This is a genomic window from Hydrogenophaga sp. L310 (assembly GCF_055703065.1).
Genome location: NZ_JBVPZA010000004.1, coordinates 275,025 through 331,916, shown reverse-complemented (window position 1 = coordinate 331,916; position 56,892 = coordinate 275,025). Strand labels below are relative to the sequence as shown.

Here is a 56,892-nt window from a genome sequence, read left to right as displayed (position 1 = left end):
GAACAACATGCCGCGTGAGTTGGATGTGCGGCGATTGAAGCGGAACACGAACTCATCCAGGTAGGCATCCAGGTGTTCGGGCTGCACCGAGCCATGGTGTGTGCCCAGAATCCAGCGCTGCACCAGAGCCGCCACCCGATGCACGCCAGCCATCGAGACATGAGCCGGAACGTTGGAGCCCAACATGACCGTGCGCTGATGGACGAAGCCCAGGTCTTTCAATGTCAGGTAGGCAGCCGAGCCGTCGGTACGCACCTGTGCGCCAGGCTCGATAACCTCCTCCACGAACGGAATCACACAAGCAGCGGAGTCATTGGCAATGCGGCGCAGGCGGATGCGGCCGAATCCTTTGGGGTCCAGCATCTCCACGGCCATGACCACCAGCACCTTGCTCGTGCTGCTCTTGCGCCCTTTGGGTGAGATGGGGTTTCGCCTGTCTGTGATGGCCAGATAGGTCTCGTCAACTTCGACCAACCCTTTGAGCTGTTCGCGACCCGGTCGAACCATGGCACGACGAAGCCGATGCAGCATGGTCCAAGCGGTCTGATAGCTGCCCAGTCCCAGCACGCGCTGTAGACCCAACGCGCTCACGCCTTGCTTCTGATTGGTCAGGTACCAAGCCGCAGCCAGCCAAACGCGCAGTGGCGTTCGGGTCTTCTCGAAGATGGTGCCGGCGGTCACCGAACTCTGGTGTTGGCAACTCGGGCACATCAGCCGGGTACGCGTCGCACGATAGGCATCGCCTACGCAGCCGCAGCGCGGGCAGACAAAACCTTGGGACCACCGCAGCCGCTCCAGATAGGCAAGGCACGCCTCTTCGGTGGCAAACCAGTCAAGAAACTCGTTCCAAGTCTGCGGATAGTCTTTTCCGGGCGTTGGCGCTAAAGTATGGATATCCATCCAGTTATTCTGCATCTGCTGGAGCTAAGTGGATACCCCTTTTATGCATACAGTATCTGAAAGTGAACCCGCTGTCCAGCGGGGTGTTCTCTGCAGCCCCCTATTCCGGGTTGGTGGATGGGACACCACACCGGGCCGGATTTCGTGCATGAAAAACAAACATCGCCGCCGGCGGCCGGGGACTGGTGACAAAATCATTCGAAGCCACGCCACCACCCACCATGTCACCACCCGCCGGGCGCCCGGACACACCCACGAAACACCCAGAAACGCAGCGATCAAGCGGCCGGCAGTTGGCATGGAAGGCCTGGCAGACGACGGCCCGAGCGGGCCTGGTGATCGGTGTCCTGACCCTGTGGCTGGGCCTGGCGGCCTGCAGCGAGCCGCCGCTGCCCCCGCTGACCGTGGGCATGAACACCTGGCTGGGCTACGACCCGCTGGTGCTGGCGCGTGACCAGCAGCTGATCGACACGCAGCAGGTCAAGGTGGTGGAGCTGTCGTCCAGCTCTGAGACCCTGCGCCATTTCCGCAACGGCCTGCTCGATGCGGCGGCCCTCACACTGGACGAAGCCCTGCGCCTGGCCGATGAGGGTTTTGACCTGCGGGTGGTCGCCGTGCTCGACACCTCCGCGGGCGCTGACGTGGTGCTGGCCGACCCGGCCATCCAGAACCTTGCGCAGCTTCACGGCGCGGGCATCGCGGTGGAGGGCACCTCCGTGGGCGCGCTGATGCTGGAGCGCCTGCTGCAGGCGGCGGGGCTGGATCAAACCGATGTGAATGTGGTCAACATGGAGGCCCCTTTGCACCTGTCCGCCTTGCGCAGCGGGCGCGTGGGCGCGGCGGTGTCTTACGAGCCGGTGGCCGGCCTGCTGCGCGCCGCGGGCTACAAGGACATCTTCGACAGTCGCCAGATGCCGGGCGACATCGTGGACGTGCTGGTGGTGCGTGCCAGCTTGCTGCAGGCGCGCTCCGCCCAGGTCGATGCGCTGCTCGCCGGCTGGCAACGTGGACTGCTGGCGCTGCAGGAGCGCCCCGAGGCCGCGGCCCGCCTGCTGGCCCCAGGGGTGGAGATCTCGCCCGAGGACTACCTCGCCACACTCCAGAAACTGACCTTTTATTCGGCAGAGCAGTCGCTCGAACAGCTGTCGGGCGTGCCACCGGTGCTGGCGCAGGATGCCTTGCGGCTGGTGACGACGCTGCAGGCCGTGGGCATGATCAAGGTGGCGCCAGACTGGAGCCGCCTGCTGGACCCCGAGCCGGCCCTGCGCTTGCAGGCCCGCAAAGGTGGTGCATGAGCCCCCGCCCGGCCGTTCCGAAGGGTGGAGGTTTTTCCATGAGCTGGACCCGCTGGCCCCTGACCATCGCCGGTCGCTGGCTGGTGCCGCTGCTGCTGATCGTGTTTGCGTTGCTGGCCATGACCTTGCGCTACGACCACCAGATGCGCCAGATCGACCAGGATGTGTCCGTGCAGGAAAGCCGGCGCCTGCGCGAGCGGCTGAGCATCGAGCAGGCGCGCATGGACGTGCAGGCGGGCCTGGGCAACACCTTGCTGCTGCACCGGCTGGTGGGCGGTCTGGCGCTGCACCAGGGCCTGAACCAGGCCTATCTGGTCGGGCCTGAAGAGCGGGTGCTGGCCTCGCTGTCGCGGCTGGACATCGGGCAGCCGCTGAGCGCGGTGTTGTCTCGGGTGGGTGGGGCGTCGAGCCAGTTCCAGGCACTGGCGGTGGCGCCGTCGCCGTCAGCCATCGTGGTGGAGCGGCCTGATCAGCAGCCGCTCCTGACCGGTCTGGTCCCGCTGCAGGGGAACCAGCGTTTGCTGGTGCAGATGGACATGCGTTACCCGTTGGCCCTGCGCCGTGCCAGCGAGCAGACCGAACTGGTGCGGGAAGGCCTGGTGCTGCTGGCCGCGGTGGCGGTGCTGGCGCTGCTGTTGCACCTGCTGTGGTTCCGCCGCGCGCAAAGGCTGGCCCTGGCACTGACAGAAATGGGCGCGGGCAACCTGTCGGTGCGCACCGGCCTGATCGGGCGCGACGAGCTGGCGCACATCGGCGAGGCCGCCGACCGCATGGCCGCACAGCTGCAGGCCGGGCAGGACCGGTTACGGACCATGAACGAACTCGTCAACCGCTCGCCCCTGGTGGTGATCGAGCGGCGCAACACCGAGGGCTGGCCGGTGAGTTATGCCAGCGATTCGGTGCGCCAGTGGGGCTATGCGCCGACCGACTTGCTGGACGGCCAGCGGCAGTACATCGATCTCATCCATCCCGACGACGTGCAGCAGGTGAACGACGAGGTGACGCGGTACTTCGCTCACGGGCCGGACGAGTACCGGCAGGCATACCGCATCCGCAAGGCCGATGGCGGCTGGGCCTGGGTAGAGGACCACACCTCGCTCACCCGCGATGCGAGCGGCAACGTGCTCACCAGCAGCGGCATCCTGCTCGACACCACGGTGCAGAAAGAAGCCCAGCTGGCGCAGCGCGAACAGGCCGAGCAGTTGCGCATGTTCTACGAGCTGCCCTTTCTCGGCATGGCCATCTCCTCGCCGCTGGACAAGCGCTGGCTGCAGGTGAACGACCGCCTGTGCGAGATCCTGGGTTATCCGCGCGAGGAGCTGCTGGATATGAGCTGGGCGGAGATGACCCCGCCGGGCGACCTGGAGCGCAACCTGGCGCTGTTCGATGAGTTGCTGGCAGGGTTGAACAGTGGTTACCAGATGGCCAAGCGCTTTGTGCGCAAGGACGGCCGCATGGTGCACACCGAGCTCGATGTGCGCGCCGTGCGTGATCGCGACGGCCACATCCGTCAGCTGTTCTCGACCATCCAGGACGTGACCGAGCGCAAGCAGGCCGAGGCGGCGTTGCAGGACAGCGAGCGGAGCCTGCTCGAAGCCCAGGCGGTGGCGCGACTGGGCAACTGGACGGTGGACCTGGTTCACAACCAGACGGTGTGGTCGCGTGAGCTGTTCCGGTTGTTGGCCTGCGATCCCGATCGGGTCGAACCCGGCATGGACAACTTCCTGCGCGCCGTGCACCCGGACGACCTGGAGCGCGTCCGGGCCGCGGTCATGGCGGCCATGCAGCGTCCACCCGACGGGGCATACCTTTTCGAACACCGGATCGTGGTCAACGGTGAAGTGCGCTTTGTGGAGCAGCGTGGACGCGTGGACTTCGATGCCGCCGGCCAGGCCACGCGGATGTATGGCACCACCATGGACGTCACCGAACGCAGGCAGGCCGCCATGGCGCTGCAGGACTACAAGGAGATGCTCGAACAGGCCGAAGCACTGGTCAAGCTTGGCAGCTGGGCGGGCGATGCGCAGAGCCAGCAACTGACGATTTCCGATCAGCTCTTCCGCAACATCGGACTGGATCCGGCGGGGCGGATGCCGTCGGACGCGGAGTACCTCGCCCGCATCCACCCCGATGACCGGGCGATGGTGGCCGACGACATGCAGCGCATCCGCCGCGGGGAGGAGACGGGCGAACTGGTGTTCCGCACCGATCCGGGCAATGGCCCGATGCGCTGGCTGCGCCGCACCGTGCACCGCATCTCGCGCTCAGCCGACGGCGACGGCCGGGGGCCGCGCTACATCGGCACCTTGCTCGACATCACCGAGGCGGTGGCCGCCGAGGAGCGGCTCAAGCGCCTGAACCAGGAACTGGAAGAGCGGGTGGTCGAGCGCACGGCGCAGCTGCGGCAGGCCAACCTGGAACTCGAAGCGTTTTCCTACACCGTGTCGCACGACCTCAAGGCGCCGCTGCGCGGGATCGACGGCTACAGCCAGCTGCTGGAGGAGGAATACGGCGAGCGGCTCGACGACGAAGGCCGCCGGTTTGTCGAGCGCATCCGCAAGGGCGTGCAGCAGATGGGGGACCTGATCGCCGACCTGCTGGCCTATTCGCGCATCGAACGCCGTGACATGGTGCACGAGCCGGTGGCCCTGTTACCGCTGGTGGAACAGATCGTCGACAGCTACCACGCCGACATCGAGAAGCAGGGCGCCGAAGTGCGTCTGGCGATGGAGTCCTTCACGCTGCCGCTGGACCGCGATGGCATGGCGGTGGTGCTGCGCAACCTGATCGGCAACGCCCTGAAGTTCAGCCAGGGCAGCGTGTCACCCCGGATCGAGATCGGCGCCCGCCACGAGACGGGCCGGCGTATCCTGTGGGTACGCGACAACGGCATCGGCTTCGACCTGAAATACCACGACCGCATCTTTGGCATCTTCCAGCGCCTGCACCGGGCCGAAGAATTTCCGGGCACTGGCGTGGGCCTGGCGCTGGTGGCCAAGGCGGTTCAGCGCATGGGGGGTCGTGTCTGGGCGGAGAGCCAGCCCGGGGCCGGTGCCACTTTTTATCTGGAGTTTCCCGAATGAATGCTTCGGTTTCCGTGCCGCCGATCCTGCTGGTGGAAGACAACCCCATGGATCTGGATTTGACGCTGCGCGCGTTCAGCAAGAAGAAGTTCGCCAACCAGATCCAGGTCGCCCGCGACGGCGAGGAGGCGCTGGCTTTCCTGCCGCGCTGGGAGGCGGGCGAGGTTTTGCCGGCGGTGATCCTGCTCGACATCAACCTGCCCAAGGTGAACGGCCTGGAGGTGTTGCGCCAGCTCAAGGCGCACGAGCGTTTCCGCCGCATTCCGGTGGTGGTGCTGACCTCGTCGCGCGAAGACCGGGACCTCACGACCGCCTACGATCTCGGGGTCAACTCCTACATCGAGAAGCCGGTGAACTTCAGCAGTTTCATGGACGTCGTGGAGCACATCGAGCTGTACTGGTGCGTGCTCAACGAGCGACCTCTCTGACAACCACCATCCCATTCAAAAACCAAGAGGAAAGCAACAATGATCAAGATCCTGATTCCGGTGGACGGTTCCGAACATGCCTTGCTGGCGGTGCGCCACGCCCTGCGTCTGGTGAGCGCGGGTCTCAAGGCGCGTTTCGTGGTGGCGAATGTGCAGGAGACGGCCACGCTTTACGAGCTGATGGTGGCGCACGATCCGGCGGTTTTGGAACAGGTGAACGAGGCCGCGGGCCACGACCTCATGCGCTCGGCCGTGCTGATGCTTCAGGCTGCGGGGCTGCCGGTGACGCAGGACACGGCCACCGGGGACCCGGCGAACATGCTGGTTGAGATGGTGGAGCGCAACGGCTGCGACGCGGTGATCATGACCGCCCACGGTGGTGGTCTGCGCGCGGCCGTTCTGGGCTCGGTGTCGCAGGAAATGGTGCGCCTTTCGCCGGTGCCGGTCACCCTGGTCAAGCCGCCGGTGGACGAGCCTGCCGACGAGGTGGTCGACGAAATGGCTGGCGAAGCGGACATCTGATTTTTCTTGCTTCTCGCCTTCTTTGGTGAGAGGTTTGCCTGGTGGTTTGCGCCGGGTTGCGCGCCTACTGGTTGGGTGGCCGCGAACGCCGGGCGGTCAACTACGCTCATGTCCCCCGGCGGCCTGCGGCCGCCTCCTCCTTGACTTCGCTGCGTCAACCACCCGCCGTTCGCGGCTTGCGCACGGGTGGGCGCTCGTGGCGGGAATACAAATGCGCCAACCAACCGGCGTTCGCGACTGGTCTGCGTGCAGGCGATCAGGCCGGCGTATTTGCGGGCCAGCCTACGCGCCCCCAGTCTGGCGAGGCGGGGTGTTCTGCATAGCGAAGTCAAGGAGGAGGCGGCTCCAGCCGCCGGGGGACATGAGCGGCGCAGAGCGCCCCGCCTCGTCAGACCCGCAAAGGCCTTGGCGATCAACGGTTCCCAACCAATACCTTTCCCGCATCCCGCATCCCGCATCCCGCATCCCGCATCCCGCATCCCGCATCCCGCATCCCGCATTCTGAACGTCCCGGGCGGGCGAGCAGCATCGCCGTTTTCGATGGGTTTGCAGATTACGTTTAGAGAAACGTATTTACGGATGTGAAATTATCGGCTACAGTCCAACCCTGACAACGCCACCGCTTTTCCGCCAGCGGGGGTGACAACGAAGGAGCAAACACCGGATGGCCACCTACACCTACCCCACCTTCCCGTACACCGGCCCGGCCGACCTCATGCAGGGTGCGCCGCAGCGCAAACCGCTGGTGGTCATCGGCGCCGGTCCGGTCGGCCTCGCCGCCGCCATCGACGCCCGCCTGCAGGGGCTGGACGTGCTGCTGTTCGACGAAGAAGACAGCGTCTCCTTCGGCTCGCGCGCCGTCTGCTACGCCAAACGCGCGCTCGAAATCCTCGACCGCCTCGGCGTCGGCGACCCCATCGTCGACAAGGGTGTGAGCTGGAACGTGGGCCGTACCTTCCTGCGCGAAGAAGAGGTCTACCGCTTCAACCTCGTGCCCGACGCCGGCCACAAGCGCCCCGGCATGATCAACCTGCAGCAGTACCACCTGGAAGAAGCGCTGGTGCGTCGCGCCGAAGCACTCGGCGTGGACCTGCGCTGGAAATACAAGGTGGTCGGCGTCGAGCCGTTGGCCGACGGTGCGCGCGTGAGCATCGAAACCCCCGACGGCAACTTCGAGATCGACGCCGACTGGCTGATCGTCGCCGACGGCGCGCGCTCCAACGTGCGCCGCCAGCTCGGCCTGGACATCGAAGGCCATGTGTTCAAGGACCGCTTCCTGATCGCCGACGTGATCATGAAGGCCGACTACCCCGCCGAGCGCTGGTTCTGGTTCGACCCGCCGTTCCACCCCAACCAGAGCGTGCTGCTGCACAAGCAGAGCGACAACGTCTGGCGCATCGACTTCCAGCTCGGCTGGGACGCCGACCCGGAAGAAGAGAAGAAGCCCGAGAAGATCATCCCGCGCGTCAAGGCGATGCTGGGCGACGAGCGCGAGTTCGAGCTGGAGTGGGCCAGCATCTACACCTTCCAGTGCCGGCGCATGAAGAACTTCCGCCACGGCCACCTGCTGTTCGTGGGCGACGCGGCGCACCAGGTCTCACCGTTCGGCGCGCGCGGCGCCAACTCCGGCTTCCAGGACACCGACGACCTGCTGTGGAAGCTGGCGCTGGTGATGAAGGGCCTGGCGCCCGAGGCCCTGCTGGATACGTATGACGCCGACCGCACCTACGCGGCCGACGAAAACATCCGCAACTCCACCCGCTCCACCGACTTCATCACGCCCAAGAGCGCAGTCAGCAAGCTGTTCCGCAACGCGGCGCTGGAACTGGCGCGCAGCCAGCCGTTTGCGCGCAAGCTGGTGAATTCGGGGCGGCTCAGCGTGCCGGCCTTCCTGGTGAACTCGGCGCTGAACACGCCCGACGTGGACGCCTTCGAGGGCGACATGGTGCCGGGCGCACCGCTGGACGACGCGCCGGTGCGCGTGGCCGGGCAGGACGCCTGGCTGCTCGATCAATTGGGCAACCGTTTTCAGCTGCTGGCCTTTGCCGACAGCGTGGAACAGCTCGACCCTGAGTTGCGTGCGCAGGCCGCCGCGCTGGCCGGTGGAGCGATTCCGGTGGAGCTGGTGCTGGTCACCGCCCATGCGGGTGAATCGGCGGGGCTCAAGACGCTGCACGACCGCGACGGCCTGATGGCCCAGCGCATGGATGCGCGTCCCGGCACCTGCTACCTGATGCGCCCCGACCAGCACGTGGCCGCGCGCTGGCGCCGGTTCGACGTCGCCGCCGTGCGCGCCGCGCTGGTCTGTGCGACCGCACAGACCACCCCTGAAACCGTGGCGGCCTGAACACCACCCGAGGAGACACAACATGCCCCTGCAACTCCAGCCCAACCTTGCCGAACCCGGCCAGCGTTACTTCCGCGATTTCACGCCCGGCGACGACTTCTACGAAGCCCTGATCGAGACCCACCGCGACCTCAGCGACGAGCAGAGCCAGTTGCTCAACGCCAAGCTGATCCTGCTGCTGGCCAACCAGGTGGGCGACATCAGCGCCCTCAAGCAAGCCCTCGCCATCGCCCGCGAAGGCGTCTGAAACCATTCACCCGAAGGAGAACACCATGTCCAACATCCGCAAGATCCACCACGTCGCCTACCGCTGCAAGGACGCCAAGACCACCGTCGAGTGGTACCAGAAGCACCTGGGCATGAACTTCGTGCTCGCCATCGCCGAGGACCAGGTGCCCTCGACCCACGCACCCGACCCCTACATGCACCTGTTCATGGACGCGGGCGGCGGCAACATCCTGGCCTTCTTCGAACTGCCCAACGCACCCGAGATGGGCCGCGACCCGAACACGCCCGACTGGGTGCAGCACATCGCGCTGGAAGTGGACACGGTTGAAGAACTGGAAGCCACCAAGGCCAGCCTCGAAGCCGCCGGCATCCCGGTGGTCGGGCTGACCGACCACACCATCTTCAAGTCGATCTACTTCTTTGACCCCAATGGCCACCGCCTGGAGCTGGCCGCCAACACCGCCACGCCCGAGATGATGAAGAAGCTCGACGAGGTGAAGTGGGACATGCTCAACGAGTGGGACAAGACCAAGCGCGCCCCCAAACACGCCGCCTGGATGCATGAAAAAGAGTTCACGGCGGGCTGACACCCGATTTCGCCGTTGCCGTTCGTCGGCACCGCTGACCCGATCCTGAGGCAGGCCCGGGCCGTCGCCCGCCCCTCAGGCCACCAGGCAATGCGCCACGGCGTCCTCGTCCCATTCGATGCCCGTGCCCGGTCGGTCGGACACCACGGCTTCGCCGAGCTCAATGCGCAGCGGCGACTGCAGCACCGGACAGGCCCAGTCCACATACTCCAGCCAGTGGGCGGTGGGCGTGGCGGCCAGCAGGTGGGCGCTGACTTCGGGAAACAGGTGGCTGGAGATCGGCATGCCGGCGGCCTCGGCCAGGGCAGCGGCCCTCAGCCAGCCCGAGACGCCGCCGATCTTCATGGCGTCGGGCATGCCCAGGTCCGAGGCGCCGGCCGCCAGGCTCTTGGCCATCTCGTGTGTGCCCCACCAGTTTTCGCCCATCTGCACCGGGATGCGCGTCCGGCTGCGGATCTGCGCGTGGCCGCTGTAGTCGTCGGCCAGCGTCGGCTCTTCCACCCAGTGCAGGTCTTCGTCCTGCAGCGCATCGGTGCGCCGCACCGCCTCGGCCACCGACAGGATCTGGTTGTAGTCGGCCATCAGCGCCACCCGCTCGCCGATGGCGCGCCGCACCGCCCAGACCACCTCGACGTCGGTCCGTGCCTCGACATAGCCGAGCCGGACCTTGATGGCCTCGAAGCCATGGACCAGCAGGTGCTCGGCTTCGGCGGGCGCGTCGTGGCTGCCGATCATGCCCAGCCCGCAGCTGTTGTAGGCCGGCACACGGTCGCGGTCGGCACCGAGCAGCCGGGCCAGTGGCAGTCCCTGCGCCCGCGCCTGCGCGTCCCAGGCCGCCATGTCGATGCCCGCCAGCGCCATGCCCGTCACGCCCTTGAGCCCGAGCAGGCGGAACATCCCCTGCAGCTTGCGCTCCAGCGCCAGCGGGGCCACCGGGTCGCCCTGGATCAGCGGCGACAGGTTTTCCAGCAGCTGCACCACCGGCTTGAGCACCAGCGGCGTGTAGCAGAACAGGTAGGTGTGCCCGCTGATGCCCTGCTCGGTGAGCAGGTCGATCAGGGCCAGCGGTGCGATCTGGATCGTGCCGCTGCTGGTGCGCAGCGGCAGCGGCATGGGCACATGCACCGCGCGCACGCGCAGTTCACGGACGGTCAGCAAGGCGGGTGTGTCCATGGGCGTCTCCAGTGGTGGGAACCGTGGCGCGATGGCCGGACTTCGGAGTGGGACGTTAAATCCGGTCGAACGGCGGGTCAAGTGCCACGGCGGCCGGGCGCCCGGAGCGCAGGCCGAAAACCGGCATGACCCGACGAAGACCTGCTGCTCGCCTGGCGCCACCAGCCGGGACCACGGTGGCGGGCCGGCGCTGGCGCCGCTGGGCCGACGCGCTGCGGGGGTAGAAGGGCGCGCTACCATCGCGCGCATGACACCAGCCCCGCACCACACCAGCGCCCTCGTCCTCTTCTCGGGCGGGCAAGACTCCACCACCTGCCTCGCCCACGCGCTGGCGCGCTACCCGCGCGTGGAAACGCTCGGCTTCGACTACGGCCAGCGCCACAGCGTGGAGCTGCAGGCGCGCCTGGTGGTGCTGCGTGAGCTGCGTGAACGTTTTCCCACCTGGAGCGAACGCCTGGGTGAAGACCATCTGCTCGACCTCGCCGTGCTCGGCAAGGTGAGCGAAACCTCGCTCACGCGCGACATGGCCTTTCGCATGGAGGAGAGCGGCCTGCCCAACACCTTCGTGCCCGGGCGCAACCTGCTGTTCCTCACGCTCGCCGCCGCGCTCGCCTACCGCCGCGGCATCCAGGTCATCGTCACCGGCGTCTGCGAGACCGACTTCAGCGGCTACCCCGACTGCCGCGACGACACCATGAAAGCCCTGCAGGTCGCGCTCTCGCTCGGCATGGACCACCGCTTCCTCATCGACACCCCGCTGATGTGGATCGACAAGGCCGACACCTGGCGCATGGCCGAAGAGCTGGGCGATGCCTCGGGCGTGGCTGGTGGCGGGCAGGCGCTGGTGGACCTGATCCTGGAACACACGCACACCTGCTACCTGGGTGACCGTGAGCACCGGCAGGACTGGGGCTACGGGTGCGGGAGCTGCCCGGCCTGTGAGCTGCGGGCCAAGGGGTGGGCGGGGTACATCGGAGCGTGAAGACAAGGAAGCGGATCGCGGTGTGTTGCATCCCGGATGACCATTCGGATGCTGTTGACAAAGGGTAAACATTTGACCACCGAAATGTCCAGTTCGCTGAACGAACAATACCGGCCGGACATTGACGGCTTGCGCGCCATCGCAGTGCTGGCCGTGGTACTCCACCACGCATTTCCTTCATGGTTCAAGGGTGGTTTCGTCGGTGTTGACATCTTCTTTGTGATTTCGGGCTACCTGATCAGCTCCATCATCTTTCAGCAACTGCAGCGAAACACTTTCCGCTTCAGCGATTTCTATGCGCGGCGGATCCGGCGGATTTTTCCCGCGTTGATATTGGTGTTGGGGGCGGTGCTTGGGTTTGGATGGTGGTGGCTCACGCCGTCGGACTATCGATTGCTGGCTGGGCACACAATCGCTGGCAGCGCCTTTGTGGCGAACTTCGTTTTCTGGAACGAGGCAGGCTATTTCGATGCAGCGTCGACGACCAAGGTGCTGTTGCATCTCTGGTCGTTGGCCATTGAGGAGCAGTTCTACCTGATCTGGCCGCTGGTGCTGTACGCGTTGCACCGGTGGAGATGGCATGCACTCAGGGCCATTTTTGTATTGCTGCTGTTTTCATTTGCCGTGAACATGGCATGGGTGAAGGGACAACCCGAGGCGGCCTTCTACAACCCGTTGGCGCGATTCTGGGAGTTGTTGGTGGGGGCGCTGCTCGCTGCGATGCACGCACACCAGACCGGATGGCGTGGACTGCTGCGGTCGCCACTGCCGTTCACCCCACCTCTTTCTGTATTGCCATCCATGTGGCGTGTGCATGCGCTGTCCACCATCGGACTGCTGCTGCTGATCTCGGTGTTCGTCCAGGTCCATCCGGACCGAACGTTTCCGGGAGGCTGGGCGCTCCTGCCCACTGGCGGTGCGGTCTTGCTGATCGCGGCAGGTCCTCGGGGCTGGTTCAACCGGTATGTGCTCGCCAGAAGGCCTCTGGTGTGGGTGGGTCTTATCAGCTACCCGCTGTACCTTTGGCACTGGCCTTTCCTGGCTTTTTCCAACCTGCGTTCGGGAGTGACACCAGACTGGAGCGTACAACTGGGCTGGGTGGCCTTGAGCATCGTGCTGGCCTGGCTCACCTACGTGCTGGTGGAAATTCCGATCCGGTTTGGTCGCTGGAATCGGCGTGTGGTCACAGGCGTGTTGGTGGGTCTCATGTCTCTGATAGCGGTTCTGGGTACTGTCATCCACCATAACAAGGGCTTCGAGTCCCGGTTTCCGCCCATCGTTCGCGATATGACGGGCAAGGGTGGTCCTGCGGTGGTGACCGAGGGCTGGCGGTACCACGACTGCATTCTGGATTTCAGGGTGCCCCCGACGGCCTACAAGCCGTTCTGCATAGAGACACGTCGACCGCTGATCTTTCTCTGGGGTGATTCGCACGCTGCCAGTCTCTATCCAGGATTCAAGGCTCTGCAGGACTCCGGAAAGTACACCTTCGGCCTGGGGGAGCGGGCTGGTGCAATTTGCCCACCTGTCCTGGGGATCGAGCCGCGACCTGGTTGCAAGGCACTCAATGACGCCAATATTCAGGCCATCCGGGACAGTCGGCCCGACGTCGTTGTGCTTTACGCCTGGTGGCATCACAAGCGATATGACCTGAAAAACCTCGAAGCCACGGTGGCTGAAATCCGAAAGGCGGGGGTGCCTCGCATCATTCTGCTGGGTGCGGTTCCATACTGGCAGCGACCGTTGCCGCAACTGTTGTTGGAGGCTTGGAAGAAGGGACCTTTCTCTCAGCCGCCTCCGCTGCGCCTGAAGGATGGGGAGGGCCTGGATCCCGAGCTGAGGGCTGTCACGGAGAGCATGAGAGCGCGTGCGATCGCCATGGATATCGAGTTCATTTCGGGGCTGGACTATTTTTGCAATCAGGATAGCTGTCTCACGCGTCTGGGCGACAACGCAGACCAGCCACTGAGCTACGACTATGGTCATCTGTCCCTTGATGCCGTGCGGTACTACGTTGAACAGATAGCCCCATTGGTCTTGAAGAATCCATGAGGCATCTTCCACTCAATGGATTCGACCGGAAACAAAGCATGACGCCGTTCATGATGAACATGTCAAAGAGGCATCGAAAACGACGGTGTAAGAAAACTGATCGATGCCCCGCTGATGTGGATCGACAAGGCCACCACCTGGCGCATGGCCATGAAAAGGGTTGATGCGACGGGAGTGGCAGGTGGTGGCCAGACCTTGAGCGACCTCATCGTCGCCAAGCGTGAGCATCGCCTGCTTGTTGCGCAGGGAACCCAGCTCGCGAGCGGGTTCGCGTTGCGCGGCAGGGACGGAAGCAGACCGCGAGGCAAGCTCGGAAGCAAAGAGGCATGACACGGACGGCGGGAGGGAAAGGGCCGGCCGATCAGGACGCCACGAGCTGGTAGCGTGGTGGTTCGTCCGGCCCGTGGCTGACTGTCTCGGATTCCAGCGTCCAGCGCTGCTGGTGGAAGGCCGCCACCGCGGGCCGGTGGGCGATCGACACCAGCGCGCCGTTCTGCGATGCCACCAAGGCCAGCAGACGTTCGTACACCGCTTTCTCTGCCGCTTCGTCGAGCGCGCTGGTGGCTTCGTCCACGAACAGCCAGCGCGGTTTCTTGAGCAAGGCACGGGCAATCGCCAGGCGCTGCTGTTCGCCACCCGAGAGCTTCTGGCCCCAGGTGTCTTCGTCGTTCAGGCGCCCGGTCAGCTGGGGCAGCAGCGCGTCGCGCAGGGCCTGTTGCAGCTCGGCTTCGGTGTAGCGGTCATCGGCTTCGGGGTAGGCCAGCGCACTGCGCAGGGAACCGGTGGGGAAGTAGGGGCGCTGCGGCAGGAACATGACGCGTGAGTCGAAGTCGGGGGGATGCTGCACGCGGCCCCTGGCCCAGGGCCAGATGCCGGCGAGGGCGCGGAACAGGGTCGACTTGCCACTGCCCGATGGGCCCTTGATCAGCAGCGTGTCACCGGCCTTCAGCAGCAGGCCGTGCGCACCGAGCAGCGCGGCGCCACCGGGCAGGGCGAGGTCGAGCTGGTGAATCTGCAGGCTGTCGGCAGCGCCCGTCAGCATCTGCGTTTCGGCTTCCTGCAGCGCCTGGAAGCTGGCTTCAAAGCTGGTGATCCGGTCGGTGGTGGCGCGCCAGGCGGCCAGGCTGCTGTAGTTGTCGACGAACCAGGAGAGCGAGTCCTGCACGCGGCCGAAGGCCGACGAGATCTGCATCAGTTCGCCGAGCTGGATGGCGCCACTGAAGAAGCGCGGCGCGGCCACGACAAAGGGGAACACCACCGCGGCCTGGCCAAAGCCGTTGGTGAACCAGATCAGGCGCTTTTGCGCCTGGATGAGCTTGAGGTAGTTGGCCAGCACCTCGCCAAAGCGTCCGCCGAGCTGGCGCCGTTCCACCGGTTCGCCGTTGTCCAGCGCGATCGACTCGCTGTATTCACGCACGCGCACCAGGTGGTGGCGGAAGTCGGCTTCGAAACGCTGCTGCTTGAAGTTGAGCGCGATCTGCGGGCGCCCGATGTAGTGGGTGGCGATGCTGCCGAGCAGGCAGTAGAGCACCGCCATCCAGACCATGAAGCCGGGGATGACGAACTCGTCGCCATTGAAGCTGAAGGCGAAACTGCCCGAGAGCGACCACAGGATGCCGACGAAACTGACCAGCGTGACCACCGCGTTGAGCAGACCCATGGACAGGCCCACCGAGTAGCTGGTGAAGAGGTTCATGTCTTCGGCGATGCGCTGGTCCGGGTTGTCGGGCGGCGCGTCTTCGCCTTTGGCGAAGCGGGTCAGTTCGAGGTGGTAGAAGGCCTTGTTGGCGAGCCAGCGGTCGAGGTAGTTCGCCGTCATCCAGGCGCGCCAGCGCATCTCCAGCAACTGCGTGAGGTAGAAGCGGTAGACCGCGATGATGATGAAGCCGAAGGCGAGGTAGGTGAAGCGCCCCAGCTCGCGCCAGAACACCACCTGGTCCTTGTTCTGCAGCGCGTCGTAGAACACCCGGTTCCATTCGTTGAGCAGGACCAGCATGTACACCGCGGCCAGGTTGAGCACGACGATGGCGGCCAGCAGGGCGCGCGCCTTCCATTTCTGGTCGGAGTTGAAATAGGGCATGGCAAGCGCGCCGACCTTGGCGGCGAACTGGCGGAAGCTGCTGAACTTGTCGGTCAGTGTCATGGGAGGTCTCTCAACAGTGGAGCGCGCGGGCTTTCACGCAGGCTGCGGTGGAACCGGCTCCGCCGGGCCACTCGCAGCGTCCCCTTGAGGGGGTGACGCGCGCAGCGCGGCGCGGGGGTGTTCATGGCTCTGGGGTGGGTCATGTGTTCGAGATGCCGCTGGCCACATGCCCGGACGGCACGTGCATCGCGGCCGACTCGATGTGGCCGGTCTGGTCGTCGAAGAAGAAGTCGGGCTCGAACTCGCGCAGGAACTCGCCCTTGGGCAGGCCGCCCAGGAACATGGCTTCGTCGACCTCGATGTTCCAGTCCATCAGCGTGCGGATGGCGCGCTCGTGCGCCGGCGCGCTGCGCGCGGTGACCAGCGCGGTGCGCACGCGCATGGCGCTCGTGCCTTCGGCCTGCAGGCGGTGCAGGGCTTCGAGCAGCGGCTTGAACGGGCCGCCGGCCAGGGGTTGTCCGGCGTGGGAAGCCTCGTGGGCCTGAAAAGCCGACAGGCCCTCGGCCTGGAAGACGCGTTCGGCCTCGTCGGAGAACAGCACCGCATCGCCGTCGAAGGCGATGCGCACCTCGTGCGGGTGGGCGTCGCTCGCGTGCACCGACAGCGGGTACACCTGCGCGGCGGGCACGCCGGCGCCGAGCGCGGCGCGCACATCGGCCAGGTGGGTGCTGAGGAACAGGTTGGCGCGCAGCGGCCGCAGGTAGCGCCAGGGCGGCTGGCCGCGCGTGAAACTGCCACGCTGGATCGGCAGACCGTAGTGCTGTGCCGAGCGGAACACACGCATGCCCGAGACCGGATCGTTGCGCGAAAGGATCACCACCTCCACCCGCTGCGTGCTGACATCGTTGAACGCCAGCAGCTTCCTCACCAGCGAAAACGCCACGCCCGGCTGGGCGGGCACCTCCAGCCTGTCCAGCTGCAGCTTCATGTAAGCCCGGTCGTCACCGGTCTCGAAGAGGTGGTTTTCTTCTTCGAAGTCGAACAGCGCGCGCGAGGAGATCGCGACCACCAGTTGACCGTCAAGCGTTACAGGCATGGGGAAAGTTCTCCGCGAACAAAACAAGAGAAGCGGCAAGCGTAGCCGAACAGCGAAGAAGCGAAGCAAGAGAGGGGGAGCCCCGCTCAGAATGCGGCGGAACCGGCTCCGCCGGGCCGCTCGCATGGCCCCTTGAGGGGCGGAGCGCAGTGACGGGGGTGGACCTACCTCACCAGTTGATTGAGCTGGATGATCGGCATCAGCACCGCCAGCACGATCAGCATCACCACCGCGCCCATGCCCACGATGAGCAGCGGCTCCAGGATGGTGGCCAGGTGCAGGGCGCGGCGCTGCACTTCGGCACTGAGCTGCTTGGCCGCGCGGCCGAGCATGGCGGGCAGCTGGCCGGTCTGCTCGCCCAGCCGCGCGAACATGGCCAGCAGCGGCGGGAAACGCTTCTTGCTGGCGATGGCCGAGGCCAGCGGCGCGCCTTCGCGCACCAGCACCAGCGCGTCCAGCGCGTCGGCGCGCATGGCCTGGTTGCTCAGGGTTTCGGCGGCGGTCTGCAGCGCGCGCAGGATGGGCACGCCCGCGGCCGCCAGCATGGCCAGCGTGGCGGCGAAACGCGCGGCGTTGTAGCCGCGTGCGAGCTTGCCCACCAGCGGCAGGCGCAGCCAGGCAGCATCCATGACCAGGCGCAGCGCCGGCTGACGCCGCGCCATCACCAGCCCGCCCGTTGCGGCGATCAGCACGCCCAGCATCAGCCAGCCATAACTGCGCACGAAGGCGCTGAGGGCCAGCATCATCACGGTGAGGATGGGCAGGGCGCGCTTGCTGCTGGCGAACACGCCGGCCACCTGCGGTACCACGTAGCTGACCAGAAACACCACGATGACGATCGCCACGATCGTGACGATGGCCGGGTAGAGCGAGGCGGCGATGAGCTTGTTCTTGAGCGCTTCGCGTTCTTCCAGATCGTCGGCCAGGCGTTCCAGCACGGTGCCGAGCTGGCCGCTCTGTTCGCCCGCGGCGATCACGGCGGTGTAGATATCGGAGAACTCGCGCGGGTGTTGCGAGAGGGCACGGGCAAAGGGTGAACCGCCGTTGACCTCGGAACGCAGCGAAGCCACCAGGCGCTGCTGGGCTTCTTCCTCAGCCTCCTCGGCCAGCGCGGACAGGGCGCGCTCCAGTGGCAGCCCGGCCGAAACCAGGCCGGCGAGCTGGCGCGTCCAGACCGCGAGGCCCGTGGCGTTGAAGATGCGCCCGCCCCAGAGCGTGATGTTGAATCCGCTGCCCGCTGCCGAACCCTGGGTGTTGACCGCGGGCTCCACCAGCAGCGGCACCAGGGCGCGCGCACGCAGCAGGCCGCGCGCGGCGCGCACGGTGTCGGCATCGATCAGGCCTTTTTGCGTGGCGCCCTGGGCGTCCAGGGCCTCGAAGGAGTAGGCGGGCATGCGGTGATGTTAGCGCGGCCTGTGCACCGCCAGGTCGCGACCAACCGCGCTGTGCCGCCTTCGCCTCAGGTGAGTTCCAGGATGGTGCGCAGGATCTGGCGGTGCGAGCCGAGCGCGGGTGCCATGGTCCAGCGTTCGAGCCGTTCGTTGCCGATGCGCACCATGCCGGTGTGCTGGTTGATGTCGGCATCGGTCGCTTCGTCATCGCCCACGAAGCCCAGCTTGCGGCGCACCAGGTCCACGTCCTGCGGCTTGCCGGTCAGGAAGGTCCAGCCGGGCTGGATGTCGTAGTGCTTGATGTAGTCGCGCAACGCGGCGCCGTTGTCGAATTCGGGGCGCAGGGTGATGGAGTACATGAAGACGTCCTTGCCCAGCCGCTTGCCCAGCGCCTGCTGCACCTGCTTGAGGTTGGCCGTGCCCGTGGGGCAGACGCCGGTGCAGATGGAATACATCATGTTGATGGCGACCACCTTGCCCTTGATCAGGTCGTCGTAGAAACGGACCTTGCGGCCGTCGTGGGTTTCGAGCACGACGTTGGGGAAGTAGTCGGCCATGGAGCTGCGTCCCGCAGGGCGCGGAGCGGCGGCTTGCGCCACGAAGGGCATGAGGGCGGCACCGCCGGCCAGGCGGAGCAGATTGCGTTTGCTGTTCATGGTGGTCTCCCTCAGGGGTTGGACTCTTGCAAAAAGTTGTTCAGACGTCAGGCCACCACATCCCAGCGGGCCATCATGGCGTGGTCCTCGTGAGAGAGGTTGTGGCAGTGCAGCAGGTATTTGCCGGTGAAGTCGCGGAAACGGACGAACACCTTGACCCGCTCATCGGGCTTCAGCACGATCACGTCCTTGCGGCCCTGTTCATGCGGCGGCGGCGGTTTGCCGTTGCGCGAGAGGATTCGAATCTCTTCCATGTGGATGTGCACCGGGTGGTGCCAGCTGCCGTTGCCACGCAGTTCCCAGATCTCGGCGGTGTTGCGCTTGACGACAGCCGCCGCCTTCTCCGGATCAAATATTTTCTTGTTGACGGTCCAGATGGCGTTGTCCTTGTCGAACTCCCATCTGCGGGTGCGCACCACGTCGTTGAGGTTGATGGGGGGCAGCTCGCGCAGGCGGGCGGGCACCCGGCTCACGTCCAGTTCCATGGGGTCGGTATCGATGTCGAAACGCAGCAGTTGTTCACCCCGGCTGCTCAGGCCTTCAGGGCCGCGACCGTCTTTCATCAGAAGGCGGTTCACCAGGTACAGCCGGGTGCCGTGGGGGTACTTGCTGAAATCGATCACGATGTCGGCCCGCTCGGCCGGCGCCAGGCGCACGGCGTTCATGGTCAGCGGGGCTTCCAGCAGGTTGCCGTCGTTGGCGATGTAGGTGAAGCTCTGGCTGGTGCTGCCGTTCATGAGGTAGAACTCGTAGAAGCGGGCCACGCTGGCATCCAGCAGGCGGAAGCGGTACTTGCGCCGCTGCACCTTGAAGAAGGGCTGGATCTTGCCGTTGACGGTGACCTTGTTGCCCAGGTGCCCTTTGTTGCCTTCCAGAGGGTTGTAGTAGGTGTAACCACTCTGGTCGAACAGGAAGTCGGCAAACACCAGCGGGATGTCGTACTGGCCGACGCCGCTGGGCAACCGCAAGGCTTGTGGATTGGGGTCCTTCTCGTTGCCGGAATCGAGTTCGTCGAACATCAGGTACAGGCCGGCCATGCCGCGGTAGACGTTCTGCTCGGTGAAGTCCAGGCGGTGGTCGTGGTACCACAGGGTGCCCAGGGCTTCGCGGGTGTCGCCGATGCCGGCCGGGTCGGTCGAGAACCCGGCGTAGTGGTTCATGAACAGGTGGTCCTTGAACTGGCCCGCGCGGGCGAGGCCGGGACCGTAACGAACGGAGCTCCAGTAGTCGCCGGCAAAACCGTCACTTTCCGATGCGCAATGCAGGTTGTGCAGGTGAACCGAAATTTCTGGCGAACCGTAGCCGACGGCGTAGGGGTTGATCTCGTTGTAGAAGCGGACCAGGCAGGGCTCGTTGTAGCGCGCCACGATGCAGGGGCCGGGGAAGGTGCCGTCGTAGCCCCAGATGGTCTGCATCGGCAACTGCGGGTGGAAGGAGTGCAGCGCCTCCTTGACGTGGATGGTGTAGAGCTTGTCGGGCGCGCTGCCGGACCAGGTCTGGTGCGGATCCCGGCCCGCTTCTCCGGCCGCGGGGTACAGGTCGGGTGCCGGGGACAGCGAGGCCACCGTCTGTTTGGGCTGTGGCACCGGCAGCGGCATGGCCCAAGCCGATGTGCGGGGACCATCGGGCGGATCTTCGGCATGGGCCAGTCGCCCGGGGCGGACCGCTGCCACACCGGTAACGGCGCTCAAGGCGCCCAGCTGGATGGATTGCCGCCGGTTCAGCCGCGGCCCTGTTGGCGTGATGGTGTCAGACATTTCATGGCTCCCGATCTGGTGAGAGGGGGCAGGGTTCGGGGAATGCCGGTTTCCTGCTTTCCGGGCGGGCTGCCATGTTTGTCAGATGTGTCTGTAACAGCGGGCTGGGCTGGAACAGGGAGCACGCTTTTCATTACATGTGTGACCCGTTGGAGACAGTGTTTTTCGGGCGATGTAACGCGTCAATCACCAGAAATGGGTACCCAGGGCCGCGGTTGTTTTGTACATAACGTTTTCTAAAGTATTCACATTGATGAAAATGTTGATACCGGAAAGTCGCCGAAACACGTTGAATCAGCCTGGGTTGATATTTGTGAGTTGTTTCAATGCGTGTGTTTCTTTGTGTAACTTTTACATTTTTAAGTTTCATGACGACAGATTTCCCTCCTCTGAGGGATGGCCGCGAAGGGCGTACCGTCCCTTCCTGGGTGCCTGGTATGGCTTTCAGGACGGGTCTGCCGTGAAGCGTCGGCAACTGTCTGTATCCGGGGATGTGGCGGCTGTCGGGGCCTGGTGTGCCGGGCCGGACGCAGGTTCTGCGCCGTTGCGGCCCAGGCTTCAGTCGCGCGTGGTGCGCAGGACCTCTTCCAGGCTGGTCACGCCGGCGTTCACCAGCCGCTGACCGTCTTCGCGCATGGAACGCAGGCCGTTGGCCTGTGCGGCCGCCAGCAGTTCGCTTTCGGCCGCCCGACTGTGGATCAGCGAACGGATCGGGTCGTCCACCACCAGCAGTTCGTAGACACCGGTGCGGCCCTTGTAGCCCGCGTTGCAGTGCGCACAACCGGGCGCGGTCCAGCGGCCGTTTTCATCCTGGCGCCGGCAATGCACGCAGAGCTTGCGCACCAGGCGCTGCGCCAGCACGCCCAGCAGCGAGCTCGACAGCAGGAAAGGCTCCACGCCCATGTCGGTCAGGCGCGTCACGGCGCTCACCGAGTCGTTGGTGTGCAGCGTGGCGAGCACCAGGTGGCCGGTGAGCGAGGCCTGGATGGCGATCTGCGCGGTCTCGAAGTCGCGGATCTCGCCGATCATGATCACGTCCGGGTCCTGGCGCAGGATGGCGCGCAGGGCCTTGGCGAAGTCGAGGTCGATCTTGGGGTTGACCTGGGTCTGGCCCACGCCGGCCAGCTCGTATTCGATCGGGTCTTCCACCGTCATGATGTTGAGCGTGCCGGCGTCCAGGCGCTGCAGGGCGGCGTAGAGCGTGGTGGTCTTGCCCGAGCCGGTGGGGCCGGTCACCAGGATGATGCCGTGCGGCTGCTGCACCAGGTGTTCGAACTGGGCCAGCACATCGCCCTGCATGCCCACGGCTTCGAGGTTGAGCCGGCTCTCGCTCTTGTCGAGCAGGCGCAGCACGGCGCGTTCGCCGTGGGCGCTGGGCAGTGTGGACACGCGCACGTCCACCGCGCGCGTGCCGATGCGCAGCGAGATGCGGCCGTCCTGCGGCAGGCGTTTCTCGGAGATGTCGAGCTCGGCCATGATCTTCAGGCGCGAGATCAGCGCGGCGTGCAGGGCGCGGTTGGGCTGCACCACCTCGCGCAGCACGCCGTCGACCCGGAAGCGCACGCTGGAATGGCGCTCGTAGGGTTCGATGTGGATGTCGCTGGCGCCGTCGCGCGCGGCCTGCGTGAGCAGGGCGTTGAGCATGCGGATGATGGGCGCGTCGTCGGCGGTCTCCAGCAGGTCTTCGATGGCCGGCAGATCCTGCATCATGCGGCTGAGGTCGGCGTCGCTCTGCACCTCGCTCACCACCGCGGCCGCGCTCGATTCGCCCTGGGCATAGGCCGCGCTGATGCGCTGCGTGAGGGTGTCGCCCGGCTCCCACAGAAACTCGCGCACCTCGTGGCAGCGCAGGATTTCCGAGAGCGCCGAGAGGCGCTGCGTCTGCACGGTCGGGTCGGTCGCAGGCGTGCTGCTGCCCAGCAGGGTCAGGCCCTGGCCATCGTCTTCGAGCAGCCACAGGTGCTGGCGTGCAAAGGCGTAGGGCAGCGGATGTCTCATGGGATCAGTTGGCCGGGGCGGCGGGCGGTGTGGGCTGCGGAGCCTCGGGCGCGCGCTGGGGCGGCAGCACGGGCGCGGTGTTCACGCGCAGCACGCTGCTGGGCACGGGCTGCGCGTCTTTCTGCGTGGCTCGCATGAGGTCGTAGCGGTCGAGCGAGAGGCTGGTCGTGGCGCGTGCGTCGCGCAGCACCACCGGGCGCAGGAACACCATCAGGTTGGTCTTCTTGCGGCTTCGGGTTTCGCTCTTGAAGAGGTTGCCGAAGAAGGGCACATCGCCCAGGCCGGGCACTTTTTCCTGGTTGCCGGCGTATTCGTCCTGCAGCAGGCCGCCCAGCACGACGATGCCGCCGTCGTCGACCAGCACCGTTGATTCGATGGTGCGCTTGTTGGTGATCAGGCCGGTGGCCGAGTTGATCGAGGACGCCTGCACGCTGCTGACCTCCTGGAAGATGGTCATCTTGATGGTGCCGTTCTCGCTGATCTGCGGTTTCACACGCAGGGTCAGGCCGACGTCCTGCCGCTCGATGGTCTGGAACGGGTTGACCGAGCCTTCATTGCTGCCGGTGTTGGTGAACTGGCCGGTGACAAAGGGCACGTTCTGGCCGATCACGATCTTGGCCTCTTCGTTGTCCAGTGTCAGCAGGTTGGGTGTGGACAGGATGTTGCCTTCACCGTTCTGCTGCAGGAAGCGCGCCAGAAAACCGAGGATGTAGACGCCGTTGCGCTGCTGGGCAGCACCGATGTTCAGGCCGGTGCCGGGCGCTGTGATGCCCGCGGTATTGCCCTGCGCGATGGGCAGCAGGTTGGTCAGGATGTTGTTGCCGCCGGTGCCGAAGTTGGTGCCCATCAGGCCCACCACGCTGTCGCCGAAACGGCCCAGCGGGCCTTGCCACTGGATGCCGAATTCGGCCGCCTTGTCGGCGTTGACCTCGGCGATCAGGCTCTCCACATAGACCTGGGCGCGGCGCCCGTCGAGCTGGTCGATCACCGCGCGCAACTGCCGGTATTGCGGTTCGGGCGCGGTGATGATGAGGGCATTGGTGGCCGGATCGGCCTGGATCTGCCCGCCGGTGGACGGGCCGGCGCTGGCGGCCACTGGCGCCGTCGCCTGGGGGCTGCCAGCGGCGGTGGACCCGGTCGCGGCCCGGACAGCGACGGCCGTGGGGGCGTTGCTCAACGCACCGACGCCGCCTGCGCCGCTTTCTCCGGCCAGCGCCGCACGCAGCGTGGCCGCCAGCGAGGTGGCGTCCGCGTTTTTCAGGTAGACCACATGGATGTTGCCGCTCGCGTCCTGCCCCCGGGGCTGGTCCAGCTTGTTCACCAGCGAGCGCACCAGCGCCAGGCGTGCCGGGTTGGCTGCACGCAGCACCAGGGTGTTGCTGCGCGGCTCGGCCACCAGGGTGGTCTTGTACGAGGTGTCGGCGGCCTGGCCGGCGCCCACGGTGGCGGGTTCGATCAGGCGTGTGATCAGCGGGGCGATGTCGATCGCGATGGCGTGCTGCAGCGGGATGATCTCGACGTCGGTGGCGCCGGCCACATCGAGCGCGGCGACGATGCGCCCGATGCGCTGCAGGTTGTCGGCGTAGTCGGTGATCACCAGCGAGTTGTTGCCGGGGTTGACGTTGATGGTGTTGTTGGGCCCGATCAGCGGCCGCAGCACCGGCACCAGGTTGTTGGCCGCCTCGTGGTTGAGGCGGAAGATCTGGGTCACGATCTGGTTCGACGATGCGAGCGCGCTGACCGGGCCTGCGTTCACCGGGTTGCCCTGCAGCTTGGCATCGGCCTCGGGCACGATCTTGTAGAGGCCGCCGGTGTCCACCAGGGCAAAACCCAGCAGCCGCAGCGCGGCGCTGAACTGGTTGAGTGCCGCGGCAGGCGACACGGGCCGGTCGGTGGACAGGCTGATGGTGCCCTTGACGCGCGGATCGACCACCACGTTGCGCCCGCTGATGGAGGCCATGGTGCGGGCGACCGCTTCGATCTCGGCGTCGACAAAACTCAGCACCACGGGCTCGCTGCGCCCGCCTTGCGCCAGCGCGACCGGCCCCGGCAGCAGGCACAGGGCCAGGCTGCCGGCCAGGGCGAGCGTTCTCAGCAGACCCGCTGTCTGCCCGGGTTTCGGGTGGACCCGGGTGGGCTGGTCTGGGGAGGGGTTGCGGTTCATCGCTTGATCCTATCGCGAAGTGCTGGGCATCGGCCGTGCCGCGCCTCAGCCAATGTTCAGAATCGAGCGCGGTCCCTGCCGGCGCCCGAGGATGTTGAGCAGGTTGTCCAGCGCCGACTCGCGCCCGGGTGCGGCCTGGGCCTCGCCCTGGAAGCGCAGCCGTCCACCCACCCACTGGCCGCTGCCCTGCAGCCGCAGCCCGCCGCGCAGCGTGCTCAGGTTCAGCGTGGCGTTGTGGCCGTCGGCCGCGGCCTGCAGTTCCAGGCGGTAGCTGCCCAGCGGGCGCAGGGTGGACAGGCGCGAGGCCATGTCCAGCGCGTCCACGGTCAGGCCGCCCTGCAGGTTCACACGACCCTGCACCTGTCGAACGCTCAGGCCGCTGGAGCGCAGCGCCAGCTGGCCGTTGGGCCGCAGGGTGTTCCAGGGTGTGCCCAGGCCCACCAGCAGAACGGCAGGCCACTCGCTGCTGAAGGCGGCGAGCCGCAGTTCCATGCCCTGCCAGCCGGGCAACAACAGGATGTCCAGCGGTTCGGGCGAGCAGCAGGGTGTGATGAGTTTCACGGCGACGGCCGGCTGGCCCGATGCCCACGCAGGCGCCAGTCGCCAGCGCAGACCCTGGGGCAGGGCGCTCAGGCTGCGGCTGCCTTCGCCGCCGGTGAGCAGCAGATCGGCCTGGCCCCGCCAGACGCTGCCGCGCGCGTTGACCAGCTGAACCTGGCCTTCGCTGGCGGTGTGCAGGGCTTCGGCCAGCCAGCGCGCCGGCGCAAACACCAGCACCGCCAGCAACAGGCCGAGGCAGCCGCCGAGCCAGGCCAGGCGCAGGGGCCAGCGGCTGCTCATCATTCGTCCGACTGCAGACCGGGGCCTGCCAGCACCAGCTGGCCGCTCCAGCCGACGGGATTCGCCTGCCGTTCCAGCTGGGCCTGCACCGGCAGCAGGCGGGCGTTGACGCGCATCTGGTTCAGCCACTGGGACAGCGCTTCGGGCGTGGTGCCCCGGAAGTTCACGCTCGCGCGGTCGCCCTGCACCGACACCTGCGCGCTGCCACCCAGCTGGCTGGTGTACTGCTCCAGCGCGCGCAGGGTGGCGGCGCGGCCCGGCGGCGGGCTGCTGTTGAGCGAGCTCAGCTGCTCGGCACTGGCGGCCAGATGCTGCATCTGCGCGAGCTGGGCGTCCAGCCGGGCGTGGCGCTCGGGCGCCTGGCGCAGCGTGACCAGGGCCGGCGCGAGCGCCAGCCACCACAGCAGACCCAGGCCCACCACCCAGGCAGCGGCGAACACGGCGCGCCGTTCCCGGGGCGACAGGCGTTCGAGCGCCGCGCCCAGGCCCTGTCCGAAACGGGCCAGGGCGGCGGTGGGTCGGGTGCGTGTGTTCATCGGTGTCACGGGTTTGCCGGGCGCAGGGTGAGTTCGGTGTTCTGGCGCTGCGCCTGCCAGCCGCTGCGCTGCAGGGTCTGCTCCAGGGCGGTCAGGCTGACTTCGCTGTCGGGTACCACGGTGAAGCGGCCTTCGCGGTTGCTGAAATCGATGCGGCTCAGCGTGGTCGAAGGGTCTTCGGTGGCCTGGCCCAGCACGCCGAGCATGGCTTCGAGGTCGCCGTGGGACAGGATGCCACTGGCCTGCTGCAGGCGCGCCAGTTCGCGTTGCATCTGCAGGGGCGCGTCGAGCACCAGCGTGACCTGCGGGAAGCTGCGCTGCAGGGTCTGCCCCAGGGCCTGCTGTTTGGCGGCGAGCACCCGGCGCTCCTGCCAGGCGGCGGCATTCAGGCCGACGAGCTGAACCGCCAGCAGCGCGGCCAGACCCCAGCGCGCCGGCCGCCAGGCCGGCGCACTGCGCCACTGGCGCAGGGTCTGGCGCAGGCGCTGGCCGCGCCGGGCGGTGCTGGAGAGGCTGAGGTCGAACTGCGCCAGGTTCCATTCGGACTGGGCGCAGCGCAGCAGCCAGGCCGGCAGCGCCACGAGTTCGAAGCGCTGGCCGAGCAGTTGTTCGGCTTCGGCGGCGGCGGCGGGTTCGGCCAGCCACTGGGTGTCGCCGTCGGGCGTTTCGGTGTCGCCCGGGGTGGGCAAAACCAGCGCCGCAGCACCCGCGCTGCCCGGTTGCAGCGGTGTGCAGACCACGCCCAGCGCACTCGCGCTCGCAAGCCAGGGCCGGCCGGCCTGGTGGTGGGCCCAGTGAACGGTCGCGGCAGACGGATGGCGGGCCGAGGCCAGGTGGGGCCAGATCGACGGCACGATGCGCGAGACCGGGTGGCCGGCGTCTTCAAGCACTTGCAGCCAGGCCTTGAGCCAGGTCTTGTGGCAGGCGGCCACCCAGACTGTCTGTCCGGCGCGGCCACCGGGTTCGAGCGCGAAATGCAGATCGGCGCTGTCGCTCAGCAGGTGCTCCTCCAACACGCCGTCGAGAACGGCGCGCAACCTCGCGTTGGCGACGCGGGGCAGGGTGGCGCGGTGCCAGGACACGGCGTGGGGTGGCAGGACCAGCACCACGTCGTCGTCGGCGGGCAGCAGCGCCACCGCGCAGGTGCCATGTTCGGTCAGTTGCTGCCCGTTGCCTGAACGTGCCCAGTCCAGCGCCGCACCGGAGGCGGTGGCGCTGGTGACGGAGAACGAAGTGGGTGTGAGGATCAGCACGTCGGGCCTGAATCAGGGAAAAGTGCGCGCACGCGGGATGGCGCTCATTTTAGGGACCGGCCACGTGCCGGCGGATTGCTCGCGGTGTTGAATATCACGCCGGGTCATCATGGGCGGGCGGCAACGCGTTCGCGCCATCGTACGTTGACGTTGAGCCCGTTGCGCACCACCAGCGAGTGTTCTTCGGTCACGGTGTCGTCCAGCCGCAACCGGACCCGGACTTCGAAATAGCGGCTGCGCACATCGTGTTGCTGGCTGTTGACGGTTTCGTTCGTGGCGCCGGGGATGCGGGCCTGTGCAGCGGGCAGGTCCCTGAAGGGCTGGTTGGCGCGCTCGGAGACCAGCAGCTGCGCCTGCGCCAGGTCCAGACCGGGGATGCTTGCGCTCAGCGCCTCGGCGCTGGCGGTGTTCAGGTTCAGGGTGCTGCGATCGGGCAGCACCGTGACGTGGGGCTGCAGGGCCTTCAGGCTCGCCGGGCCCACACCCAGCCAGCCGAGCTGCGCGAAGCGTGCCGGGGTCAGCGGTGTGGGTGAGGGCTTGGGGTCGTTCAGCGCCAGGTTGGACGTGCTCAGCAGGGTCGAGACCAGGGTGTCGAGTTCGGACTGCGGCAGGTCCAGCAACTGGTAGAGCTTGGTGAAGGCCGCCAGGTCGGGCGGAGAGACCTCGACCTGGGTTTTCGCGCCGCTGCCGGTGGTGCGCACCAGGTTCAAGGCGTTCAGGCGGGACTGCGCATCGACCATCTCGCCCGAGAGAAAGGCCGGCATCAGATCGTCGGCGCTGTTGCTGTTGTTGTGCTTGTCGGCGGCCAGAAAACTGGAGAGCTGGGCTTCTTCGAGCGGCGTGGCCCAGGGTTCGCCCAGGTGATCGGCGTGGCCGCTGTTGCGGTTGCCACGGGCATCTTCCCGCAGGAGCAGGCGCGCCCAGTCCAGCGCCCCGGTGAGTATCCAGCTCGCCTGCACGCGCTGGCGCTCGGCCGCTTCCACCTCGGCCGAACGCCATTGTTGCCACACCGCGGCCGAGGCCAGCGTGGCGACCAGGGTCACGACCAGCATGGCCAGCAGCAGCGCGGCGCCGCGCTGGCGACTGACGAAGCGCCGGCGGTTGTTCATCATGGCGATCCGGCCGTCAGCGTCGGACGCACCCAGTCGCGCACCAGCGTGCCCGAGAGGCCCTGGCCCGCGGACAGGCTGAGCACCAGGCGCACCCCGTTGGGCAGCAGGCTCACGCCCGCCACGCCACTGCCCTCGTTGCCGATGGAGGACAGCGGATGGCCCCAGGTGGCACCGCGGTGGTAGAAAAGTTGCCAGCGGTCGATGCCGATGAGTGCGAGCGCGGTGTCGTTGGTGCCCGCTCCATCGCGCTGCTGTTCACCGAGGCCCCACTGCGAGGCCCGGTCCCAGGCTTGCGCGAGTTCATCGCGGCGACGCAGCGGCGGCGATTGCCAGCGCATCCATTGTCCCCCAGCCGCCGTCTGCTGGAGCGACCACGCGACCACGCGGATGCCGGGACTCTGCAGGGTGTTTTCGGTGCTGTCGCGCCGGGTCATCCGCAGCACGCGACCGTCAAAATCCAGCGCGCCAAGCTCGCCGGTTTCAACCAGGGCGTCCAGATCGGCGCCCCACTGACCGAACGCCGCCTGCAGCCGCAAAACCTCGTCGGCACGCTGCTGGGTCAGTTCCTGGGCGCGGTTCATGCCGTCGAGCGAGCGCCAGCTGAGCAAGGCCAGCAAGCCCATCACCGCCAGCGCCACCAGCAGCTCAATCAGCGTGAAGCCGCGGTGCTGGTAGTGCGACGACCCGCGCCGCATGAAACAACGCCACCCAGAGGCACCGCCGGGCCGGCTTTGCCGGACGGCCAGTGCCGCCCCCCTTGAGGGGGGTGACGCGAAGCGGCGCGGGGGGTGTTTCATCTCAATACCGTCCCATCACGGTGGACAGGGTGAGCAGCCGCGCGTTCACCCCCTGAACCTGCCCCTCGACCACGGCGTCGACGCGCCGGAAGTTGGGGTTCGGCGTCGGCAACACCGCCAGCCGCACCTGCAGCTGCTGTCCCGCCTGCTCGCAGCTGCTCGTGCTCTCGCCCACGCCGGGCAGCTGGCGTGTCAGGCGCAGCTTCGTCAACTCGTTTTCGGCGCAGAGCTGGGCCAGCCATTGATCACTTTGTCGCTCCGCGGCGCGGGTGAGGGCGCCGGTGGCCTGCATGCCGGCGGCCAGCGTGATCGCCACCACCGCCAGCGCGACCAGGATTTCGATCAGGGTGAAACCCCGGGACCGACGCCCGCCGAAGCGCGTGGTGGTCATGGCGCAGCGGTCTCGGGCAGCACGGCGAAGGGTGAGAGCCCGTCGGTGCCCAGCGTCAGCTGGTGCTGGCCGTGCGCGAGCCGCAGGGTTTGCGCCGCGATCAGGGGCTCGGGGCCCAGCACCAGGCTGCTCGCCCCGGTGGGCTGGGCGATACGCACCCGGGTCTCCGGGTGCAGCCAGCTGCGTTCGTGCGCCAGAGAGGCCGGTGTCTGCGGGCGCGCCGGGGCGCCCAGGAATTCGAACCCTTCCGCTGTCGGCCGCCAGTACACCGGCACACCGCTGCTGCGCGACTGGGCGCGCGCCGATTCGAGCAACGCCGACAGGCGCAGGGCTTCGGTCTCCAGCCGGCTGCCGTCGTTGTCGCGCAGGGTCAGGCTCACGCCGGCCGTGGCCAGCGCCACGATGGCCACCACGACCATCAGCTCCAGCAGGGTGAAGCCTTGCTGGAGCGAGCTGGAGCGTGGCAGGGCTGACAGCACCGCATTACTCCGGCAACGCGTTCGGGACGCAGAGCAAACGGGCTGAAGTCAACAAGCCCCTGTGCGCGAAGTGCCTCAACCCAGCGGGTGCCGAAGATCCGGCTCCGCCGGTCCAAGGGCCCCGTCCCCCCGGGGGGAAGCCGCGCAGCGGCGCTGGGGGGAGCCTGTTCACTGCCAGCTGCCGACGTCGGCGTCCCGGCCCTCGCCGCCCGGTTGACCGTCGGCGCCCAGAGAGAGCACGTCGACTTCGCCGTGCACGCCGGGGTTCAGGTACTGGTACGGGCGGTTCCAGGGGTCGCCCGGCAGCTTCTCCACATAGGGCCGCCAGTTGGGTGGCACCGGGTTGGTCGCGGGCTTGACGAGCAGTGCGTTCAGACCCTGTTCGCTCGTGGGATAGCGCTGGTTGTCGAGGCGGTACAGCTTGAGCGCCTGCATCAGGTTGTTGACGTCGGTCTTGGCCGCCGTGACGCGGGCGTCGTCGGCACGATCGAGCACATTGGGCACGATCAGCGCGGCCAGCACGCCAATGATCACCAGCACCACCATCAGTTCAATGAGCGTGAAGCCGCGCTGCAGCGAGTGGCGCCAGGGGGCTTTCGAAGGCGTGGTGTGTGGGGTCAGGGGGTGGTGTTTCAAGGCGATCTCCCGGGAGCAGATGGCTGGGGCGCGCGCCGGTCTGAACGGCATCCAGCGGCACGCACGCCACAGAGGGTCGTGACAGGCGGTCGATCATAATGCGGCCATGAACAAACGGGCATTCTCCGGGCGCGTCTTCAACCCTGTGGCCAGTGCGGCGGTGGGCTGGGCGGGTGGCCGTTTCTGGCCCGCGCTGGCCGCGGGGCTGTTCTGGCTGGCTGCGGGTCTGAGTGCGGGGTACTGGGTGCTGCGTGCCTGGGGGCAGGGCCCTTTGACCCCGCTGGCCGCGCTGGCGGTTTCGGCGCCCCAGGCCGACGTGGCCGCAGTGGCCCGCGCATTGGGGTCGCGTCCACAGCAGGCGATGGCTGCGGCCGCATCGACGCCAACCGCGACACGCTACCGGCTGCTCGGTCTGGCCGCCAGGCCGGGGCAAGGTGGCGCAGCGCTGATCGCCGTCGACGACCAGCCGCCGCGACCGGTTCGGGTGGGCGATTCGTTGGAGGCGGGCTTGGTGCTGCAATCGGTGAACGGCCGTGAAGCCCGGCTGGGACCACAACGCACGGGACCCAGCACGGTGCGGCTGACTCTGCCAGTGGTCGAAGACTGAGGGGCAGCCGGTAGCCGATCCGATGCAGCCGCCTGCGGTTCAGTGCGTCAGCAGGCGCTGGGCCACCCGCAGCAGGGGCCAGGCCAGCAAGGTGCCCACGCCCTGGCCCATGCGCAGTTCCATGTCCAGGAGCGGCTGGGCCTGCAGGTGGATCAGCAGCAAGCGGTGGCCCGGCTCGGCCGACCGGTGGGCAAACACCAGGTAGTCCGCCACGGCCGGGACCAGGCCGCGCGCCACCAGCGCAGCCGCTCCGGCCACAAACCCGTCCACCAGCACCACGCGCCGCTCGCTCGCGGCCTGCAGCATGGCACCAGCCATCATGGCGATTTCAAACCCCCCCATCGCCGCCAGCGCGTCCAGTGGCGTGACCGCTTTGCGGTGCCGGCTCGCAGCAGCAAAGAGTTTCTCCAGCTTGTGTTTCAGTCGGGCCTCGTCCGGGCCGGCGCCGTGCCCACAGGCGTCGGCCAGTGGTACGCCGCACAGGCGCGACAGCAGCAGCGCGGCGCAGGATGTGTTGGCCACGCCGACATCGCCCAGGGCGAGCACGTTGCCAGGCAGGTGCTTCACCACGTCCATGCCCGCGTGCAGGGCGGCGATGGCCTGCGGTACCGACATGGCGGGGCTCAGCACCATGTTGCGGGTGCCATAGCCAATTTTGCGCAGCAAGAGGGGAACCAGCGATGGGGCATCGTCGGGCAGCAGGATGTGGGAGGCCACACCCGCGTCCACCACCGTCAGGTCGAAACCCTGCTGCTCGGCCAGGCTGTTGACCAGTGACGTGCCCTGCAACATGTGCCGCACCCGCTGGCGGGTAAGGCCCTGTTCAGACAGCGAGACGCCTTCGTCGACAATGCCGTGGTCGCCGGCAAACACCAGCAACTGCGGTTGGTCGAAACGGACCTGTTCGACGATCGGCGGGCTGGCGTGCTGGATGCGGGCCAGTTGCAAGGCCAGTGTTTCCACGCGACCCAGGGCGTGTTCCCGCTGGTGTTCCGGCCTCAGCTGTTGCCGGAGAAGCAACGCCGGTTCGGTGTCATCCGTGGGCACCACGTGCGGCCACTGGGGTTCGGGCAAGGAGGCCCTGATCCGGGGTCCTTCAACCACTGTTTCAGTCCTTGCGCTCATGGTGCCGGTTCCTCAGCTTTTGAGGAACAGACGGTACACCGGATTGCCGGTTTCCTCGACGTACGGGTAACCCAGTGTGTCGAGGAAGCGTGCAAACGCCTTGTCGTCCTTGGGTGGCACCTGCAGGCCAACGAGGATGCGACCGTAGTCCGCGCCCTGGTTGCGGTAGTGAAACAGGCTGATGTTCCAGCCCGGACGCATCAGGCTGAGAAATTTGAGCAAGGCGCCCGGCCGCTCGGGAAAGACAAAACGCAGAAGGCGCTCGTCCTGGGCCAGCGGTGAATGCCCACCCACCATGTGGCGAATGTGCTCTTTTGCCAGGTCGTCGTGCGTGAGGTCCAGCGCCTCGAAACCCTGGCGCTTGAAATTGGCGGCGATCTTGGCCGACTCGCCCTTGCCCTGCGTGGTCAGCCCGACAAAAACGTGCGCCGTGTCGGCGTTGCCGATCCGGTAGTTGAACTCGGTCACGTTGCGCGAACCACCGGGCAGGTCACCGATGGTTTCCAGGAAACGTTTGAAGCTGCCGCGCTCCTCGGGGATGGTCACGGCGAACAAGGCCTCGCGCTCTTCGCCCACTTCGGCGCGTTCGGCCACGAAGCGCAGCCGGTCGAAGTTCATGTTGGCGCCGCACAGAATGGCAGCGTAGGTCTCGCCCTTGGTCTTGTGCTTGGCCACATACTGTTTGACCGCTGCAACCGCCATCGCACCCGAAGGCTCGACGATGCTGCGCGTGTCGACAAAGATGTCCTTGATGGCAGCACACACCGCGTCGGTGTCGACCACCATGAACTCGTCCACCAGACCGCTGGCGATGCGGAAGGTTTCTTCGCCCACGAGCTTGACGGCTGTACCGTCCGCGAAGAGACCCACATCGGCCAGCGTGATGCGCTGGCCCGCCTGGACCGATTGCATCATGGCGTCGGAGTCCACGGTCTGCACGCCGATCACCTTGATCTCCGGTCGCACCGCCTTGATGTAGTTGGCCACACCCGAAATCAGGCCGCCGCCGCCGATCGCGACGAACACCGCATCCAGGTGGTCCGAACCCAGGCTCTGCAGTTGCCGCAGGATTTCCATGGCGATCGTTCCCTGGCCCGCGATCACGTCCGGATCGTCGAAAGGGTGAACGAAGGTCAACCCCTGCTTTTTTTGCAGCACCACCGCGTGGGTGTAGGCATCGGAATAGCTGTCCCCATGCAGCACCACGTCACCGCCGAGTGCACGAACCGCGTCCACTTTCACCTGAGGCGTGGTGGTCGGCATCACGATCACCGCTCGGGTGCCGAGCTTGTGGCCACCGAGTGCTACGCCCTGGGCGTGGTTGCCGGCCGACGCACAGATCACGCCCTTTTTCAGCTGCTCGGGGGTCAGCTGCGCCATCTTGTTGTAGGCCCCGCGCAGCTTGAAGCTGAACACGGGTTGCTGGTCTTCGCGCTTGAGCAGCACCGTGTTGTGCAGACGCCGACCGAGGTTTTTGGCGGGTTCCAGAGCCGATTCAATGGCCACGTCGTAGACCCGGGCGGTCAGGATCTTCTTGAGGTATTCGGCGGGTGTCAGCGTGGTGACGGGGGACGAGGCCGGCAGGGCGGCAGGGGTAGCGGGCTTATTGGGGCGGACGGGCATGGTGTTTCCTCGGTGCACATCATATAGAGCGCGCCATCCGGCCAAAAAAAACCCGGACTGGCAGAACCGGTCCGGGTTTAAATCCACCCGTGGAGGGTAGAGGAGACAACCTTCAATACAATGACGCCAGTATAGCGCTGGGATGCTGCATTGCAACATCCGCGACCCGAAAAGTGCTCTCTTTTGGAGAGCAACTCCTAAAACCGTCGTTTATTTCACATCTGGGTCTTTCATGGAATGCACTGTTACCTGGACCGGCGCTGCCGGCACCCGGTCCAACATGGGATTTGTGGCCGAAACCGGCAGCGGCCACGTGTTGGCGATGGACGGCGCGCCCGATGCCGCCAAACCTGAAAATGGCGGGGCCAACCTGGCGCCGCGGCCCATGGAAACACTCCTGGCCGGTACGGGCGGTTGCACCGCCTACGACGTGGTGCTGATCCTGAAACGCGGTCGCCACGATGTTCGAGGCTGCAGTGTCAAACTCAGCACCGAGCGCGCCGAGACCGATCCCAAGGTCTTCACCAAAATTCACATGCATTTCACGGTCACGGGCAAGGCCATCCCGCCAGCGGCGGTGGAGCGGGCCATCGCCATGAGCCACGAAAAATACTGCTCTGCCAGCATCATGCTGGGCAAGACGGCGGCAATCACCACCGGTTTCGAGGTGCTGGAAGCCTGAAGCCCGTGCCGCTGGGGCTGATGATCAGATCCGGTGTGCCACCGTCGTCATCACCCGGGCGGCCAGTCGCATCAGGCCCCTGACGGGCTCCGGCAGTTCGGTGGCCCCCGCGTGCTGTGCCTCGCGGGCATGGCGCGCTTCATCGTCCTTCATTTGCGCCACGATGGCGCGTGAAGCCTGGTCATCGGGCGGAAGGCGCTCCATATGACTCGCCAGATGCGCCTCCACCTGGCGTTCCGTCTCCACCACAAAGCCCAGGCTCATCCCCGGGCCAAAGCGCCCCGCCACCAAACCCAGTCCGAAAGCGCCCGCATACCAGAACGGGTTCAGCAGGGAGGGGCGGGCACCGAGCTCGTCCAGGCGCTGCCGGGTCCAGGCCAGGTGATCGGTTTCCTCTTTGCAAGCGGCCTCAAGCTGAACCGCCAGTGCCGAATGTGCGGTGCGGTCGCTGGTCCGGGATGAGCGAGCCGCCAGCGCTTGCGCGGTGTACAGCGCCTGAGCGCACACCTCGCCAACATGGTTCACTCGCATCAGTGCGCCAGACAATAGCCGGTCCGATTCGCTCAGTGGGTCATCGCCGAGTTCGGGTACGGTGGGGCAGGCGCGCGAGGCATGCGGATGCACAAAAATGGTGCGCAACGCCGAATCAGCGGCAGTGAGCAAAGCGTCCATGCGGCAATCTCCAGACAGTGGGTTCGGCATCAATTGAGCCAGACAGAAGGCCATTTTCCTGCAGATAGCCGCAGTACTTGGTATTTACCCTAAGTAGCCCTGTGAGCGGTGTTCCTTTGGTCTGCATGGTTTGTAGTTTGGTTGCAACAAAACGGTGCCACGACGGCTGAAAGCTTTGCATCCGATCTCCCCTTCTGGTGCAATCACTGCAGCTTCCACGAACGGAGGTTGGCTCGGGGGCTTAAGACCCACGGCCTCTTATTCAACCTTGGAGATACTCTCAATGAAAAAGACCCTGATTGCTCTGGCCGCAGTGGCTGCCACCGGCGCCGCCTTCGCTCAATCTTCCGTGACCCTGTACGGCGTGGCCGACGTGGCCCTGACCAAGCAGACGGACAAATCTGCTGCCGCAATGAGCGCTGGTGGCCTGAACAACGGCACCAGCCGTTGGGGCGTGCGTGGCACCGAAGACTTGGGTGGCGGCATGAAGGCTGGCTTTACCTTCGAGCAAGGCCTCAGCCTGGCTGACGGTTCTTTGTCCAAGGCCGGTGGCGGTGAATTCGGCCGCGCCGCCTGGATGAACTTGAGCGGTGGCTTTGGTGATCTGCGTCTGGGCCGCAGCCTGACCCCGAACTTCTACGGTGTTGCTGCCTGGGAACTGACCGGCGCTGCCAACTACTCGGTTGTGGGCAACATGTTCGGCTACGCCGGCAACGCCCGCAACAGCGCGATGGTCATGTACACCTCGCCGAACTTCGGTGGTGTCACGGTGTCCTACGGCCACGTGCTGAAAGGCAACAATGAAGACAATGCCATCAACAGCCTGAACGTCATCTACAAGAACGGCCCCATCGCTGCCAGCCTCGCTTACTCCAAAACTCAAGGCGGTGAAGCCTTCAAGACGATTGGCGGCAAGTACAGCTTCGGCGCGTTTACCCTCGGCGCTGGTTTCCATGATCCCGCAGGTGATGCCAAGGGTTTCACGATCGGCGGTACCGTCAAGGCCGGTCCAGTTGATTTGACCTTGGACATTGGTCGCGACACGGAAGCCAAAGACACCGATACCCTGGTGGAAGTGAAGTACCCGCTGAGCAAGCGTACCTTCGCTTATGCGGCCTACTACAACAACGGCGACAAGAAGGCGGCTGGAACTTTGGCCAAGTCGAACTTGGGTCTGGGCATCCGTCACAACTTCTGATCTGAAGCCGGCTTGAGCCGGTGATTGGTCCGAACCAAAACCCCCTGCTGGTCAAACGGCAGGGGGTTTCTTTTTGGCGGTTTTGTTGCATGTGGTCTTATGGCTCACTTCTGGTTTCTTCCGGGGTTTCTGGCTGTGTCAAAAAACCGACAAACTTGAGCAGGTCTGGTCGTTTTTTACGGGAAAACCCTCGTACAAACAAGACCGAGGTTTAGTATTTGTAGCGTGATTTCGCTTCACAGCCGGTTTCGATATACGGGACTGGATTTTTCAAACAAGGAAACTCTCATGAAAAAGTCTCTGATTGCTCTGGCCGTTCTGGCTGCTTCCGGTGCCGCCATGGCCCAGTCCAGCGTGACGCTGTACGGTATTGCTGACGTGGTGATTCATAAGGACAAAGGCGCGAGCGCCAAAATGACCTCTGGTGGCGTCAGCACAAGTCGTTGGGGCATCAAAGGGTCGGAAGATCTGGGCGGTGGCTTGAACGCAACGTTCCAGTTTGAACAAGGCATTGATCTGACCACTGGTGCTTTGAAGAACGCTGCGGCTCCGTTCAGCCGCCAAGCTAACATAGGCCTGAATGGCGGCTTTGGTACCCTGAAGCTCGGCAAGGTCTGGAACCCCTACGATGACATCGCTGGTGCAACCAACCCTGCATTTGACTCTGTGTTGGCTCCTCTGGGCATCGCTCCGTCCTACTCGGGTTACAACGGCAACCCCAATAGTGGCCTGTACTACGCAACCCCCTCGTTCGGTGGTTTCAGCGCCGCTGTTGGCTCCTCCTTCAAGGACGCCGCTGATGAAAACCTTCGCGTGAACTCGTTCAACGTAACCTACGCAAACGGTCCAGTTTTCGTGGCCTTGGGTCACGAGCAACAGAAGCGTGATTCCGGTACCGCCAAGTTCACTCGCCTGAACGGTTCCTACGATCTGGGCGTGGCGAAGATCTTGACTGGTTTCGGTACTGTTGCGGATGTCGCCGACGACATCACAGTTGGTGTGGAAGTTCCTTTGGGTGCCTGGGTGCTGTCCACTGGTTTTACCCAAGTGCGTCCTGACATTGGTGACAAAGCCAACAGCTTCGGTGTGGCTGTGAACTACTCACTGTCCAAGCGCACCAGCGTCTACGGTGGTTTCCGTAAGGATAACGACGAAGCCGTGTCGAACTACGGTGGCGTTGAGTCCCGTTTCGGCGTTGGCATCAAGCACACCTTCTGATGAGTTTGCGGCCTGTTGGCCGCGGACCCTTCGCAGAAGAAAAAGCCGCTTGGAAGACCAAGCGGCTTTTTTACGTCTAGTAGGCCGCTTAATTTACGCTGGCCGCGTTAGGTGTGGCTTTGGCCGCTGGCTTTCCTTGCGTGGGCTTGGCGGGTGCGGCGGTGGCCTGATGAGCGGCGCCATTGACTGTCAACCCCTCGGTCGATAACTTCGCTGCGCGTTTGTCCCCGATACCTGGCACCCGCTGGATCAGGTCGGCCCAATCTTTGAACTTACCCGCCTTGCGTTGCTCCAGAATTTTGGAAGACGTACCGGGACCAATCCCTTTGACACTGTCGAGATCGGCTTCGCTGGCGCTGTTCACATCCACGGCGGCAAATGCGCTGGCAGCGATCAGCGCAAGCAAGGCCATCATCATCTTCTTGATCATTCAAAAACTCCCTGAATACAACATTGAAAAAGCGCCAGCGCTCGGGTTCGTGCTGGGCGCGACGTTGGCGTGCAGGACACACCAACTCACAATCTAGTGGAATCAGCTGCCGGCGTCCCTCCCGCGTTTGAGGGATTTGCCAAGATTCCGGATGAATTGATGTAATTTTGTAAATAAAACGTTGTATATGCGAGACGTTGAAGGGATCCCTTGAAGGAGCCTGGGGCGACTGTGTCGTTCGCATGCCAACGCGCCCATGTCATGAAACGGATTTCGCTGGGCACTATCCGCTGGAAAACCCATCGGTGTCCGGCAAGTCTCCGCTAGGGTTAGTCCCGTTCTGGGTTCGGGAACGGTTGTTGCATAGTGAGGCTCCCATCATTCATTTAGATGTCAAGCAATGAAAACACCACTCACCCTCCTGTGTGCGGCGCTGGTTTTTGGTGCGGGCTCCTTGCAGGCCAAAACCTTCAAGTGGACCAGTGCCAGTGACATTCCCACGTGGGACATCCATTCGCAGAACAATGCGCTGGGCAATGGGGTCCATGCTGCGGTGTACGAGTCGCTGATTTACTACAACAGCCGCACGTTCAAGCCCGAACCCGTGTTGGCCACTGGGTGGAAACAGGTCACGCCGACGCAGTTGCGCCTCAGCTTGCGAACGGGCGTCAAGTTTCACGATGGTTCAACGTTCAGCGCCGATGACGTGGTGTTTTCCATCGAGCGCGCGATGAGCAAGACGTCGAACTTTGCGGTCTACACCCAGGGCATTGATCGCGTGGTGAAGGTCGATGCCAACACCGTCGACCTTTTCACGAAGGGTCCCAACCCCGTGTTGCTGAACCAGCTGACCGAGTTGCGCATGATGAGCAAAGCCTGGGCAGAAAAGAACAACTCGGTAGTGCCCAAGGACATCAAGACCCAGGACGAGAATTTTGCCCATCGCAACGCCAACGGGACGGGCCCATTCATGCTCAAGGAGTGGATGCCCGACCAGAAGCTGGTGCTGACGCGCCATGCCGGTTGGTGGGGGAAAATGGAAGGCAACGCGACCGAAATCGTCTACACACCGGTGAAGGCCGTGGCCACACGCATGGCCGCGCTGCTCTCGGGCGAGGTGGATTTTGTGCTGGATCCCAGCCCTCAGGACCTTCCCCGCGTGCGCGCAGATGGCAACCTCAAGGTGATCGACGGCATCGAAAACCGGACCATCTTCTTCGGCATGGACCACCACCGCGGCGAGTTGCCAGGCAGCAACATCAAAGGGAAGAACCCGCTCAAAGACCAGCGGGTGCGCAAGGCGCTGTACCAGGCGATCGATATGGACACGATTGCGCGGGTGTCGCTGCGAGGTCTGGGACAACCCACGGGTGCCCTTGTGGCTCCCCAGGTCAATGGCTGGAGCGAGGCGATTCACAAGCGCTACCCGTTCGATGTGGCAGCAGCCCAGAAACTGCTGGCCGATGCGGGCTACAAGGACGGATTCGAGGTGGATTTCGCCTGTCCAAACAACCGCTATATCAACGACGAGCAGATCTGTCAGGCGGTCACCGCCATGTGGGCCCGCATCGGCGTGAAGGCCAGGCTGCGGACGATGCCGCTGGTGACTTATTTCCCCATGATCCAGCGCTACGAAGCCAGCATCTACATGCTGGGCTGGGGGGTTCCCACGTTCGATGCGATGTATTCGCTGCAATCGCTGGTGCGTTCGGTGGGCGCTCAGGGCGACGGCAACTACAACGTCGGGCGTTACAGCAATCCGCAGATGGATGCGCTGATCGAACGGGCGAAAAAAGAAACCGATCTGAACCTGCGTACCGGCCTGCTCAACAAGGCCCTGATGCTGCAGAACGAGGATGTGGCCCATATTCCGCTGCACAACCAGGTCATCCCCTGGGCCATGAAGAAGCATGTCGACGTGGTGCACCGCGCCGACAACCGGTTGGACTGGCGCCTCATCAAGGTAAACTGATTTCGGTCAGGCGGCAGTCCCCCAACGTCTGGGTTGACCCTCTCTTCTTCCACCAAGATGCTCGCATTCATTCTCAGACGCCTGGCTCAGGCTGTGGTGGTGATGGTCAGCGTGGCCTTGATTGCCTTCATGCTGTTTCAGTATGTGGGTGATCCGGTGGTCTTTTTGCTGGGGCAGGACGCCACACCAGAACAGATTCGCGAACTCCGGACCGACCTCGGGCTTGATCAGCCGTTTGTGGTGCAGTTCTGGCACTTCCTGGCCAACGCGGTGCAAGGCGAATTCGGGCTCAGCCTGCGCCAGGGAGCCAAAGTTTCGCGGCTGATCGGTGAGCGACTTCCTGCCACGCTGGAACTGGCCTTCGTGGCTGGCGTGATGGCGCTGGCCTTGGGTATTCCCATGGGGGTGTACGCAGCCCTCAAGCGTGGCACTTTCACCAGCCAGTTGTTCATGACGATTTCGCTGCTGGGGGTGTCGCTGCCCACCTTTCTGATCGGCATCCTGCTGATCCTGGTGTTCGCCGTACAACTGGGCTGGTTTCCGAGTTTCGGCCGGGGCGACGTGGTGCAGATTGGCTGGTGGAGCAGCGGGCTGCTCACGGCCAAAGGCTGGCTGCACATCACGCTGCCGGCGATCACGCTGGCCATCTTCCAGCTCACGCTGATCATGCGGCTGGTGCGCGCCGAGATGCTGGAAGTGCTGCGCACCGACTACATCAAGTTTGCCCGCGCGCGGGGCCTCACCAACCGGGCCGTGCATTTCGGGCATGCCCTGAAAAACACCCTCGTGCCCGTGATGACGATCACCGGCCTGCAGCTGGGCGGCCTGATCGCTTTTGCCATCATCACCGAGACCGTGTTCCAGTGGCCGGGCATGGGTTTGCTGTTCATCCAGGCGGTGACGTTTGCGGACATCCCGGTCATGGCCGCCTACCTGTGTCTGATCGCCCTGATCTTTGTGGCGATCAACCTGATCGTTGACCTGCTGTATTTCGCCGTTGATCCGCGTTTGCGCGCCGAGAAAGCGGGAGGACATTGACGTGCTGGCGCCCCGCATCAAGGCCCATGGCCGCGCCTTCGCACACATCGCGGCCTACCACCCCGAGCTGACCGCGTTGAGGCGCGATCTGCACGCGCACCCCGAAATCGGTTTCGAGGAGCATTACACCGCGCAGCGCGTGGTCGAGGCGCTCAAGGTGTGCGGCGTGGATGAAATCCACACCGGTATCGGCAAGACCGGGGTGGTGGCCGTGATTCACGGCAGCCAGCGCCAGAGCGGCCGCATGATGGGCTTGCGCGCCGACATGGATGCCCTGCCCATGACCGAGCACAACGACTTCGCCTGGAAATCGAACAAGCCGGGGATGATGCACGGCTGCGGCCACGACGGTCACACCGCCATGCTGGTGGGCGCGGCCCGCTACCTGGCCGAAACGCGGCAGTTCGATGGCACGGCGGTGCTGATTTTCCAGCCCGGGGAAGAGGGCTTTGCAGGCGCCAAGGCCATGATCGAAGACGGTCTGTTTGACCGCTTCCCCGTGCAATCGGTCTACGCCATGCACAACTGGCCGCAGATGCGTCCGGGCACGGTGGGCATCAACCCCGGGCCCATGATGGCCGCAGCCGACCGCATCACGATCGAAATCACCGGCAAGGGTGGCCACGGCGCACACCCCTACCAGACCGTGGACCCGGTGCTGGTTTCGGCCCACATCATCACGGCGCTGCAAAGCATCGTTTCGCGCAATGTGCGCGCGATCGACAGCGCCGTGGTGAGCCTGTGCGCCATGCAGGCGGGCGACATGGGCGCGTTCAGTGTGATGCCGGGCAAGGCGACGCTCATGGGCACGGTGCGCACCTTCAACCCGGAGGTTCAGGACCTGGTCGAGCGCCGGCTGCACGAGCTGTGTTCCGGTGTGGCGCTGGGACTGGGCGCCGCGGCCCATGTGAATTACGAGCGTATTTACCCCGCGACCATCAACAGCCGCCAGGAGGCCCGGTTCGCTGCTGAAGTGGCTCAGAAGCTGCTGGGGCACGAACACGTGGACCGCGACCTGGAACCCAGCATGGGCGCCGAAGATTTTTCTTTCATGCTGCAGGTCAAGCCCGGGGCTTATCTGCGGCTCGGTCAGGGCGCCGAGAACGGCGTGGGCAGCTGTTTCCTGCACAACAGCCGCTACGATTTCAACGACGATGTGCTGCCGCTGGGCGCCGCGCTGCACGCCGGCCTGATCGAGCAGGGCATGCCGCTGATCAGCGCCGACTGATGTTTTCCATTTTCCCAACCACGCCTAGGAGCGACTCATGAAGTTCAAGCAAACGTTGACGGTCTGTGCAGTGGCCGCGGCCCTCGCCACACTGGGGGCCGCGCAGGCGCAGACGGTGCGCATCGGCAACCAGGGCGATGCGCTGTCGATGGACCCGCACTCGCTCAACGAGTCCTTGCAACTCAGCGTGACGGGCAATGTGTACGAGCCCCTGGTCACCCGCGGAAAAGAACTGCAGCTGGAGCCCGCGCTGGCCACCAGCTGGAAGCAAACCTCTCCCAACGTCTGGCGGTTCGAATTGCGCAAGGGCGTGACGTTTCATGACGGCAAGCCTTTCACCGCCGACGATGTGCTGTTCAGCTTTGCCCGAGGGTCGGGTGATGGCTCGGACATGAAGAGCTACACGAACGACATCAAGGAAGTTCGCAAGATCGACGCGCACACGGTCGAGTTTGAAACCAAGGCACCGTTCCCCATCCTGCCCGGCGTGTTGTCGTTCTTCTACATCATGAACAAGCAGTGGAGCGAGGAGAACCAGGCCACCCGTCCGGTGGACCGCCGCAAAGGTGTTGAGAACGCCGCGTCGTTCCGCGCCAATGGAACGGGGCCGTTCCGCCTGCGCGAGCGTCAGCCCGGCGTGAAAACCAGTTTCGTGCGCAACGGCAACTACTGGGGCAAGATCGAAGGCAACGTGGTCAACGTGGAATACACCCCGATTGGTAACGATTCGACCCGCGTGGCTGCGCTGCTGTCGGGCCAGGTGGACGTCATGGAACCGGTGCCTGTGCAGGATGTGGCACGCGTCAACGCCAGCGGCAAGGCCAAGGTGCTCCAGGGCCCCGAGCTGCGCTGGATTTTTCTGGGCATGGACCAGAAGCGTGACGAGTTGCTGTATTCCAGCGTGAAGGGCAAGAACCCGTTCAAGGACAAGCGTGTGCGCCAGGCCTTCTACCAGGCCATCGACATCAACGGCATTCAGAAAACGGTGATGCGTGGTGCGGCCACGCCGGCGGCGCTGCTGGTGGGCCCGGGCATCAACGGGTTTGATCCCGCCATGAACACCCGCCTGCCGTACGACACCGAGGCCGCCAAGAAGCTGCTGGCCGAGGCCGGTTACCCGAACGGTTTCGAGGTTGGCATGAATTGCCCGAACGACCGCTACGTGAACGATGGCAACATCTGCCAGGCCGTGGCCGCCAACCTGGCCCGCATCGGTGTCAAGGTCAACCTGCAAGTGGAAACCAAGGGCACCTATTTCCCCAAAATTCTCAAGCGCGACACCAGTTTTTACCTGCTGGGCTGGTCGCCCAGCACCTACGACGCGCACAACGTGTTGAACGCACTGATCCGCTGCGTGGACGACAAGGGTTCGGGCCAGTTCAACCTGGGGGCCTATTGCAACCCGAAGGTGGACGAACTCACGCTCAAGATCCAGTCTGAAACCGACCAGGCCAAGCGCAACGCCATGATCAAGGAAGCGTTCACCCTGCATTCGAACGACGTGGGTCATCTGCCGCTGCACCAGCAGGCGCTGGCCTGGGGTGTGGCCAACAACGTGCAGTTGACGCAACGGGCCGACAACCAGATGCCGTTCCGCTACATGAGCGTGAAGTAGGGTTCCCCCTGCGCCGCTGCGCGGCTTCCCCCCAGGGGGACGCCGCGCAGCGGCCCGGCGGAGCCGGTTCCGCGCTGGCCCTGGATGGGCGTCCCCTCCGACCTCCCGCTGGGTTGGGTCAATGAACACGAAAGTCCCCCCGTTGATTGCCTTTGTTCACCGCTGGCTCGACAGTGATGTTGGCCACAGTTTCCGCACCACACCCACCGCCATCGTCGCGGCGGTGATCGCCTTCGTCTGCCTGTTTTGTGCCGTGTTCGCCCCCTGGGTGGCGCCGCACAACCCGTTCGATCTGGCGACACTGGAGCTGTCCAATGCACGCTTGCCGCCGGCCTGGAGCGAGGGCGGTGTGTCCCAGTTCCTGCTCGGAACCGACGATCAAGGACGCGACATCCTTTCGGCCTTGATGTACGGCGCGCGCATTTCGCTGGCGGTGGGGCTCGCCTCGGTGTTGCTGTCCGTGGTGATCGGTGTGTCGTTCGGCTTGCTGGCGGGTTTTCTGGGCGGCTGGGTGGATGCCTTTCTCATGCGCCTGTGCGATGTGATGCTCTCATTCCCTGCCATCCTGGTCGCGCTGTTGATCGCGGGTGTGGGTCGCGCCTTGTTCCCGAATGCCCACGAGACGCTGGCTTTTGGCGTGCTCATTCTCTCGATCACGCTCACGGGCTGGGTGCAGTACGCGCGCACGGTGCGCGGCTCCACGATGGTGGAGCGCAACAAGGAGTACGTGCAGGCAGCGCGGGTGACGGGTGTGGCGCCTTTGCGCATCATGCGCAGCCATGTGCTGCCCAACGTCATGGGGCCGGTCATGGTGCTGGCCACCATCCAGGTGGCCACCGCCATCATCACCGAGGCCACCTTGTCCTTCCTGGGTGTGGGCGCACCGCCCACCTCGCCCTCGCTGGGCACGCTGATCCGGGTTGGCAACGACTACCTGTTCTCGGGTGAGTGGTGGATCACCATCTTCCCGGGCGCGATGCTGGTGCTGATCGCGCTCTCGGTGAACCTGCTCGGCGACTGGCTGCGCGACGCGCTCAACCCAAGACTCCGGTAAACCACGATGAGCCTGCTGCAAGTCAAGAACCTCGTTGTCGAGTTTCCCCACCGAAGGGGCACCTTGCGTGCGCTCGACGACATTTCCTTCGACATCGCGCCCGGCGAGATTCTCGGTGTGGTGGGTGAATCCGGTGCGGGCAAGTCGCTCACCGGTGCTTCCATCATCGGCCTGCTGGAGCCGCCCGGGCGTGTGGCGTCCGGCGAGATCCTGCTGGAGGGCCGCCGCATCGACAACCTGCCGTTCGATGACATGCGCAAGGTGCGCGGTCGCCAGATAGGCGCCATCTTCCAGGATCCTCTCACCTCGCTGAACCCGCTGTATTCGGTGGGCCGTCAGCTGATCGAAACCATCATCACCCACCTCCCGGTGAACCAGGCCGAAGCGCGGCAGCGCGCCATCCAGCTGCTGCGCGACACCGGCATTCCGGCCGCCGAGCAGCGCATCGACCACTTTCCGCACCAGTTCTCGGGCGGCATGCGCCAACGGGTGGTGATCGCGCTGGCGTTGGCCGCAGAACCCCAGCTCATCGTGGCCGACGAACCCACCACCGCGCTCGATGTGTCGATCCAGGCGCAGATCATCACGCTGCTCAAGACCATCTGCAAAGACCGCGGGGCGGCGGTGATGCTGATCACACACGACATGGGCGTGATCGCCGAAACCTGCGACCGCGTGGCCGTGATGTACGCCGGGCGCATCGCCGAGATCGGCCCCGTGCATGAAGTCATCAACCACCCTGCCCATCCCTACACCGCCGGTCTCATGGCCTGTATCCCGGACATGAGCGTGGACCGCGAGCGCCTGCACCAGATCGATGGTGCGATGCCGCGTCTCAATGCCATCCCCAAGGGTTGTGCCTACAACCCGCGCTGCGAGAAGGTGTTCGACCGTTGCCATGTGGAACGCCCGGATCTCCTGGGTGCCGGCGCGACGCGCGCTGCCTGCTGGTTGCACGCCAGCGCGGGGGTCACCGCATGAGCACCAACATGTTTGAGCAGGACGAGCTCGCCCGGACCCCTCGGTCATCGCTGGCGCAGACCCATGCTGAGGTTTCCGCCGCCACCACCGAGGCGACGACCGGCGCGCCGCTGGTGCGCGCCATCGACCTGGCCAAGACCTTCGATGTTTCGGCGCCCTGGCTCAACCGGGTGATCGAGCGCCAACCTCGACAGTTGCTGCGCGCCGTCGATGGCGTGTCCTTCGACATTCCAAGAGGTCAGACGCTGGCTCTGGTGGGTGAGTCGGGCTGTGGCAAGAGCACGGTGGCGCGATTGCTGGTGGGCCTGTACGAGCCAACACGCGGCGGTTTCGAGTTCGACGGTCAGGATGCGCACGCGGCCTTCAAGACGCCGCAAGGCCGCCAGCTGCGCCGCCGCATCCAGATGATTTTTCAGGACCCCTACGCCAGCCTGAATCCGCGCTGGATTGTGGAAGACATCATCGCCGAGCCGCTGCGTGAGCATGGCATCGAAACCGAACCGGTGGCCCTGCGCGCTCGCGTCGATGCGCTGTTGCACTCCGTGGGCCTGTCGCCGCACGACCGCGTGAAGTACCCGCACCAGTTCTCGGGCGGGCAGCGCCAGCGCATCTCGATCGCGCGCGCGCTGGCTACCCAGCCCGAGTTTCTGGTCTGCGACGAGCCGACCTCGGCGCTCGACGTGAGCGTGCAGGCGCAGGTGCTGAACATCATGAAGGACCTGCAGCGCGAGCGCGGTCTGACCTATCTGTTCATCAGTCACAACCTGGCGGTCGTGCGCCACGTGAGCGACCGGGTGGGCGTGATGTACCTGGGTCGGCTGGTGGAGCTGGCGCCCAAGCACACGCTGTTCGACAACCCGCGTCACCCTTACACCCGCATGCTGCTCGATGCCATTCCCAAGATGCACGATACAGGCAAGGCGCGCACGCCGGTTTCAGGCGAAGTGCCCAACCCGTTGAACCCACCTGACGGTTGCGCATTCAACCCGCGCTGCCCGCATGTGAATGAGCGGTGTCGGAATGAAAGGCCGGTGTTGCAGACTATTGGCGGTGTTCGAGTGGCGTGTCACGCTGTCGAAGAAGGCCGGATCTGACGGGGTGAAGTGCTGGCGTTGGCGCGGACAATGGGCGCTCCCCTCCGCGAATGTCCCCCGGCCTGCTGCGCAGGCCTCCTCCTTGACTTCGCTGCAGGGAGCGCCCGTTGTCCTCAGGTCTGTCCGGGGCACGTGCCTCCAAACCCAGGGATGCCGTGGAACCGGCTTTGCCGGGCCACAGGCATCGTCCCCCTCCGGGGGAAGACGCGAAGCGGCGCAGGGGGACGCATGACCTGTGCGCAATGCGCACGGTCAAGCGTATCGTTTGCTCCGCAGGTTGTTCTTCATTTCCTTCAGCAGCGGTTGCAGCTTGCTGCCCCCGATGCGCAGCGCCAGACACGTAGCGACCACGTCGATCACCATCAGGTGCATCAGACGCGAGGTCATGGGGCTGTAGCGGTCGTAGCCTTCGGGATGGTCGGCCGAGAGGTGGATGTGGCCTGCGGCGGCCAGGGGCGAGCCGCTGGCGGTGATCACGATGACCGTGGCGCCGTGCTTGCGGGCGATGTCCGCGGCGTCCATCAGGTCGCGCGTGCGGCCCGAATTGGACACGATCACCAGACAGTCGCCCGGACCGAGCAGCGAGGCGCTCATGACCTGCATGTGGCCGTCGCTGTAGGCGATGGCGTTGATGCCCAGGCGGAAAAACTTGTGTTGCGCGTCCTGCGCCACAATGCCCGAATTGCCCGCGCCGTAGAACTCGATGCGGCCGCGGTTCTTGTAGGTGGCCAGCAGGGCATCCACCGCCTTCTCGATCGAGTGGGTGGAGGCGTCATTGCGGTATTTCAGGAACGCTGCCACCGTGTTGTCGATCACCTTGACCAGCACGTCACCCACCTTGTCGTCCACGTCCACACTGCGGTGGATGAAGGGCACGCCTTCGCTCACGGTGCCGGCGAGCTTGAGCTTGAAGTCCGAGAGACCGTCGTAACCCATGCTGCGGCAGAAACGCACCACGGTCGGCTTGCTCACATGCGACCGTTCGGCCAGTTCGGACACCGGCAGGCTGGCGAAACTGCGCGGATCGAGCAGCACGAGTTTGCCCACCCGTTGTTCTGCGGGAGCCAGCGAGGGCAGGGAGGCTTTGATTCGGTCGAGCATGGAACGATGGTAATCGAGTTACAAAAAATTGTGGAACCTTCACGCCCGATAATGGCAAGATGAACCAGCTTGACGCACTCAAACAGCTCACCACCGTGGTTGCCGACACCGGCGACTTCAACCAGATCGCAGCCTTTTCGCCACGCGACGCGACCACCAACCCATCGCTTATCCTGAAGGCGGTGCAGAAAGCGGAATATGCCCATCTGCTCAAGGATGCGATGTCGACATACGGCGCGCAGGGGACGGACGAGGTGATGAACCGCCTGCTCGTGGCTTTCGGCTGCGAGATCCTGAAACACATTCCCGGCCGCGTATCCACCGAGGTGGACGCCCGCCTGAGCTTCGACACCGAAGCCACTGTGACGCGTGCGCGCCGCATCATCGACCTCTACCAGGGCGAGGGTGTGCACATCGACCGCGTGCTGATCAAGATCGCTTCCACCTGGGAAGGCATTCAGGCCGCCGCACGCCTGGAGCGTGAGGGCATCCACACCAACCTGACGCTGCTGTTCTCGTTCGCCCAGGCCGTGGCTTGCGGGCAGGCCAAGGTACAGCTGATCTCGCCGTTCGTGGGCCGTATCTACGACTGGTACAAGAAGAACGCGGGTGCAAACTGGGACGAAGCAGCGATGGCGGGCGCCAACGACCCGGGCGTGAAGTCGGTGCGCGCGATCTACAACTTCTACAAGAAGCACGGCATCGCCACCGAGGTGATGGGTGCGAGCTTTCGCAACGTGGGCCAGATCACGGCGCTGGCCGGCTGCGACCTGCTGACCATCAGCCCCGATCTACTGGCTCAGCTGGCGGCCAGTGAAGCGGCCTTGCCCAAGGTGCTGGACGCCGAAGCTGCGAGGGCGATGGACATTCCGTTCGTGTTGTACGACGAAGCCGGTTTCCGCTTTGCGATGAACGAAGACGCGATGGCGACGGAGAAGCTGGCCGAGGGCATCCGCGCGTTCGTGGTGGACACGATCAAGCTCGAAGGCATGATGCGCTAACCCACCCGAAGTCCCCTCGTTTGGGGGTATCAATGAAAAAAACCCCGCGAATTGCTTCGCGGGGTTTTTTCTTGGGGGTTCGTCAGCATGCAGTGATGCAATCCGACGCAGCATGAGGCGCCAGGCCAAGGCGCAAGGGCGTAGACAGTGGCAGCGCCACGGCAAGCCCTTGCAACGCCGGCATGGCGTCTCAGGCAAGGAGCAATTACATGCCCATGCCGCCCATGTCGCCCATCCCACCCATGCCGCCACCCATGCCGCCGGCCGGTGCGTCATCCTTCGGGGACTCGGCCACCATGGCTTCGGTGGTCAGCATCAGACTGGACACGGAAGCGGCATTCTGCAGAGCGGTACGGGTCACTTTCGTGGGGTCCAGAATGCCCATTTCGATCATGTCACCGTAGGTGTCGTTGGCGGCGTTGAAGCCGTAGTTGCCCTTGCCAGCCAGGATGGCGTTGACCACCACGGAAGGCTCGCCACCGGCGTTGGCCACGATCTCGCGCAGAGGCGCTTCGATGGCCTTGAGCACCAGCTTGATACCGGCGTCCTGGTCAGCGTTGTCACCCTTGATGGTGCCAGCGGCCTGACGGGCGCGCAGCAGGGCCACGCCACCACCGGCCACGATGCCTTCTTCCACCGCAGCGCGGGTGGCGTGCAGGGCGTCTTCCACGCGGGCCTTCTTTTCCTTCATCTCGACTTCGGTGGCAGCGCCGACCTTGATCACGGCCACGCCGCCGGCCAGCTTGGCCACGCGCTCTTGCAGCTTTTCGCGGTCGTAGTCGCTGGTGGCTTCTTCGATCTGCACGCGAACTTGCTTCACGCGGGCTTCGATGTCAGCAGCAGCGCCGGCGCCGTCGATGATGGTGGTGTTTTCCTTGCCCACTTCGATGCGCTTGGCGGAGCCGAGGTCGGCCAGGGTCACTTTTTCCAGCGTCATGCCGACTTCTTCAGCGATCACTTTGCCGCCGGTCAGGATGGCGATGTCTTCCAGCATGGCTTTGCGACGGTCGCCGAAGCCAGGGGCCTTCACTGCCACCACCTTCAGGATACCGCGGATGGTGTTGACCACCAGCGTCGCCAGGGCTTCTCCTTCGACATCTTCGGCAATGATCAACAGCGGACGGCCGGCCTTGGCCACCTGCTCCAGCGTGGGCAGCAGGTCACGGATGTTGGAAACCTTTTTGTCGTACAGCAGCACGAAGGGGTTGTCCAGCAGGGCGGATTGCTTCTCAGGATTGTTGATGAAGTAGGGCGACAGGTAGCCGCGGTCGAACTGCATGCCTTCGACGACGTCGAGTTCGTTTTGCAGCGACTTGCCGTCTTCCACGGTGATCACGCCTTCTTTGCCCACTTTGTCCATGGCATTGGCGATGATGTCGCCGATGCTGGAGTCAGAGTTGGCGGAAATGGAGCCAACCTGGGCGATTTCCTTGCTGGTCGTGGTGGCCTTGGAGGCCTTCTTCAGCTCTTCGATCAGGGCTTCAACGGCCTTGTCGATGCCGCGCTTCAGGTCCATCGGGTTCATGCCGGCGGCCACGTACTTCATGCCTTCGCGCACGATGGCTTGCGCCAGCACGGTGGCGGTGGTGGTGCCGTCGCCAGCGTTGTCAGACGTCTTGGAAGCAACTTCCTTGACCATCTGGGCGCCCATGTTCTGCAGCTTGTCCTTGAGTTCGATTTCCTTGGCCACGGACACACCGTCCTTGGTCACGGTGGGGGCGCCGAACGAGCGCTCGAGCACCACGTTGCGACCCTTGGGGCCGAGCGTGACCTTGACCGCGTTGGCCAGGATGTTCACGCCTTCGACCATGCGTGCGCGGGCTTCGCCGCCGAAAATGACGTCTTTTGCTGCCATGTTGATAGCTCCTAAATGATTTGAACAGTTGGGGACAGAGCGAGCAGACGCTTTGCGCGTTGCTCGGTCAGTCCCGCAAAATTACTTGGATTCGACGACTGCGAACAGGTCGTCTTCTTTCATCACCAGCAGTTCGTTGCCGTCGACCTTGACGGTCTGGCCGCTGTACTTGCCAAACAGAACGCGGTCACCGACCTTGACGTTCATGAGCGACAGTTCGCCCTTGTCGTTTTTCTTGCCGGGACCGACCGCCAGGATTTCGCCCTGGTCGGGTTTTTCTGCGGCTGCGTCGGGGATGACGATGCCGGAAGCGGTCTTGGTTTCGCTGTCAATACGCTTGACGATCACGCGATCGGCGAGAGGACGAAGGTTCATTGCATCTCCTGAGATTGGGATAGGGTTGGGTCAGACGATCAGGACCGACCGCAAGGGTCGGGCAAGGCCGTCGATCGACTTGGAGCAAGTGTTGGCACTCAACTCCAGCGAGTGCTAATGATAAGGGCGCTTCGGTGGTATTTCAAGAGGCACAAGGGTTTTATCCCCACCAAAGACGCCCAGGGCGAAGTGCCATAATTGGCACTTTACTGCCAATTGTGGCGGTTTCGCCGCAACTTCTGGAGGCGAAAACGCACGCTAGGTGTTGCAAGTCCTTGATTCTTTGTGACTTCGGGGACTGGCACGGTTCTTGGAACATGGACTGGCGCGCACACCGGCCTGGCGCTCAGAGGCCGGGCCCAAACACCGCGAGACCCACAAGAAAGCACCCCCATGTCCACGACCACCGCCAACCAGCCCCTGGGCCCCGTGCCCGGGGATGAGCCCGACGAAATCGAGGTTTCCCTTTACGAGTCGCATAAAAAGATTCACCCCAGGTCGGTATCGGGCTTCTTCACCCGCTGGCGCTGGGCCATGGTGTGGATCACACAGATCGTTTTCTACGGGTTGCCTTGGCTGAACTGGAACGGCCGCCAGGCCATCCTGTTTGACCTGCTGTCGCGCCGCTTCTACCTGGGTGGGCTGGTGCTCTACCCGCAGGACTTCATCTACCTCACCGGGTTGCTGGTGATGGCGGCGCTCGCGCTCTTCCTGTTCACGGCCGTGGCCGGGCGCCTGTGGTGCGGCTACGCCTGCCCGCAGACGGTCTACACAGAGATCTTCCTGTGGATCGAGAAGAAGATCGAGGGCGATCGCTCGGCCCGCATCCGCATGGACGAGGCGCCGATGTCCGGCACCAAGGCCGGACGCAAGGCCACCAAGCACGCCGCCTGGATACTGTTTGCGCTCTGGACCGGTTTCACCTTCGTCGGCTACTTCACTCCCATTCGCGATCAGGCTGCCGAAATGCTGTCCGGTTCGCTGGGTGCCTGGCAGACTTTCTGGATTTTCTTCTACGGCTTTGCGACTTACGGCAACGCCGGGTTCATGCGCGAGCAGGTCTGCAAATACATGTGTCCCTATGCACGCTTCCAGAGCGCCATGTTCGACAAGGACACGCTGATCGTCACCTACGACACCACCCGTGGTGAACCGCGTGGTTCGCGCGGCAAGAAGGTGGACCCTAAAGAGAAGGGGCTTGGTTCGTGTGTGGACTGTACCTTGTGTGTGCAGGTCTGCCCGACCGGCATCGACATCCGCAAGGGCTTGCAGTACGAGTGCATCGGCTGCGGCGCCTGCGCCGATGTGTGCGACGACGTGATGGACAAGTTCGGTTATGCGCGTGGCCTGGTCAAGTATTCCACGCAGAACGCCATGACCGGAGGCTGGGACAAGGCTCAGATCATCCGTCGGGCGCTGCGCCCGCGGGTGCTCATCTACACCATGGTACTGACCGCCATCGCCATCGCCGTGGGGGTGAGCCTCTACATGCGCGTGCCCATGAAGGTGGACGTGATCCGCGACCGCGGCGCGCTCGCCCGCATGGTCGAGCAGGGCCGCATAGAGAACGTGTTCCGCCTGCAGATCATGAACGCCACCGAGGCGAAACAGGTGGTTCGGCTGAGCGTGGAAGGCATGGATGGCATCGTGATCGCATCCGAACCCATGGTGGACGTCTTGCCGACCGAAGTGCGCACCCTGGCAGTGCGGGTGCAGGTGCCACCGGGCGCGTCCAGTGGTTCGCACCCCATCGTGTTCAAGCTGCAGTCCACCACCGACGCGGCGATACATCTCGATGAAAAATCGGTTTTTCTGGTACCGCGCTGACCCCGAAGGAGGAGAAGAGCCGAGCACCGGTTCGATGATGCAGTTCGTCGCCGGACACGCGTGGAAGATGGCTGCTCCAGCAATTTTCCCGGACCTGCCCCAGTGGCGGAGCGAGTTGCGTCGGCGCAGCCAGATCAAAATGGGGCCAGCGATGGAGGTCACATGCAGCCGGTGGTGGCCAGCAACGGTGAGACGGCACGGCAGTTGGACCGGCTGGGTCCACGTACCCACGATGGTGGTGCGAACCCGCCGGTCTCAGGAACGTGCTCCGTCAGATCGCCAGTTCCGGTGTGGGGGAGTCCAGTTCGGGCTCCAGGCCCTCGAACGGCAGGGTGAAGTAGAACGTGCAGCCTTCACCGGAGGCGGTTTCGGCCCAGATGCGACCGGTGTGGCGTTCGATGATGCGCTGGGACAGCGCGAGACCGGTGCCGGTGCCCTCGAAGTCCATGGAGTGGTGTTGCCGCTGGAACATCACAAACAGGTTGTGTGCTTTCTCCAGGTCGAAGCCCACACCGTTGTCGCGGATGTAGAAGGTGCGACCGTTGACCGGATCGACCTTCCAGCCGATTTCGATCCGGGCGTGTTCGCGGGGGCGGGTGTATTTCACCGAATTGTTCAGCAGGTTGCTGAACACCTCGGCCAGCAACATGGCGTCGCCACGCACGATCGGCAGATCTTTCTCCACCACCCATTCGATGGAACGGGTGGGGTTTTCCTGTTTCAGATGCGCAATCACGCCACCGACCAGCGGCGCCAGTGGCACCGGCTGCGACTCGATGGCAACCCGCCCCAGGCGCGCGTATTCGAGCAGGCCTTCGATCATGATGCTCATGCGTTTGCTGGCCTTTGCGATCGAGTTGAGGTATTGCAGCGCCAGGCCGTCGCTGGATTCGCCCATCTGCTCCTGCAGCAGGCTGACGAAGCTGGCGATGTGGCGCAGGGGCGCACGCAGGTCGTGAGACACCATGTGCGAGAACACATCCAGATGCTTGTTGGCCGTTACCAGCTCGTGCGTGCGCTCTGCCACACGCTTTTCGAGTTCGTGATTGAGGTCCTTCATCACATCCTCCAGGCTTTTGGCCGCGGTCATGTCGCGCGTGATGCAGGACAGGCCCTGCAGTTCATCTGCCTCGTTGCGCAAAGCGGTGAGCACCGTGTGGGCCCAGAAGCGCGAACCATCGTTGCGCAGCTGCCAGCCCCGGGATTCCCACTGGCCGTGGGCCTTGGCCGAGAGCAACGCCTGGGCCGGATCGACCGCTTCCTCGCCTGCGTCGGCGGCGGCCAGCAGTTGCGAGTAGGGTTTGCCCAGCATCTGCGAGCGGGTATGGCCATGCAAACGCTGTGCGCTCTCGGTCCAATCGGTCACGGCGCCGTCTTCGTTCACGAAGTAGACGCAGTAGTCCTGGAGGGCATCGACCATGAGGCGGTAGCGTTGCTCGCTCTGGAACAGCTCGGCGCTGCGCTCACGCACGCGCTCTTCGAGGTCGCGGTTGGCTTCCAGCACGAACTCCTCGGTGCGCCGACGTTCGGTGATGTCGTGCAGTTCGATGAAGATACCCTCGACTTCACCGTAGCGAAAATCCGGAATGTAGTGGATTTCGTAATAGTTGAGCGAGCCGTTCTTGTCCACACGCTCGGCCTCGAAGCTGTGGGGTTTTCCACTGAGCGCCTCGGCCACGTGCGGGAGGATTTCGGGCAACAGTTCGGGGCGCACAAACTGGCTCAGGTGCGTGCCCACCATCTCGTTCGGCTGTTTGCCGTACCGGCTGGCGTGGGCAATGTTGGCAAAACGGCAGATCAGATCTTTGTCGTAGTAGGCCAGGCGCACCGGAATACGGTCGGTGATGTTCTGCAGGAAGCTGTTGTGGGCGGCCACCCGCAGCTCAACCGCCTTGCGGTCGCTGATGTCCATCACGTTGGTGTTGGTGTGCAGGAATCGTCCCTGCTCGTCGAACACGGCGGTGGACAAGAACAGGGCGTGGAACTGGCTGCCGTCCTTGCGGCGGATTTCGACTTCCATGGGCTCGCTGCGGCCTGAATGGCGCAGCAATTCCATGCGTGTCTGCAACAGCGTGCGGCACGACGCATCGACCAGGGCAAGAAGATCCAGTTTGCTGAGCACCTCTTCGCGCTCGTAGCCCAGGCAGTTCAACAGGGTTTGGTTGATGTTGACCAAGCGCAGCTCACCGTCGAGCGACAGGTAGCCACAGGGGGCTTGTTCGTAGAGCGCCTGGGCACGGGCCAGTGCCTGCTCCAGTGCTTGGGTGCGCTCGGCCACCAGCCGCTCAAGTTCGGGGATGGCGTTGTCGTTCCGGTCCGGGCGGTCAGGGTTTTTCATGGTTCAAAGCTCCAAGTCGATGCGATGCACAGCAAGAATCATCTGTTCATGATATCGGTCACCATGCTGAAAACCCAGAAGAGTCTGCGCCTGTAGCGCTGGGGTTACAAGTGTTCGCTCCAGCACCCCCCGGGGCAGGTACGTGAAGGCTTCCGGTTGATTGCTGGTGCTTGCTGACAGATCCGCCACCCTGAGATAGGAACACGTAACTCAAGAAACAGGAACACACTTCGGACATCGCCAATCGATATACGGGGGTATTGTCATGTGCCGGCGCGGCCTCGCCAGTACGACTCGGACGCAGAAGCACGTGTGACTGAGCTGGCATGTTCGGCGCCCCACAGGCCGCCAGCGCTGGAGGATGGTGGAACTCGACACGCCGCACGCCAGGAGCCTGGCCTGGGCAGCGTGAGTCGAGAAACCGTGGGACGCATGTTCAGTAAACGAGCTCATGCCCTGGCGCAGACTGGGTTGCGTGCAGCCACGGTGGAGCCCCGGCATGGGCTTTGCCCGACACGGGGCAAGTCCCCGGATGGTCAGGGTGGTCGATGGATTTATTGGAGTCCGGCCGCTGCGCGCAGCGCCTGCGCCTTGTCTGTCAGCTCCCAGGCGAACTCGGGCTCTTCTCGGCCGAAGTGACCGTAGGCGGCTGTCTTTTCGTAGATCGGGCGCAGCAGATCGAGCATCTGGATGATGCCCTTGGGGCGAAGGTCGAAGTGCTCGCTCACGAGCGCGGCGATCGCCTCGTCCGGAATCACGCCCGTGCCTTCGGTGTAGACCGTCACGTTCATCGGTTTGGCCACGCCAATGGCGTAGGCCACCTGGATCTGGCACTGCTTGGCCAGGCCGGCCTTGACGATGTTCTTGGCCACGTAGCGCGCGGCGTAGGCCGCTGAGCGATCGACCTTGCTGGGGTCTTTGCCGGAGAACGCGCCACCGCCGTGCGGACAGGCGCCGCCGTAGGTGTCGACAATGATCTTGCGGCCGGTCAGGCCACAGTCGCCCTGTGGGCCGCCGATGACGAAACGCCCTGTCGGGTTGATCAGGTACTTGGTGTTCTGCAGCCATTCCT

49 protein-coding genes (2 of these 49 running past the window's edge) are annotated in these 56,892 nt (G+C 64.8%); 23 read left to right on the top strand and 26 right to left on the bottom strand.

All coding sequences use genetic code 11. From position 1 onward, the window contains the following. On the bottom strand, window positions 1-900 hold the 5' portion of the coding sequence (locus AC0GNO_RS10275; RefSeq protein ID WP_034693535.1) for an IS1595-like element ISAisp8 family transposase. Its footprint begins 69 nt before the window's first position; only the first 900 of its 969 coding nucleotides appear in the window; its start codon is at window positions 898-900; its stop codon lies off the left edge, out of view. A 221-nt stretch (window positions 901-1,121) separates the two neighbouring features. Between AC0GNO_RS10275 and AC0GNO_RS10270 the strand changes: the two genes are divergently transcribed. From AC0GNO_RS10270 to AC0GNO_RS10240, 7 genes are all read left to right on the top strand, one after another. Continuing rightward, a complete protein-coding gene (locus AC0GNO_RS10270) occupies window positions 1,122-2,195 on the top strand; it encodes an ABC transporter substrate-binding protein (protein ID WP_472903923.1) in 1,074 nt (357 codons plus the stop codon). Between the two features lie 38 nt (window positions 2,196-2,233). Further along, a complete protein-coding gene (locus AC0GNO_RS10265) occupies window positions 2,234-5,278 on the top strand; it encodes a PAS domain-containing protein (protein WP_472903922.1) in 3,045 nt (1,014 codons plus the stop codon). Beyond that, window positions 5,275-5,706, top strand: coding sequence for a response regulator (locus tag AC0GNO_RS10260; RefSeq protein ID WP_472903921.1), 432 nt, complete (start codon window positions 5,275-5,277; stop codon window positions 5,704-5,706). The genes AC0GNO_RS10265 and AC0GNO_RS10260 overlap by 4 nt, the downstream gene beginning before the upstream one ends. Window positions 5,707-5,745: 39 nt before the next feature. Then, window positions 5,746-6,228 (top strand): universal stress protein, encoded by a 483-nt coding sequence (locus tag AC0GNO_RS10255; protein ID WP_472887048.1) that lies wholly within the window; start codon window positions 5,746-5,748, stop codon window positions 6,226-6,228. 664 nt (window positions 6,229-6,892) lie between these two features. Beyond that, window positions 6,893-8,575 carry an FAD-dependent oxidoreductase gene (locus AC0GNO_RS10250; protein ID WP_472903920.1) on the top strand — a complete coding sequence of 561 codons (1,683 nt, stop codon included), beginning with the start codon at window positions 6,893-6,895 and terminating at the stop codon, window positions 8,573-8,575. 22 nt (window positions 8,576-8,597) lie between these two features. Continuing rightward, complete coding sequence (locus AC0GNO_RS10245) at window positions 8,598-8,822, top strand: DUF2783 domain-containing protein (RefSeq protein WP_210829631.1); 225 nt, start codon at window positions 8,598-8,600, stop codon at window positions 8,820-8,822. Window positions 8,823-8,847: 25 nt separating this feature from the next. Further along, a complete protein-coding gene (locus AC0GNO_RS10240; protein WP_472887050.1) occupies window positions 8,848-9,390 on the top strand; it encodes a VOC family protein in 543 nt (180 codons plus the stop codon). 75 nt (window positions 9,391-9,465) lie between these two features. Here the strand turns inward: AC0GNO_RS10240 and AC0GNO_RS10235 are convergent, their stop codons facing one another. Continuing rightward, a complete protein-coding gene (locus tag AC0GNO_RS10235) occupies window positions 9,466-10,563 on the bottom strand; it encodes an enolase C-terminal domain-like protein (protein WP_472903919.1) in 1,098 nt (365 codons plus the stop codon). Window positions 10,564-10,810: 247 nt separating this feature from the next. Here AC0GNO_RS10235 and queC point away from each other — a divergent pair, with 247 nt between their 5' ends. The 3 genes from queC to AC0GNO_RS10220 all read left to right on the top strand — a co-directional run bounded on the left by queC (window position 10,811) and on the right by AC0GNO_RS10220 (window position 13,927). Continuing rightward, window positions 10,811-11,545: a 7-cyano-7-deazaguanine synthase QueC gene (gene queC, locus AC0GNO_RS10230; protein ID WP_472903918.1), complete on the top strand. Its 735-nt coding sequence runs from the start codon at window positions 10,811-10,813 to the stop codon at window positions 11,543-11,545. A gap of 36 nt (window positions 11,546-11,581) precedes the next feature. Further along, on the top strand, window positions 11,582-13,597 hold the full coding sequence (locus AC0GNO_RS10225; protein ID WP_472903917.1) for an acyltransferase family protein: 2,016 nt from the start codon (window positions 11,582-11,584) through the stop codon (window positions 13,595-13,597). 114 nt (window positions 13,598-13,711) lie between these two features. Then, window positions 13,712-13,927 carry a hypothetical protein gene (locus tag AC0GNO_RS10220; RefSeq protein WP_472903916.1) on the top strand — a complete coding sequence of 72 codons (216 nt, stop codon included), beginning with the start codon at window positions 13,712-13,714 and terminating at the stop codon, window positions 13,925-13,927. A gap of 31 nt (window positions 13,928-13,958) precedes the next feature. On the opposite strand, the gene AC0GNO_RS10215 is transcribed toward AC0GNO_RS10220, so the two are convergent. The 15 genes from AC0GNO_RS10215 to gspG form a co-directional block, all read right to left on the bottom strand. Continuing rightward, complete coding sequence (locus AC0GNO_RS10215) at window positions 13,959-15,740, bottom strand: ABC transporter ATP-binding protein/permease (RefSeq protein ID WP_472903915.1); 1,782 nt, start codon at window positions 15,738-15,740, stop codon at window positions 13,959-13,961. Between the two features lie 139 nt (window positions 15,741-15,879). Next, window positions 15,880-16,776, bottom strand: a complete 897-nt coding sequence (locus AC0GNO_RS10210) for a 5'-nucleotidase (RefSeq protein WP_472903914.1) — start codon at window positions 16,774-16,776, stop codon at window positions 15,880-15,882. Window positions 16,777-16,940: 164 nt separating this feature from the next. Next, window positions 16,941-18,170: a type II secretion system inner membrane protein GspF gene (gene gspF / locus AC0GNO_RS10205; RefSeq protein WP_472887057.1), complete on the bottom strand. Its 1,230-nt coding sequence runs from the start codon at window positions 18,168-18,170 to the stop codon at window positions 16,941-16,943. Between the two features lie 65 nt (window positions 18,171-18,235). Next, on the bottom strand, window positions 18,236-18,823 hold the full coding sequence (locus tag AC0GNO_RS10200) for an SCO family protein (RefSeq protein ID WP_472887058.1): 588 nt from the start codon (window positions 18,821-18,823) through the stop codon (window positions 18,236-18,238). A gap of 47 nt (window positions 18,824-18,870) precedes the next feature. Continuing rightward, complete coding sequence (locus AC0GNO_RS10195; protein WP_472903913.1) at window positions 18,871-20,580, bottom strand: multicopper oxidase family protein; 1,710 nt, start codon at window positions 20,578-20,580, stop codon at window positions 18,871-18,873. Between the two features lie 558 nt (window positions 20,581-21,138). Continuing rightward, window positions 21,139-22,578, bottom strand: a complete 1,440-nt coding sequence (gspE, locus tag AC0GNO_RS10190) for a type II secretion system ATPase GspE (protein WP_472903912.1) — start codon at window positions 22,576-22,578, stop codon at window positions 21,139-21,141. A gap of 4 nt (window positions 22,579-22,582) precedes the next feature. After that, entirely contained in the window at window positions 22,583-24,742 is a 2,160-nt protein-coding gene (gene gspD, locus AC0GNO_RS10185) for a type II secretion system secretin GspD (RefSeq protein WP_472887061.1), read from the bottom strand. Window positions 24,743-24,787: 45 nt separating this feature from the next. Continuing rightward, on the bottom strand, window positions 24,788-25,582 hold the full coding sequence (gene gspN, locus AC0GNO_RS10180) for a type II secretion system protein N (RefSeq protein WP_472903911.1): 795 nt from the start codon (window positions 25,580-25,582) through the stop codon (window positions 24,788-24,790). Next, window positions 25,582-26,118 carry a type II secretion system protein GspM gene (gene gspM / locus AC0GNO_RS10175; protein WP_472887063.1) on the bottom strand — a complete coding sequence of 179 codons (537 nt, stop codon included), beginning with the start codon at window positions 26,116-26,118 and terminating at the stop codon, window positions 25,582-25,584. Before gspM ends, gspN begins: the two co-directional genes overlap by 1 nt. Before the next feature lie 5 nt (window positions 26,119-26,123). Then, complete coding sequence (gspL, locus tag AC0GNO_RS10170; protein ID WP_472887064.1) at window positions 26,124-27,371, bottom strand: type II secretion system protein GspL; 1,248 nt, start codon at window positions 27,369-27,371, stop codon at window positions 26,124-26,126. Window positions 27,372-27,478: 107 nt separating this feature from the next. Beyond that, on the bottom strand, window positions 27,479-28,480 hold the full coding sequence (gspK, locus tag AC0GNO_RS10165; protein WP_472903910.1) for a type II secretion system minor pseudopilin GspK: 1,002 nt from the start codon (window positions 28,478-28,480) through the stop codon (window positions 27,479-27,481). After that, window positions 28,480-29,178, bottom strand: coding sequence for a PulJ/GspJ family protein (locus tag AC0GNO_RS10160; RefSeq protein ID WP_472903909.1), 699 nt, complete (start codon window positions 29,176-29,178; stop codon window positions 28,480-28,482). The genes gspK and AC0GNO_RS10160 overlap by 1 nt, the downstream gene beginning before the upstream one ends. Window positions 29,179-29,281: 103 nt before the next feature. Next, a complete protein-coding gene (gene gspI, locus AC0GNO_RS10155; protein WP_472903908.1) occupies window positions 29,282-29,671 on the bottom strand; it encodes a type II secretion system minor pseudopilin GspI in 390 nt (129 codons plus the stop codon). Further along, window positions 29,668-30,150, bottom strand: a complete 483-nt coding sequence (locus tag AC0GNO_RS10150) for a prepilin-type N-terminal cleavage/methylation domain-containing protein (protein WP_472903907.1) — start codon at window positions 30,148-30,150, stop codon at window positions 29,668-29,670. The genes gspI and AC0GNO_RS10150 overlap by 4 nt, the downstream gene beginning before the upstream one ends. 168 nt (window positions 30,151-30,318) lie before the next feature. Beyond that, window positions 30,319-30,771 (bottom strand): type II secretion system major pseudopilin GspG, encoded by a 453-nt coding sequence (gene gspG / locus AC0GNO_RS10145; RefSeq protein WP_472903932.1) that lies wholly within the window; start codon window positions 30,769-30,771, stop codon window positions 30,319-30,321. 121 nt (window positions 30,772-30,892) lie between these two features. Between gspG and AC0GNO_RS10140 the strand changes: the two genes are divergently transcribed. Next, window positions 30,893-31,393 carry a type II secretion system protein N gene (locus tag AC0GNO_RS10140; protein WP_472903906.1) on the top strand — a complete coding sequence of 167 codons (501 nt, stop codon included), beginning with the start codon at window positions 30,893-30,895 and terminating at the stop codon, window positions 31,391-31,393. 39 nt (window positions 31,394-31,432) lie between these two features. On the opposite strand, the gene AC0GNO_RS10135 is transcribed toward AC0GNO_RS10140, so the two are convergent. Beyond that, complete coding sequence (locus AC0GNO_RS10135; protein WP_472903905.1) at window positions 31,433-32,467, bottom strand: nicotinate-nucleotide--dimethylbenzimidazole phosphoribosyltransferase; 1,035 nt, start codon at window positions 32,465-32,467, stop codon at window positions 31,433-31,435. A gap of 63 nt (window positions 32,468-32,530) precedes the next feature. Continuing rightward, window positions 32,531-34,141, bottom strand: coding sequence for a threonine ammonia-lyase, biosynthetic (gene ilvA / locus AC0GNO_RS10130; RefSeq protein ID WP_472903904.1), 1,611 nt, complete (start codon window positions 34,139-34,141; stop codon window positions 32,531-32,533). 232 nt (window positions 34,142-34,373) lie between these two features. Here ilvA and AC0GNO_RS10125 point away from each other — a divergent pair, with 232 nt between their 5' ends. Beyond that, window positions 34,374-34,823 carry an OsmC family protein gene (locus AC0GNO_RS10125; protein ID WP_472903903.1) on the top strand — a complete coding sequence of 150 codons (450 nt, stop codon included), beginning with the start codon at window positions 34,374-34,376 and terminating at the stop codon, window positions 34,821-34,823. Window positions 34,824-34,847: 24 nt separating this feature from the next. Here AC0GNO_RS10125 and coq7 read toward each other — a convergent pair whose 3' ends face one another. Continuing rightward, on the bottom strand, window positions 34,848-35,495 hold the full coding sequence (gene coq7 / locus AC0GNO_RS10120) for a 2-polyprenyl-3-methyl-6-methoxy-1,4-benzoquinone monooxygenase (RefSeq protein ID WP_472903902.1): 648 nt from the start codon (window positions 35,493-35,495) through the stop codon (window positions 34,848-34,850). A gap of 283 nt (window positions 35,496-35,778) precedes the next feature. On the opposite strand from coq7, the gene AC0GNO_RS10115 reads away from it, so the two are divergent. Continuing rightward, window positions 35,779-36,693 (top strand): porin, encoded by a 915-nt coding sequence (locus AC0GNO_RS10115; protein WP_472903901.1) that lies wholly within the window; start codon window positions 35,779-35,781, stop codon window positions 36,691-36,693. Between the two features lie 288 nt (window positions 36,694-36,981). Beyond that, a complete protein-coding gene (locus AC0GNO_RS10110; protein WP_472903900.1) occupies window positions 36,982-37,911 on the top strand; it encodes a porin in 930 nt (309 codons plus the stop codon). 88 nt (window positions 37,912-37,999) lie between these two features. On the opposite strand, the gene AC0GNO_RS10105 is transcribed toward AC0GNO_RS10110, so the two are convergent. Beyond that, window positions 38,000-38,341, bottom strand: a complete 342-nt coding sequence (locus AC0GNO_RS10105; RefSeq protein ID WP_472903899.1) for a ComEA family DNA-binding protein — start codon at window positions 38,339-38,341, stop codon at window positions 38,000-38,002. A 400-nt stretch (window positions 38,342-38,741) separates the two neighbouring features. Here AC0GNO_RS10105 and AC0GNO_RS10100 point away from each other — a divergent pair, with 400 nt between their 5' ends. The 7 genes from AC0GNO_RS10100 (at window position 38,742) to AC0GNO_RS10070 (ending at window position 47,323) form a co-directional block, all read left to right on the top strand. Beyond that, a complete protein-coding gene (locus AC0GNO_RS10100; protein ID WP_472903898.1) occupies window positions 38,742-40,313 on the top strand; it encodes an ABC transporter substrate-binding protein in 1,572 nt (523 codons plus the stop codon). Between the two features lie 57 nt (window positions 40,314-40,370). Then, window positions 40,371-41,351 carry an ABC transporter permease gene (locus AC0GNO_RS10095; RefSeq protein ID WP_472903897.1) on the top strand — a complete coding sequence of 327 codons (981 nt, stop codon included), beginning with the start codon at window positions 40,371-40,373 and terminating at the stop codon, window positions 41,349-41,351. A 1-nt stretch (window position 41,352) separates the two neighbouring features. Then, window positions 41,353-42,579, top strand: coding sequence for a M20 aminoacylase family protein (locus AC0GNO_RS10090; RefSeq protein ID WP_472903896.1), 1,227 nt, complete (start codon window positions 41,353-41,355; stop codon window positions 42,577-42,579). A 37-nt stretch (window positions 42,580-42,616) separates the two neighbouring features. Continuing rightward, entirely contained in the window at window positions 42,617-44,194 is a 1,578-nt protein-coding gene (locus AC0GNO_RS10085; RefSeq protein WP_472903895.1) for an ABC transporter substrate-binding protein, read from the top strand. 142 nt (window positions 44,195-44,336) lie between these two features. Further along, window positions 44,337-45,248: an ABC transporter permease gene (locus AC0GNO_RS10080; RefSeq protein ID WP_472903894.1), complete on the top strand. Its 912-nt coding sequence runs from the start codon at window positions 44,337-44,339 to the stop codon at window positions 45,246-45,248. A gap of 6 nt (window positions 45,249-45,254) precedes the next feature. Beyond that, on the top strand, window positions 45,255-46,229 hold the full coding sequence (locus AC0GNO_RS10075) for an ABC transporter ATP-binding protein (protein WP_472903893.1): 975 nt from the start codon (window positions 45,255-45,257) through the stop codon (window positions 46,227-46,229). After that, the gene (locus AC0GNO_RS10070) at window positions 46,226-47,323 is read left to right on the top strand and encodes an ABC transporter ATP-binding protein (RefSeq protein ID WP_472903892.1); all 1,098 of its coding nucleotides are present in this window, start codon (window positions 46,226-46,228) and stop codon (window positions 47,321-47,323) included. The genes AC0GNO_RS10075 and AC0GNO_RS10070 overlap by 4 nt, the downstream gene beginning before the upstream one ends. Window positions 47,324-47,575: 252 nt before the next feature. Here AC0GNO_RS10070 and AC0GNO_RS10065 read toward each other — a convergent pair whose 3' ends face one another. Then, a complete protein-coding gene (locus AC0GNO_RS10065; protein WP_177132998.1) occupies window positions 47,576-48,424 on the bottom strand; it encodes a MurR/RpiR family transcriptional regulator in 849 nt (282 codons plus the stop codon). Window positions 48,425-48,483: 59 nt separating this feature from the next. On the opposite strand from AC0GNO_RS10065, the gene tal reads away from it, so the two are divergent. After that, window positions 48,484-49,425, top strand: a complete 942-nt coding sequence (gene tal, locus AC0GNO_RS10060) for a transaldolase (RefSeq protein ID WP_472903891.1) — start codon at window positions 48,484-48,486, stop codon at window positions 49,423-49,425. Window positions 49,426-49,630: 205 nt separating this feature from the next. Here the strand turns inward: tal and groL are convergent, their stop codons facing one another. Together groL and AC0GNO_RS10050 are read right to left on the bottom strand one after the other, a co-directional pair. Further along, a complete protein-coding gene (groL, locus tag AC0GNO_RS10055) occupies window positions 49,631-51,280 on the bottom strand; it encodes a chaperonin GroEL (protein ID WP_472887086.1) in 1,650 nt (549 codons plus the stop codon). Between the two features lie 81 nt (window positions 51,281-51,361). Then, complete coding sequence (locus AC0GNO_RS10050; RefSeq protein ID WP_305361815.1) at window positions 51,362-51,655, bottom strand: co-chaperone GroES; 294 nt, start codon at window positions 51,653-51,655, stop codon at window positions 51,362-51,364. 393 nt (window positions 51,656-52,048) lie between these two features. Here AC0GNO_RS10050 and ccoG point away from each other — a divergent pair, with 393 nt between their 5' ends. Then, window positions 52,049-53,482, top strand: a complete 1,434-nt coding sequence (gene ccoG / locus AC0GNO_RS10045; protein ID WP_472903890.1) for a cytochrome c oxidase accessory protein CcoG — start codon at window positions 52,049-52,051, stop codon at window positions 53,480-53,482. Window positions 53,483-53,753: 271 nt separating this feature from the next. Here the strand turns inward: ccoG and AC0GNO_RS10040 are convergent, their stop codons facing one another. Both AC0GNO_RS10040 and metK read right to left on the bottom strand, forming a co-directional pair. Continuing rightward, the gene (locus AC0GNO_RS10040) at window positions 53,754-55,820 is read right to left on the bottom strand and encodes a PAS domain-containing sensor histidine kinase (protein WP_472903889.1); all 2,067 of its coding nucleotides are present in this window, start codon (window positions 55,818-55,820) and stop codon (window positions 53,754-53,756) included. 554 nt (window positions 55,821-56,374) lie between these two features. After that, window positions 56,375-56,892: the final stretch of a methionine adenosyltransferase gene (gene metK / locus AC0GNO_RS10035; protein WP_472887089.1), read on the bottom strand. Its footprint extends 667 nt past the window's final position; the window shows 518 of its 1,185 coding nt (coding positions 668-1,185); its start codon lies off the right edge, out of view; the stop codon is at window positions 56,375-56,377.

Excerpts from the sequence above, each read along its gene's own strand:
- gspE (WP_472903912.1), bottom strand. The coding sequence starts at position 22,578 with ATGAGACATCCGCTGCCCTACGCCTTTGCACGCCAGCACCTGTGGCTG.
- AC0GNO_RS10225 (WP_472903917.1), top strand. The coding sequence starts at position 11,582 with ATGACCATTCGGATGCTGTTGACAAAGGGTAAACATTTGACCACCGAA.
- tal (WP_472903891.1), top strand. The coding sequence starts at position 48,484 with ATGAACCAGCTTGACGCACTCAAACAGCTCACCACCGTGGTTGCCGAC.
- ccoG (WP_472903890.1), top strand. The coding sequence starts at position 52,049 with ATGTCCACGACCACCGCCAACCAGCCCCTGGGCCCCGTGCCCGGGGAT.
- AC0GNO_RS10050 (WP_305361815.1), bottom strand. The coding sequence starts at position 51,655 with ATGAACCTTCGTCCTCTCGCCGATCGCGTGATCGTCAAGCGTATTGAC.
- AC0GNO_RS10085 (WP_472903895.1), top strand. The coding sequence starts at position 42,617 with ATGAAGTTCAAGCAAACGTTGACGGTCTGTGCAGTGGCCGCGGCCCTC.
- AC0GNO_RS10245 (WP_210829631.1), top strand. The coding sequence starts at position 8,598 with ATGCCCCTGCAACTCCAGCCCAACCTTGCCGAACCCGGCCAGCGTTAC.
- gspI (WP_472903908.1), bottom strand. The coding sequence starts at position 29,671 with ATGACCACCACGCGCTTCGGCGGGCGTCGGTCCCGGGGTTTCACCCTG.
- ilvA (WP_472903904.1), bottom strand. The coding sequence starts at position 34,141 with ATGCCCGTCCGCCCCAATAAGCCCGCTACCCCTGCCGCCCTGCCGGCC.
- groL (WP_472887086.1), bottom strand. The coding sequence starts at position 51,280 with ATGGCAGCAAAAGACGTCATTTTCGGCGGCGAAGCCCGCGCACGCATG.
- AC0GNO_RS10195 (WP_472903913.1), bottom strand. The coding sequence starts at position 20,580 with ATGTCTGACACCATCACGCCAACAGGGCCGCGGCTGAACCGGCGGCAA.
- AC0GNO_RS10065 (WP_177132998.1), bottom strand. The coding sequence starts at position 48,424 with ATGCTCGACCGAATCAAAGCCTCCCTGCCCTCGCTGGCTCCCGCAGAA.
- AC0GNO_RS10240 (WP_472887050.1), top strand. The coding sequence starts at position 8,848 with ATGTCCAACATCCGCAAGATCCACCACGTCGCCTACCGCTGCAAGGAC.
- AC0GNO_RS10220 (WP_472903916.1), top strand. The coding sequence starts at position 13,712 with ATGTGGATCGACAAGGCCACCACCTGGCGCATGGCCATGAAAAGGGTT.
- AC0GNO_RS10040 (WP_472903889.1), bottom strand. The coding sequence starts at position 55,820 with ATGAAAAACCCTGACCGCCCGGACCGGAACGACAACGCCATCCCCGAA.
- AC0GNO_RS10100 (WP_472903898.1), top strand. The coding sequence starts at position 38,742 with ATGAAAACACCACTCACCCTCCTGTGTGCGGCGCTGGTTTTTGGTGCG.
- gspN (WP_472903911.1), bottom strand. The coding sequence starts at position 25,582 with ATGAGCAGCCGCTGGCCCCTGCGCCTGGCCTGGCTCGGCGGCTGCCTC.
- AC0GNO_RS10160 (WP_472903909.1), bottom strand. The coding sequence starts at position 29,178 with ATGCGGCGCGGGTCGTCGCACTACCAGCACCGCGGCTTCACGCTGATT.
- AC0GNO_RS10200 (WP_472887058.1), bottom strand. The coding sequence starts at position 18,823 with ATGAACAGCAAACGCAATCTGCTCCGCCTGGCCGGCGGTGCCGCCCTC.
- AC0GNO_RS10215 (WP_472903915.1), bottom strand. The coding sequence starts at position 15,740 with ATGACACTGACCGACAAGTTCAGCAGCTTCCGCCAGTTCGCCGCCAAG.
- AC0GNO_RS10250 (WP_472903920.1), top strand. The coding sequence starts at position 6,893 with ATGGCCACCTACACCTACCCCACCTTCCCGTACACCGGCCCGGCCGAC.
- AC0GNO_RS10105 (WP_472903899.1), bottom strand. The coding sequence starts at position 38,341 with ATGATCAAGAAGATGATGATGGCCTTGCTTGCGCTGATCGCTGCCAGC.
- AC0GNO_RS10070 (WP_472903892.1), top strand. The coding sequence starts at position 46,226 with ATGAGCACCAACATGTTTGAGCAGGACGAGCTCGCCCGGACCCCTCGG.
- AC0GNO_RS10255 (WP_472887048.1), top strand. The coding sequence starts at position 5,746 with ATGATCAAGATCCTGATTCCGGTGGACGGTTCCGAACATGCCTTGCTG.
- AC0GNO_RS10140 (WP_472903906.1), top strand. The coding sequence starts at position 30,893 with ATGAACAAACGGGCATTCTCCGGGCGCGTCTTCAACCCTGTGGCCAGT.
- AC0GNO_RS10110 (WP_472903900.1), top strand. The coding sequence starts at position 36,982 with ATGAAAAAGTCTCTGATTGCTCTGGCCGTTCTGGCTGCTTCCGGTGCC.
- queC (WP_472903918.1), top strand. The coding sequence starts at position 10,811 with ATGACACCAGCCCCGCACCACACCAGCGCCCTCGTCCTCTTCTCGGGC.
- AC0GNO_RS10235 (WP_472903919.1), bottom strand. The coding sequence starts at position 10,563 with ATGGACACACCCGCCTTGCTGACCGTCCGTGAACTGCGCGTGCGCGCG.
- gspF (WP_472887057.1), bottom strand. The coding sequence starts at position 18,170 with ATGCCCGCCTACTCCTTCGAGGCCCTGGACGCCCAGGGCGCCACGCAA.
- gspK (WP_472903910.1), bottom strand. The coding sequence starts at position 28,480 with ATGAACAACCGCCGGCGCTTCGTCAGTCGCCAGCGCGGCGCCGCGCTG.
- AC0GNO_RS10125 (WP_472903903.1), top strand. The coding sequence starts at position 34,374 with ATGGAATGCACTGTTACCTGGACCGGCGCTGCCGGCACCCGGTCCAAC.
- gspD (WP_472887061.1), bottom strand. The coding sequence starts at position 24,742 with ATGAACCGCAACCCCTCCCCAGACCAGCCCACCCGGGTCCACCCGAAA.
- gspM (WP_472887063.1), bottom strand. The coding sequence starts at position 26,118 with ATGAACACACGCACCCGACCCACCGCCGCCCTGGCCCGTTTCGGACAG.
- AC0GNO_RS10075 (WP_472903893.1), top strand. The coding sequence starts at position 45,255 with ATGAGCCTGCTGCAAGTCAAGAACCTCGTTGTCGAGTTTCCCCACCGA.
- AC0GNO_RS10210 (WP_472903914.1), bottom strand. The coding sequence starts at position 16,776 with ATGCCTGTAACGCTTGACGGTCAACTGGTGGTCGCGATCTCCTCGCGC.
- AC0GNO_RS10115 (WP_472903901.1), top strand. The coding sequence starts at position 35,779 with ATGAAAAAGACCCTGATTGCTCTGGCCGCAGTGGCTGCCACCGGCGCC.
- AC0GNO_RS10095 (WP_472903897.1), top strand. The coding sequence starts at position 40,371 with ATGCTCGCATTCATTCTCAGACGCCTGGCTCAGGCTGTGGTGGTGATG.
- coq7 (WP_472903902.1), bottom strand. The coding sequence starts at position 35,495 with ATGGACGCTTTGCTCACTGCCGCTGATTCGGCGTTGCGCACCATTTTT.
- AC0GNO_RS10260 (WP_472903921.1), top strand. The coding sequence starts at position 5,275 with ATGAATGCTTCGGTTTCCGTGCCGCCGATCCTGCTGGTGGAAGACAAC.
- AC0GNO_RS10270 (WP_472903923.1), top strand. The coding sequence starts at position 1,122 with ATGTCACCACCCGCCGGGCGCCCGGACACACCCACGAAACACCCAGAA.
- AC0GNO_RS10265 (WP_472903922.1), top strand. The coding sequence starts at position 2,234 with ATGAGCTGGACCCGCTGGCCCCTGACCATCGCCGGTCGCTGGCTGGTG.